The 57,671-nt window shown below is 72.9% G+C and carries 42 protein-coding genes (1 of these 42 only partly in view); 21 read left to right on the top strand and 21 right to left on the bottom strand.

The window, feature by feature from the left end:
• A protein-coding gene (locus ACN9M0_RS32510) for a DNRLRE domain-containing protein (protein ID WP_426405359.1) crosses the window boundary here: on the bottom strand, positions 1-1,536 show its 5' end (the start). The gene continues 6,138 nt to the left of window position 1, outside the view; 1,536 of the gene's 7,674 nt are visible here — the first part of the coding sequence; it begins with the start codon at positions 1,534-1,536; its stop codon lies beyond the left edge, outside the window.
• Positions 1,537-2,673: 1,137 nt separating this feature from the next.
• Complete coding sequence (locus ACN9M0_RS32505; protein WP_426404686.1) at positions 2,674-3,219, bottom strand: erythromycin esterase family protein; 546 nt, start codon at positions 3,217-3,219, stop codon at positions 2,674-2,676.
• Positions 3,220-3,686: 467 nt separating this feature from the next.
• Here ACN9M0_RS32505 and ACN9M0_RS32500 point away from each other — a divergent pair, with 467 nt between their 5' ends.
• The 3 genes from ACN9M0_RS32500 to ACN9M0_RS32490 all read left to right on the top strand — a co-directional run bounded on the left by ACN9M0_RS32500 (position 3,687) and on the right by ACN9M0_RS32490 (position 8,013).
• On the top strand, positions 3,687-4,919 hold the full coding sequence (locus ACN9M0_RS32500; protein ID WP_426404685.1) for a PP2C family protein-serine/threonine phosphatase: 1,233 nt from the start codon (positions 3,687-3,689) through the stop codon (positions 4,917-4,919).
• 186 nt (positions 4,920-5,105) lie between these two features.
• Positions 5,106-7,700: a LuxR C-terminal-related transcriptional regulator gene (locus tag ACN9M0_RS32495; protein ID WP_426404684.1), complete on the top strand. Its 2,595-nt coding sequence runs from the start codon at positions 5,106-5,108 to the stop codon at positions 7,698-7,700.
• 115 nt (positions 7,701-7,815) lie between these two features.
• Entirely contained in the window at positions 7,816-8,013 is a 198-nt protein-coding gene (locus tag ACN9M0_RS32490) for a hypothetical protein (RefSeq protein ID WP_366041109.1), read from the top strand.
• A gap of 11 nt (positions 8,014-8,024) precedes the next feature.
• Here ACN9M0_RS32490 and ACN9M0_RS32485 read toward each other — a convergent pair whose 3' ends face one another.
• The 3 genes from ACN9M0_RS32485 to ACN9M0_RS32475 form a co-directional block, all read right to left on the bottom strand.
• Positions 8,025-9,377 carry an anaerobic sulfatase maturase gene (locus ACN9M0_RS32485; RefSeq protein ID WP_366041108.1) on the bottom strand — a complete coding sequence of 451 codons (1,353 nt, stop codon included), beginning with the start codon at positions 9,375-9,377 and terminating at the stop codon, positions 8,025-8,027.
• A 76-nt stretch (positions 9,378-9,453) separates the two neighbouring features.
• Positions 9,454-9,897, bottom strand: coding sequence for a hypothetical protein (locus ACN9M0_RS32480; protein ID WP_399701597.1), 444 nt, complete (start codon positions 9,895-9,897; stop codon positions 9,454-9,456).
• A 45-nt stretch (positions 9,898-9,942) separates the two neighbouring features.
• Positions 9,943-10,347: a DUF7144 family membrane protein gene (locus tag ACN9M0_RS32475; RefSeq protein WP_366041106.1), complete on the bottom strand. Its 405-nt coding sequence runs from the start codon at positions 10,345-10,347 to the stop codon at positions 9,943-9,945.
• A gap of 151 nt (positions 10,348-10,498) precedes the next feature.
• On the opposite strand from ACN9M0_RS32475, the gene ACN9M0_RS32470 reads away from it, so the two are divergent.
• The 4 genes from ACN9M0_RS32470 (at position 10,499) to ACN9M0_RS32455 (ending at position 15,107) form a co-directional block, all read left to right on the top strand.
• The gene (locus ACN9M0_RS32470; RefSeq protein ID WP_399701594.1) at positions 10,499-11,806 is read left to right on the top strand and encodes a cation:proton antiporter; all 1,308 of its coding nucleotides are present in this window, start codon (positions 10,499-10,501) and stop codon (positions 11,804-11,806) included.
• A 136-nt stretch (positions 11,807-11,942) separates the two neighbouring features.
• Entirely contained in the window at positions 11,943-14,297 is a 2,355-nt protein-coding gene (locus tag ACN9M0_RS32465; RefSeq protein ID WP_366041104.1) for an arylsulfatase, read from the top strand.
• 46 nt (positions 14,298-14,343) lie between these two features.
• A complete protein-coding gene (locus ACN9M0_RS32460) occupies positions 14,344-14,709 on the top strand; it encodes a carboxymuconolactone decarboxylase family protein (protein WP_366041102.1) in 366 nt (121 codons plus the stop codon).
• Positions 14,706-15,107: an SHOCT domain-containing protein gene (locus tag ACN9M0_RS32455; protein WP_366041101.1), complete on the top strand. Its 402-nt coding sequence runs from the start codon at positions 14,706-14,708 to the stop codon at positions 15,105-15,107. Before ACN9M0_RS32460 ends, ACN9M0_RS32455 begins: the two co-directional genes overlap by 4 nt.
• A 78-nt stretch (positions 15,108-15,185) precedes the next feature.
• Here ACN9M0_RS32455 and ACN9M0_RS32450 read toward each other — a convergent pair whose 3' ends face one another.
• From ACN9M0_RS32450 to ACN9M0_RS32435, 4 genes are all read right to left on the bottom strand, one after another.
• Entirely contained in the window at positions 15,186-16,604 is a 1,419-nt protein-coding gene (locus tag ACN9M0_RS32450) for a DUF2252 domain-containing protein (protein ID WP_426404683.1), read from the bottom strand.
• A gap of 85 nt (positions 16,605-16,689) precedes the next feature.
• Positions 16,690-16,995: an SHOCT domain-containing protein gene (locus tag ACN9M0_RS32445; protein WP_366040361.1), complete on the bottom strand. Its 306-nt coding sequence runs from the start codon at positions 16,993-16,995 to the stop codon at positions 16,690-16,692.
• 105 nt (positions 16,996-17,100) lie between these two features.
• Positions 17,101-17,544: a DUF6325 family protein gene (locus tag ACN9M0_RS32440; protein WP_366040360.1), complete on the bottom strand. Its 444-nt coding sequence runs from the start codon at positions 17,542-17,544 to the stop codon at positions 17,101-17,103.
• A 182-nt stretch (positions 17,545-17,726) separates the two neighbouring features.
• Positions 17,727-18,395 (bottom strand): GAP family protein, encoded by a 669-nt coding sequence (locus ACN9M0_RS32435; RefSeq protein WP_426404682.1) that lies wholly within the window; start codon positions 18,393-18,395, stop codon positions 17,727-17,729.
• 375 nt (positions 18,396-18,770) lie between these two features.
• On the opposite strand from ACN9M0_RS32435, the gene ACN9M0_RS32430 reads away from it, so the two are divergent.
• Positions 18,771-19,604 carry a YhjD/YihY/BrkB family envelope integrity protein gene (locus ACN9M0_RS32430; protein ID WP_426404681.1) on the top strand — a complete coding sequence of 278 codons (834 nt, stop codon included), beginning with the start codon at positions 18,771-18,773 and terminating at the stop codon, positions 19,602-19,604.
• A gap of 267 nt (positions 19,605-19,871) precedes the next feature.
• Here ACN9M0_RS32430 and ACN9M0_RS32425 read toward each other — a convergent pair whose 3' ends face one another.
• Positions 19,872-21,179 (bottom strand): chloride channel protein, encoded by a 1,308-nt coding sequence (locus ACN9M0_RS32425; protein WP_366040357.1) that lies wholly within the window; start codon positions 21,177-21,179, stop codon positions 19,872-19,874.
• 464 nt (positions 21,180-21,643) lie between these two features.
• Between ACN9M0_RS32425 and ACN9M0_RS32420 the strand changes: the two genes are divergently transcribed.
• The gene (locus ACN9M0_RS32420) at positions 21,644-22,057 is read left to right on the top strand and encodes a hypothetical protein (RefSeq protein WP_399701806.1); all 414 of its coding nucleotides are present in this window, start codon (positions 21,644-21,646) and stop codon (positions 22,055-22,057) included.
• A gap of 22 nt (positions 22,058-22,079) precedes the next feature.
• Here the strand turns inward: ACN9M0_RS32420 and ACN9M0_RS32415 are convergent, their stop codons facing one another.
• On the bottom strand, positions 22,080-24,179 hold the full coding sequence (locus ACN9M0_RS32415; protein ID WP_426404680.1) for a CHAT domain-containing protein: 2,100 nt from the start codon (positions 24,177-24,179) through the stop codon (positions 22,080-22,082).
• A 115-nt stretch (positions 24,180-24,294) separates the two neighbouring features.
• On the opposite strand from ACN9M0_RS32415, the gene ACN9M0_RS32410 reads away from it, so the two are divergent.
• Positions 24,295-26,949 carry a CHAT domain-containing protein gene (locus ACN9M0_RS32410; RefSeq protein WP_426404679.1) on the top strand — a complete coding sequence of 885 codons (2,655 nt, stop codon included), beginning with the start codon at positions 24,295-24,297 and terminating at the stop codon, positions 26,947-26,949.
• A 138-nt stretch (positions 26,950-27,087) separates the two neighbouring features.
• The gene (locus tag ACN9M0_RS32405; RefSeq protein WP_426404678.1) at positions 27,088-37,035 is read left to right on the top strand and encodes a hypothetical protein; all 9,948 of its coding nucleotides are present in this window, start codon (positions 27,088-27,090) and stop codon (positions 37,033-37,035) included.
• A 42-nt stretch (positions 37,036-37,077) separates the two neighbouring features.
• On the opposite strand, the gene ACN9M0_RS32400 is transcribed toward ACN9M0_RS32405, so the two are convergent.
• Positions 37,078-37,359: a hypothetical protein gene (locus ACN9M0_RS32400; RefSeq protein ID WP_366040352.1), complete on the bottom strand. Its 282-nt coding sequence runs from the start codon at positions 37,357-37,359 to the stop codon at positions 37,078-37,080.
• 462 nt (positions 37,360-37,821) lie between these two features.
• Between ACN9M0_RS32400 and ACN9M0_RS32395 the strand changes: the two genes are divergently transcribed.
• Complete coding sequence (locus ACN9M0_RS32395; RefSeq protein WP_366040351.1) at positions 37,822-38,802, top strand: acetylxylan esterase; 981 nt, start codon at positions 37,822-37,824, stop codon at positions 38,800-38,802.
• Positions 38,803-38,904: 102 nt separating this feature from the next.
• Here the strand turns inward: ACN9M0_RS32395 and ACN9M0_RS32390 are convergent, their stop codons facing one another.
• Both ACN9M0_RS32390 and ACN9M0_RS32385 read right to left on the bottom strand, forming a co-directional pair.
• A complete protein-coding gene (locus ACN9M0_RS32390) occupies positions 38,905-39,474 on the bottom strand; it encodes a GNAT family N-acetyltransferase (RefSeq protein WP_426404677.1) in 570 nt (189 codons plus the stop codon).
• Between the two features lie 214 nt (positions 39,475-39,688).
• Complete coding sequence (locus ACN9M0_RS32385) at positions 39,689-40,879, bottom strand: cytochrome P450 (RefSeq protein ID WP_366040349.1); 1,191 nt, start codon at positions 40,877-40,879, stop codon at positions 39,689-39,691.
• A gap of 378 nt (positions 40,880-41,257) precedes the next feature.
• Between ACN9M0_RS32385 and ACN9M0_RS32380 the strand changes: the two genes are divergently transcribed.
• Together ACN9M0_RS32380 and ACN9M0_RS32375 are read left to right on the top strand one after the other, a co-directional pair.
• Positions 41,258-42,343: a cytochrome P450 family protein gene (locus tag ACN9M0_RS32380; RefSeq protein ID WP_366040348.1), complete on the top strand. Its 1,086-nt coding sequence runs from the start codon at positions 41,258-41,260 to the stop codon at positions 42,341-42,343.
• An 11-nt stretch (positions 42,344-42,354) separates the two neighbouring features.
• Entirely contained in the window at positions 42,355-43,131 is a 777-nt protein-coding gene (locus ACN9M0_RS32375) for a class I SAM-dependent methyltransferase (protein ID WP_366040347.1), read from the top strand.
• A 441-nt stretch (positions 43,132-43,572) separates the two neighbouring features.
• On the opposite strand, the gene opcA is transcribed toward ACN9M0_RS32375, so the two are convergent.
• Together opcA and ACN9M0_RS32365 are read right to left on the bottom strand one after the other, a co-directional pair.
• Positions 43,573-44,484, bottom strand: coding sequence for a glucose-6-phosphate dehydrogenase assembly protein OpcA (gene opcA, locus ACN9M0_RS32370; protein WP_426404676.1), 912 nt, complete (start codon positions 44,482-44,484; stop codon positions 43,573-43,575).
• Between the two features lie 80 nt (positions 44,485-44,564).
• The gene (locus ACN9M0_RS32365; RefSeq protein WP_426405358.1) at positions 44,565-45,104 is read right to left on the bottom strand and encodes a DoxX family membrane protein; all 540 of its coding nucleotides are present in this window, start codon (positions 45,102-45,104) and stop codon (positions 44,565-44,567) included.
• Positions 45,105-45,275: 171 nt separating this feature from the next.
• On the opposite strand from ACN9M0_RS32365, the gene ACN9M0_RS32360 reads away from it, so the two are divergent.
• The 3 genes from ACN9M0_RS32360 (at position 45,276) to ACN9M0_RS32350 (ending at position 47,863) form a co-directional block, all read left to right on the top strand.
• On the top strand, positions 45,276-46,652 hold the full coding sequence (locus ACN9M0_RS32360; protein ID WP_426404675.1) for a dipeptidase: 1,377 nt from the start codon (positions 45,276-45,278) through the stop codon (positions 46,650-46,652).
• Positions 46,653-46,690: 38 nt separating this feature from the next.
• Positions 46,691-47,305: an HdeD family acid-resistance protein gene (locus tag ACN9M0_RS32355; protein WP_366040344.1), complete on the top strand. Its 615-nt coding sequence runs from the start codon at positions 46,691-46,693 to the stop codon at positions 47,303-47,305.
• A 135-nt stretch (positions 47,306-47,440) separates the two neighbouring features.
• Entirely contained in the window at positions 47,441-47,863 is a 423-nt protein-coding gene (locus tag ACN9M0_RS32350) for a DUF350 domain-containing protein (protein ID WP_366040343.1), read from the top strand.
• Positions 47,864-47,872: 9 nt separating this feature from the next.
• Here the strand turns inward: ACN9M0_RS32350 and ACN9M0_RS32345 are convergent, their stop codons facing one another.
• Positions 47,873-48,325 (bottom strand): hypothetical protein, encoded by a 453-nt coding sequence (locus tag ACN9M0_RS32345; RefSeq protein WP_426404674.1) that lies wholly within the window; start codon positions 48,323-48,325, stop codon positions 47,873-47,875.
• Positions 48,326-48,363: 38 nt separating this feature from the next.
• Positions 48,364-49,800 carry a WGR domain-containing protein gene (locus ACN9M0_RS32340; protein ID WP_426404673.1) on the bottom strand — a complete coding sequence of 479 codons (1,437 nt, stop codon included), beginning with the start codon at positions 49,798-49,800 and terminating at the stop codon, positions 48,364-48,366.
• 425 nt (positions 49,801-50,225) lie between these two features.
• Here ACN9M0_RS32340 and ACN9M0_RS32335 point away from each other — a divergent pair, with 425 nt between their 5' ends.
• On the top strand, positions 50,226-51,128 hold the full coding sequence (locus ACN9M0_RS32335; RefSeq protein ID WP_366040340.1) for an SPFH domain-containing protein: 903 nt from the start codon (positions 50,226-50,228) through the stop codon (positions 51,126-51,128).
• A gap of 13 nt (positions 51,129-51,141) precedes the next feature.
• Positions 51,142-52,173 (top strand): M23 family metallopeptidase, encoded by a 1,032-nt coding sequence (locus ACN9M0_RS32330; protein ID WP_426404672.1) that lies wholly within the window; start codon positions 51,142-51,144, stop codon positions 52,171-52,173.
• Positions 52,174-52,185: 12 nt separating this feature from the next.
• Here ACN9M0_RS32330 and ACN9M0_RS32325 read toward each other — a convergent pair whose 3' ends face one another.
• From ACN9M0_RS32325 to ACN9M0_RS32315, 3 genes are all read right to left on the bottom strand, one after another.
• A complete protein-coding gene (locus ACN9M0_RS32325; protein ID WP_366040338.1) occupies positions 52,186-52,890 on the bottom strand; it encodes an ABC transporter ATP-binding protein in 705 nt (234 codons plus the stop codon).
• Positions 52,891-52,976: 86 nt separating this feature from the next.
• Positions 52,977-54,455, bottom strand: a complete 1,479-nt coding sequence (locus ACN9M0_RS32320; RefSeq protein ID WP_426404671.1) for an ABC transporter permease — start codon at positions 54,453-54,455, stop codon at positions 52,977-52,979.
• Positions 54,456-54,747: 292 nt separating this feature from the next.
• Positions 54,748-55,956: an ROK family protein gene (locus ACN9M0_RS32315; RefSeq protein ID WP_426404670.1), complete on the bottom strand. Its 1,209-nt coding sequence runs from the start codon at positions 55,954-55,956 to the stop codon at positions 54,748-54,750.
• 79 nt (positions 55,957-56,035) lie between these two features.
• Here ACN9M0_RS32315 and ACN9M0_RS32310 point away from each other — a divergent pair, with 79 nt between their 5' ends.
• On the top strand, positions 56,036-56,602 hold the full coding sequence (locus ACN9M0_RS32310) for a winged helix-turn-helix transcriptional regulator (RefSeq protein ID WP_366040335.1): 567 nt from the start codon (positions 56,036-56,038) through the stop codon (positions 56,600-56,602).
• Complete coding sequence (locus ACN9M0_RS32305; RefSeq protein WP_366040334.1) at positions 56,602-57,534, top strand: ketopantoate reductase family protein; 933 nt, start codon at positions 56,602-56,604, stop codon at positions 57,532-57,534. The genes ACN9M0_RS32310 and ACN9M0_RS32305 overlap by 1 nt, the downstream gene beginning before the upstream one ends.
• Positions 57,535-57,671: the final 137 nt, after the last annotated feature.

The following is a 57,671-nucleotide window of genomic DNA, read 5'->3' as shown; positions in this document are numbered from 1 at the left end:
GGGCCGGAGTTCGTAGACCGCGCCGGGTGCGTCCTGGGTGGTCGTGCTGCTCCACAGGCGCACCTGCGCGTCGACGACCCGGGCGGTGGCGGGGATGCCCAGAGCGGGGAACTTGAGCAGTGTCCGGGCCTTGCCGAGGGTCGGGGAGTTGTTCCCGGCGGAGACCCAGCTCTGCGGGCCGCCGTCGTCGAGTGCGTCGTGGGGGACGGTCGGCTGGGCCGAGGACAGGGTCGTGTCCTGGCTGGCTTCGAGCACCTTGGTGATCCGGCCGGCCTTGGGCAGCCGCACCAGTTGCGTCGGTGCCGGGAGGACCTGTCCGTCCTTCGTCTTCACCGCGATCATGTAGTAGTAGGCCCGGCCCAGCGGATCGGGATCGTCCGCCCTGGTCGGCACCGCCGTACTGTCGGTGAAGGCCGTCGTGCCGGGTGCCACCGGGGAGACCAGGGTCGAGGCCGACGGGGTGAAGGTCTGGTAGATGGAGCGGTGGACCTGGTACTCGACGATGTCGTCGTCGGTCGCGAAGGGGTCGTCGTCCTGGTAGGCGGACCAGTTGAGCTCCGCGCCCGTGTCGTGGATCGCGCTGGGCGGAGCGAGGTCCACGCCGACCCGGCCGAAGGTGAGGACGAGACGGGGGTAGTTGGCGGCCTCGCCCATGTAGGCGTACTCGCTGCCCTCGTACCGAGGACCGCCCCTGGGGCCGCTCGCCGACTCGTCGCCGGCCTTGACGACGAAGCCGTGGTTGGCGTTCGTGCCGTCGACCCACGACTGGACGGTCCTGGTCACCGGGAAGGTGTGCCAGGTGTTGGCCTCGCCGGGCTTCTTGGTGACCACGCCGCCCTTGGTGAAGCGGACGGAGTCGGCGAGCACGGCGGTGGAGGTGGAGGCGGGGCCGTCACCGAGGACGACCTTGCCCAGGGTGCCCGCCTTGAACGGGTGACTTCCCAGGGTCTTCCACACCCCGGCCGTGCCCGCCGCCTGGTTGACGCCGTAGGTCTGCGATCCGCCGTCGTAGTGGACGGTGTACGGGGCCGCCGTCGCCCGGTCGGAGGCCGGGACGTAGTGGGCCTCGACCTGGTAGGTGCCGTCCTCCGGGAGGCTCGGCCGCCAGGTGTAGGTGTCCCCTGCGACCGAGTCCTTGTTGTACAGGTAGTCCCGGTTGGTCGCGTACTGCGTGTACGCGGTGTTGCCGGAGGCGGGCCAGGCGCCGGTGGCCGCGGTGGTACCCGCGTCCCCGTCGTCGACCAGGACCGAGGTGCCGGACAGCTCACCGGTGAGGGCACTGGCGCTGTTCCACGTCGCGGTCGACTCGCTCCACTCCTGCGTGGCCCGGTGCGCCTCCAGCTGCACCTCGGTGTCACCCGTGGTGTGCGTCTGGTCGTAGTACAGCTTCAGGTCGGCCGAGTCCACCTTGGTGCCCACGGGAATGCCTGCCAGCGGGAACTTCAGGAGCGCACGCGAGGAGCCGGTGGAGGTGTTGCCGACCGACAGGCGCCAGCTCCCGTCGTAGTTCTCCGTGGGCCCGTCGGAGGAGATCATCACGTCCTGGGCCTGGGAGGGCGCCGGCGCGATCGTGATCGTCGGGTCGATGGTGACCGGGTACTGCCGTTCCTTGGCGGCCAGCCAGGTCGCGTCCGGCGTCACCCGGAGCTTCCAGCCCTTGCCCGTCCTGATGAGCTTCTGCTCCACGGCGGTGCTGTAGCCGGTGCCGTACGGCGTCCGCGCGTCCTGGCGCGCGTCGGTCATGAACGCGGCGGGGATCACGAGCTCCGGATCGGCGCCCTCCCCGTAGAACGCGATCGAGCCGTCCTCGCGGGCCTTGGGCGTGAGACCGCCCGTGTCGAGGGTGAAGGTGAACGACACCGCTCCGGCCGGGCGTTCGGCCAGGACGATGTTCTCCTTCACGCGTCCCGGGCCGACCTGGTACGCGAGGTCCACACCCGGAAGCGCGTCCTTGTACGTGACGCTGTTGTCCGAGGCCGTCGGCGCGAGCCGGGCCGGGCCCTCCAGACCGATCGTCACCACGTGTCCGGTCCCGGACTCGAACCGCAGCAGACGGCCCGCGTGCGAGCCGAACCAACTGTGCGTCACATTCGTCGTGTTGGCGAAGGCGAACCCGGCGGCGTCCGTCGCGCGAACCGTCGGATCGATGTCCTTCCACGCCGCTCCGGACCGGTAGGCCGTCGGTACGACCGACACCTCGGCCTGTATCCGGCCGTCGGAAAGCTTCCAGAAGCGCTCGTTGGCGGTCCGCCTGCCCGTCAGTTCCCCGACGCGTCTCGGCTTTGCGGCCGCTTTGCCCTCAGGCAGCTTCTCCCGGCTCGGCAGGATCGCATGTCCGCCGGCCTTCGGCTCGGCGGGCCCGCTCTCGTCCTCATCGCCCGAGAACCAGCCCTTGACGGTATCGACAACGCCTTCACCGCCGCCGTCCGACGGCTCTGCCGCATAGGCGACGTTCGGTAATGCGGTGGAGATGACGGCGGAGACCGCGAGGCACGCTATGGCCCGCCCGGATCCTGCCCATATCGCTCTCGATTTCAAGCCATTCCCTCCTTCGGCGCCATTCGCACAGACGAGAAGGCGCACCGGTAGTTCGGCGAGGGGTGTCTAAAGCGCTTTTCATGATCATGTCAAACAAGGGTACGAGTGGGCCCAATCCAGCTATGTGGCGGGGAATCAGGAATCCTCCCTCCTTTCACCCCGGGAGTCGGTGCGCGGGCGGGGTTCGCACGCGCCGAAGCGCCGCCGACGATCCGTCGGCCGGCCACCGCCGAGGGCGCCCGCACTGCGCGAACGTCTCCTCGAACTCCTCACCCCCGTACGGCCGGTGGCCGCTTCGGCCTCGGAAGGGGCGGATACCTGCAGGCGCCGCACCGGGGAGGCCTGGCGGACTTGGATGAGCACGTCGAAGGCGTCGGCCAGGGAGGCGACGGCCAGGTGCTCGGCGGCGTCCCGGGCCGGAGTGTAAGCGCCGTTGATGACCCGGGCCTTCGCCGGTCCGTCCCACCGGCGGCGGGTGTCCTCGTCGCGCAGGTCCAGCCACTGGGCGGGCAGGTCCGCCCTGCCGAGCCTCGCGTCGACCAGGCCGGCGGCCGGCTCCGGGAGGACGGCGATGCCGAGGTCCCCGTGGTGGAAGCCGATCGCCACGGAGACGTACCGTCCGCCGTGGCCCTCGCGCAGCAGGCTGCCGACGGTGGCCTGCGGGCCGCGCTCGGGCACCACACCCAGGAGGATCTCGGCCGCCGACGTGTGCGCGATGCCGTCCCCAGTAGGCGGTGCGCAGGCCGCTCCGGCGCTGGAAGCCGGCGACGACCCCGGCCCACGTCTCGGCCTCGCCCGCGTAGTCGGCCCGCCCGGCGACGCTGTGCTCGTGGAAGTCCACGATCAACCGCATCCTCCCCGCACCTCGTCGGCACCGGGCAGGGACTCGACCAGCGCGAGGGCATCGCGGGCATGCTCTGCGAACGGGCGCCCCGGTACCGCCCACGAGACCGAGGAGCACGTGCAGCGCGCGCGGGGGTCCAGGACATCGTCGTAGTCGGCGCTCCGCGCCTGGACGGGCTTCACACCGAAGATCCGGACCGCCCAGGTGACACGGGAGCCCGCGAGGCCCCGTAACAGGGCTCCTGGGCGCCTCCGCTCCTATCGTGGAGCCGCACAGTGACGATCGGCGCCAAGGTGGGCAGCGTATGAGGAAACCGCAGATCGACTACACGGCGGTCTTCCACGCCCTGCCCGGAATGGTGGCTCTGCTCACGCCCGACCTGGTGTACGCCGACGCCAACGAGGACTTCCTGCGGCTGGCCGGGCGCCCGCGCGAGGAGTTGCTGGGCCGCTACATCTTCGACGTCTTCCCCGAGAACCCCAACGACGCGGCCGCGGCCGGCAGGCGGGAGACCGAGGCGTCGATGCTGCGCGTAGTGGCCACCGGCGAGCGGGACACCATGGCGCTCCTGCGCTACGACATCGAGGACCCCGGGCGGCCCGGCCACTGGGTGAAACACTTCTGGAGCCCCGTCAACGCACCCGTGCTGGGCCCGGACGGGCAGGTGGTGCTGATCGTCCACCGGGTGGAGGAGGTGACGGAGCTCATCCGCGCCCGCGGCGGCGTGGGCAACGAAGGCGGCCGGGCCCGCGTGCTGGAGGCGGAGCTCTACACCCGCGCCCGTGAGCTGCAGGAGGTCAACGAACGTCTGCGCCGGGCTCATGCGCGCGAGCGTGAGGTCGCCCTGGCTCTGCAGGAGGCGATGCTGCCCGCCCCGACGCCCATCGGGCACCACCGGGCAGCCGTCCGCTACCGGCCCGCTGTCGGGGCCCTGAACGTGTGCGGGGACTGGTACGACCTGGTCGACCTGCCCGGGGACCGTATCGCGGTCGCCGTCGGCGACGTGGTCGGCCACGGCCTGGGAGCCGCCTGCGTGATGGGGCAGCTGCGCAGTGCGCTGAGCGCAGCCGCCCGTGTCGCCGACGGCCCGGCCCAGGCCCTGGAAGCCCTGGGCCTGTATGCCCGGCATGTCGACGGGGCCGAGTCGACCACGGTGGTGAAGGCATTCGTCGACTGGGACACCCACACGCTCACGTACAGCAGCGCCGGCCATCCTCCGCCCGCGCTGCTCCACCCGGACGGCACCGTGACCTTCCTCGACCAGGCGACCGATCCCCCGCTCGGCGCCCGCCCCGAACACGTCCCGCGGCCGCAGGCCAGCACGGCCTTCGCCGAGGGTGCCACCCTGGTCATGTACACCGATGGGCTGATCGAGCGCCGTGGCGAGGACATCGACGTGAGCCTGACCCGCCTCGCCGACTCCCTCGTCCGTCATGGGCACGCCGGCCCCGAAGCCCTGGCCGACGCCCTCTTGGCCGACCTCCTCCTGTCCGGCGGCAACCCCGACGACACAGCACTGGTCGTCATCCGTCTGTGATCCGTGCTGCGGCGGAGGCGGAGGGATCGGGGTCCTGTCCGATTTGACTCTGCGGCCGGTTCTGCCAACGTGGTGAGTGTCATGCCCCACACACCCCGCGGCTCTGCCCGCGAAGGCGCCGCCGGGGCCCTTGTGTCGAACGGCGACCCCGTTCTCGCCGCTCGGTTCGCTGTGCCCAGGATGCCCATGACGTTCATCCGCAGGCCTCGGCTGGCGGAATGCCTCACGCGTGCCCTGGACGGCCCGGGCCGCTTGGTCCTGGTCAACGGGCCGGCGGGGGCGGGCAAGACGTTGCTGGTCGCGGACTGGGCCCGCACGCCACCTCTGCCGGGTCCGGTGGTGTGGCTGACGGTCGAGCCCGGGGACAACGCCCCGGGAATCTTCTGGGCCTACGTGCTGGAGGCCCTGCGTCACCACGGGCTGACCCTGCCCGATGACATCGCGAGTCCCGCTCGCTCCGGCGAGGTCGACGACTCGCTGCTGTCCCGGCTCGCGGCGTACCTGAACGGCCGGACCGAGCCGGTGATCGTCGTTCTCGACGAGTTCGAACGGGTCTCCGCGCCGGAAGTCGCCGACGAACTGCAGTTCGTACTGCACCACGCGGGCGCAGGGCTGCGCCTGGTCCTCGTCAGCCGTACCGAGCCGCTGCTGCCGCTGCATCGGTACCGCGCCGCCGGCGAGGTGACGGAGATCCGCGATGCCGACCTGGCATTTCTGCCCGAGGAGACGGCCGATCTGGCGAGACGGCACGGTCTGTCCCTGTCGGACGAGGGCACGCGCGCGCTGACCGTACGGACCGGTGGATGGGCCGCGGGTCTGCGCCTGTGCGTCCTCGCGGCGCAGCGGGCAGAGGACCCGGAGACCTTTTTGAAGGAGTTCGAGACGGGCCGGAGCACCGTCGCGGACTTCCTGCTGGCCGAGGTGCTGGAAGCTCAGTCCGCCGTGAGTCAGGACCTGCTGTTGCGAACCAGCATCTGCGAGCGGATCCATCCCGGCCTGGCGAACGCCCTCACCGGACGGGACGACGCCGCTCCCCTTCTCGCGGAGCTGCAGCGCGCGAACGCGTTCGTCGAGCCCATCGGTCACTCGTGGTACCGGCTGCATCCCCTGTTCGCCGAGATCCTGCGTGCCCATCTGAACACCAGGCACCCTGGTCTGGAGTGCGAACTCCATGGCACGGCCGCCCGATGGCTGAGCGATGCCGGACTGCTCGCGGAGGCCCTGCCGCACGCCGCCGACGCGGGGGACTGGGCGTTCGCCGCGGACCGGCTCATCGACGACCTGGCGATCGGGCAGCTCTTCACGGGGCTGGACGCGGACCGGCTCCGCGCGTTGTTCACCAGGATGGCGCCGGACACGCCGGGTCCCGCCGCCGACCTGGTTCGCGCTGCCTGTGAGCTGGCCCGCTGCGACGTCGACCGAGGGCTCGCGGTCCTGGACCGTGCCGAGGCGCACCTGCCCCCCGTAGAGGAACAGGACGCGTCGGCCGCCCACCTGAGCGGTGCGTTGCTACGGGTGATCGCCGGCCGACTGCTCGGCTCGGCGGACATGGCCGAGACCGCTGCCCGGCGGGCGGAGGAACTCGAGGGACGGGAGGTCCTCTCGGCGCGCCTGGAGGCGCATCCGGAGATGCGGGTGCTGAGGCTCGCCGCTCTGGGGTCGGCTCGACTGTGGGGAGGCCGCTTCGACGAGGCCCGCGGGGCGCTCGTCGCTGCGGTGGAGGCGTCCGACGGGCCCTCGACTGCGCTCACCCGGCTCGAGTCCCTCAGCGGACTCGCCCTGATCGACTTGCTGGGTGGATGGCCGGGCCGAGCCGAGACACAGGCGCGGCAGGCGATCCGCGAGGCGGAGCGGTTCGGTCTGCCTCCCTCGGCGCACACCTCTCTCGGGCAACTGGTGCTGGCGGCCGTCGGGATCGAGCGCGACGATCTCGCCTCGGCCCGCACGCATCTCCACCGCGCGACCCTGCGATCTCCCTGCTCCGGCGACCCGCTCACCACGTCCTGGCTGGCCGTCACGCGCTCGCGGGTGCTGGTGGCCGGGGGTGACCCCGTCAAGGCCCTCCACGTACTCGACGGCATCCAGGCCATGCCGTCCACCGCGACGCCCTCACCGTGGGTGGACGCCGAAGTGGCGCTGGCCGCGGCCGCCGCGCACATGGCCCAGGGGCACCCGACGGCAGCAGTCGAGGCGCTGGCCGGCCGGCAGGAGGCAGGACCGGAGTACGCGATTGCCGCTGCCCACGCGCTGCTGGAGGCCGGCGACGACGAAGCGGCACGCTCCCTCGTCGGCACACTGCCCGGCCTCAACAGCCACGGGCCGGCCGTCACGGTCCGCACCTGCCTGGCGCGGGCCGAGATCGCCAACACGCTGGGCGACGAGGCCACGGCCCGGCGCCTCGTGGCCCGCGCCCTCGCCGCCGCCCGGCCGGAGCGCCTGAAACGGCCGTTCCTGGAGGCCGGGCCCTGGCTTCGGCAGCTGCTCGACCGCGGGCCCGCTCCGGGGCGGGCACATGACTGGCCCTGGGCCGGTCCGCCCGCGGAGGCGCACGGCGTGGAGACGGGCGAGCCCGACCCCGGTCCGGTGACCGAGCCGCTCACCGACCGCGAACGCGAAGTCCTGGGCCGGCTGGCGCAGATGATGTCGACGGAGGAAATCGCTGCCGAGCTCTTCCTGTCCGTCAACACCGTCAAGACCCACCTGCGGAACATCTACCGCAAACTCGCGGTGACCCGGCGTGGCGAGGCCGTGCGCCGAGCCCGGGAGCTCCGTCTGCTGTGAGACGTGCGGCGGTCTGCCGAGATCACCCGGTCAGGGTGATGCGCCCGCTCCGCACTACGGCGCAGCATGAGTACGCGGGGGCCGGAGGGACCACACCGGTGAGGGATGCGTGGCCATGCAGTACGAGATCCGCATCGAGGGACAGATGTCGAGGACGATGACCGACGCGTTCCCGGAGCTGGAGAGCTGCATCGTGTCCGGACAGACCTTGTTGTTCGGTCAGGTCATCGACGAGGCACATCTCTACGGGCTGCTCGCCCGGTTCCAATCGCTGGGCCTCCACGTGGTGGAGATGCGCAGGACCGCTCCCTGACGGGTCACGACTCATCGGCGGACCGGTCTGCCATGGCAGCGGGCCCACTTGCGTCCCTCGGCACACGGGCAGGGTGCGTTGTGCGGTCGCTCGGCGTCGGCGTCCTCGTACTGGCGCATGATCAGTGCGGGGGCCTGTCCCCGGCCCAGCAGTCCGGCCATCGTGCGCATCGGCCGGTCGATGTGCTGGAAGAACGCCTGGAAGCCGGCGCACAGATGGTTGAGGCCGGGCTCGCCGTCCGGTGTGGTGTCGAAGCGGTCCTTGGGGCAGCCGCCGTGGCAGGCGAAGCGGACGTCGCAGTCGAGACAGTACCGGGGCAGGGTGTCGTGCTTGTCCTGGCCGAACTTCCGTTGCCGCGGTGAATCGACCAGGTCCAGCATGTGCCGGTCGCCGATGTTGCCGAGCAGGTGACCGGGCTCGACGAAGTGGTCGCAGGAGTACAGGTCCCCGTTGTGCTCCAGGGCGAGGGCGCTTCCGCAGGTCTTGGAGTGAACGCACAGGGAGGGCGGTTCTCCGTACCAGTTGGCCAGGGCCACGTCGAACATCTGGACGTACACCCGGCCGACGTCGTGCCGTACCCAGTCCTCGAAGACGTCGATGAGGAACCGGCCGTACTGCTCCGCCGTGACCGACCGGTCGGTCACGCGGTCGCCCTCCTGCCGGTACAGGGGGCGGTCCTTGGCGCGTGCGCCCCAGCCGTCGTTGGCCAGTGGCAGGTCCTGCGCGGTGGTGCGTTCCACGATCGGGATGAACTGCATGTGCTCGGCGCCGCAGTCGTCGCGCAGAAAGGCGTAGATCTCGCGGCCGTGCCCGGCGTTGGCGTCGTGCAGCGTGGTCAGCGCGTTCCACTGCACGCCGTGTTCGCGCAGCTGCTCCAGTCCGCTCATGACGCGGTCGAAGGTGGGCTTGCCGCCCTTGTCGACGCGGTGGGCGTCGTGGAGCTCGCGGGGGCCGTCGATGGACAGGCCGACGAGGAATTCGTTGTCGCGGAAGAAGCGGGCCCATTCGGCGTCGATGAGCGTGCCGTTGGTCTGGATGGTGTTGACGATCCGCTGGCCGGGACGGGCGTGGCGCCGCTCGTACTCCACGGACCGGCGGAAGAAGTCGAGGCCCATCAGCGTCGGCTCACCCCCCTGCCAGGCCACCGTGACCTCGGGCGCCGGGCCGTGCGCCTCGATCAGCTGCCTGATGTAGGCATCCAGCAGTTCGTCCGCCATGCGGAACCGGCTGCCCTCGTAGAGCAGCTCCTTGGACAGGAAGAAGCAGTAGGTGCAGTCCAGGTTGCAGATCGCCCCTGCCGGCTTGGCCAGCAGGTGGAACGGCCGCCGCGGGACAGTCGGATCGGGCAGCTCTACGGTGCTCATCGGCCCAGGATGGGACGCCTGCCCCGCTGAGCGCGGCACCCGGCACGGGTGGGGCGGGAGATTCCCTCGTACGCCGTCAGAGGTGATCGCGGGGCGAGCGAGTCGTCCCGGTCGGGTCCGCGGCGGGCCGTCGGCAGGCCAGCGATTCGTCCTGCTCACGCACTGCGACTTCGAGCAGGGCTCGGGGCCCGGTCAGTGTGGTCACCGTGGCCAGGTGGCGCGGGCGCCGTACCTCCTTGGGGCCGAGGGGCCGTGCGGCGCTCACGTCGTCCACGGGCACCAGGGCCTTCCGCAGCAGCAGCGGCGCGGGGGTCCAGACGAAGACGTCCTGGACCCACCGCCCGTAGCCGGACCGCCACCGTCTGCGCAGCCCCTCGGCCTCGCCCTCCACGATCCGCGCGGCGCCCCGGAACACGTCCGGCCGACGGGCGAGCCGGCGGCGCCGGCCGAGCATGACCGCCAGGAGCGCCAAGACGACCAGAAGGTCGACGCCGAGCACGGCGAGCAGCGCGATGAGCATGTCGTCACTTCCCCTCGCCGCGGACGGCGGTCCCGGCTCCCTCCGTCAGGCGTCCCGCCGCACGACGCACAGTGCCCAGATGACGAAGGCGTACAGCGCGATCAGGATGATCGACCAGAACGGGTAGTACGGGATCGACAGGAAGTTGGCGATGATCAGCAGCCCCGCGATGCCGACCCCGACGAACCGGGCCCACGTGGCGCGTGCGAAGAGACCCACGCTCACGAGGATGGCGATCACGCCGAGGATCAGCTGGATCCAGCCCCAGCTGGTCAGGTCGAACTTGAAGAGGTAGTTGGGGGTGGACACGTAGACGTCGTCTTCGGCGATCGCCATGATGCCCCGGAGGAGGTCCAGGACGCCGGCGATGAACAGCAGGACGGCGGCGAACGTCGTCAGTCCGCCGGCCGCCCCCTCGGCTCTGTCCGAGCGGTTGTGGGTCGTGGTCATGGTCTTCCTCACTTCGTCGGTGCGACGCAGCACACAACGCTGCTTCTTCGAGCATGCGAGGCGGCCCGGCAGGGGTGATCACCCGCGGCGGGTGATGTTCACGGGCCGGATCGCTGGTGCGCTGAAAGCCCACGGACGGGAGGGCCCGGAGATGAGCGGCGAGACCTGGACCGGTGTGGCCGTGGCGGGCGTCACCGCCGCGTACGCGCTCGGCTCGCGTCGGCTGGCCTCGACACCGGTGTCGTCGGCCATGGTGTTCGTCGGCTGCGGGGTGCTCCTGGGGCCCGCCGTGCTTGATGTCGTCGATCTGGAGCACGACACCGGGAAGATCCTCACCCTGCTCGAAGCCGCCCTCGCCCTGGTCCTGTTCACCGACGCGATGACCGTGCGCCCACGGGACCTGCGGTCCGGCGGCTTTCTGCCGGTCAGGCTGCTCGGCATCGGACTGCCGTTGAGCATCGGAGCGGGCTGGCTGCTGGCATGGCCCCTGCTGCCCGGGCTGACCGTCTGGGAGCTCGCGCTGGTCGGCGCCGTCCTCGCTCCGACGGATGCGGCCCTCGGCAAGACGGCCATGACCAGTCCACGGGTCCCGGCGCTCGTGCGGCAGGGGCTCAACGTGGAGAGCGGTCTGAACGACGGCATGGCACTGCCCTTCTTCGTCCTCTTCCTGGCAGGGATTCCAGGTACGTCCGCGGCCGAGGAGGGTGTGGCGGGAGTGTTCTGGCGGGCGCTGGTGCTGAGCACGGTGCTGGGCCTCGTGGTCGGCGCTGGTGGTGGGCGGCTGCTGGTGGCGGCACAGGCCCGGGGGTGGGTCTCTCGGGAGTGGGCGCAGCTCTTCGTCCCGGCGCTGGCCGCGGCGTCGTACACGCTGGCCGTCGCGGTGGACGGCAGCGGCTTCATCGCCGCGTGGGTCGCCGGATTCTCCTTCGGTCTCGCCCTGCGCCGCTTCCGGCCCGCCGGGGCGGATACCGGTCCGCAGGAGGGATCCGGCGGCACCGCCGACTTCACCGAACACCTCGGCGGGCTCCTGGCCTCGGTCAGTCTGCTCGTCTTCGGCGCGGTGCTCCTCGGTCCGACGCTGGAGGACCTGAGCTGGCGGGTCGTCGGCTACGCGGTGCTCAGTCTGACCGTCGTCCGGATGCTGCCGGTCGCCCTGGCGCTCGCCGGCAGCGGGCTCCGGCTGCCCACGGTGGCGTACATCGGATGGTTCGGGCCACGCGGGCTGGCGTCCGTCGTTCTGGGGCTGCTCGTCCTGGAGGAGCACGTCCACGGTGTGGGGCTGCTGGGCGAGGTGGTCGCGGTCACCGTCGGTCTGAGCGTCCTTCTCCACGGCGTCTCGGCCGTCGCCCTCGCCGACCGGTACGGCCGCTGGATCGAGAGGACCACGGCCACGGGCCGGGAGCTGCGCGAGGGGACACCCGTCCCCGAGGCCGCCCGGCGGCGTATCGCCGCTCGATGACGCCGTACGCCGACTCTGCCGGGACGGTGTGCCGCTCCAGGGCTCCGTCACCCGTGACGGGTGAGGCGAGACGGGCCGTGCCTGGTGATGGTGGAGGGGTATCCGGTCAGGATTCGGGCCAGCGAGGAGAGCCGTCATGGCCAAGCCGTTCAAAGGGAAGATCGCCCTCGACATCCGTGACGCGCAGCCGGACTGGGAGCCGTATCTCGCCCCGAAGGCACCCGAGAACGCCCCGAACGTGCTGGTGATCGTGTGGGACGACGTCGGCTACAGCACGATGGACTGCTTCGGCGGTCCGGTGAAGACGCCGACCATGTCGCGGATCGCCGACATGGGGCTGCGCTACTCGAACTTCCACACCACGGCGCTGTGCTCTCCGACCAGGGCTTCGCTGCTGACCGGCAGGAACGCGACGTCGAACGGAATGGCGACGATCGCCGAGTTCAGCTCCGGCTTCCCCGGCATCTCCACCCGCATCCCGTTCGAGAACGGATTCATCTCCGAAGTGCTGGGCGAGCGCGGCTACAACACGTACTGCGTCGGAAAGTGGCATCTCACCCCCGGCGAGGAGATCAACATGGCCGCGTACAAGGGGCGCTGGCCCCTGGGGCGCGGCTTCGAGCGGTTCTACGGCTTCCTCGGCGGCGAATCGAGCTCCTGGTACCCGGACCTGATCCACGACAACCACCCGGTCGACCCTCCGGCCACGCCCGAAGAGGGCTACCACATCGCCAAGGACTTCTCCGACCGGGCCATCGAGTTCATCCGCGACGCCAGGGCGGTCGACCCCGACAAGCCGTTCTTCATGTACCTCTCCCTGGACGCGGCCCACGCACCGCACCACGTCTTCAAGGAGTGGGCCGACCGGTACGAGGGAGCCTTCGACGAAGGGTACGAGGCCATCCGGCCCGAGATCCTGCAGCGCCAGAAGGACATGGGTCTCCTGCCGGAGGACACCGAGCTCTCCGCGATCAACCCGCACGGTGAGCCCACGGTGACCGGCCCGGACGGCCAGTTGTGGCCGATGCTCGACACCGTCCGGCCCTGGGGCGACCTCAGTGCCGACGAGCGACGGCTGTTCGTCCGGATGGCCGAGGTCTTCGCCGGATACGTCTCGTACAGCGACGACCAGCTCGGGAGGGTGCTCGACTTCCTCGAGTCCGCGGGCGAACTCGACAACACGATCATCGTGGCCGTCTCCGACAACGGGGCGAGCGGTGAAGGCGGGCCGAACGGGACTTTCAACGAGTGGCGGTTCTTCAACGGCATGGACACGCCGACCGAGCTGTCCCTGGAGCACATCGACGAACTCGGCGGCCCGACCTCGTACAACCACTACAACACCGGGTGGGCCTGGGCGTTCGACACGCCGTTCCCGTACTGGAAGCGCTGGGCCGGCTACGAGGGCGGCGTGGCCGACATGTGCCTGGTCGCCTGGCCCGCGGGAATCGAGGCCCGGGGAGAGGTGCGTCAGCAGTACATCCACGCGGTGGACGTCGTGCCCACGCTCTACGACCTGCTCGGCATCGAGCCGCCCGAGGTGCTCAAGGGCTACCCGCAGAACCCGATCGAGGGCGAGAGCTTCCGGGCCTCGCTCACCGACCCCGGGGTGCCGGGACGGCAGACCCAGTTCTACACGATGCTGGGACAGCGCTCGATCTACCACGAAGGGTGGCTGGCCTGCACGGTCCATCCGCCGCTGAGCGGCTGGGGCGACTTCGCGCACGACGTGTGGGAGCTCTACGACCTCACCGACGACCGCGCACAGTCGACGGACCTGGCCGCACGGGAACCGGAACGGCTGGAGACCCTCAAGAGCCTCTGGTACTACTACGCGGGCATCTACAACGGGCTACCGCTGGACGACCGCAGCGCCCTGGAACAGGTACTGGCCGAGCGCCCGCACGGAAGCCCCGAGCGCGACCGCTACGTGTACTACCCCGACTCCGCGGCGGTGCCCGAACAGGCCGGCGTGGTGACCAGCGGCCGGTCGTACACCATTGCCGCCGGCGTCGACGTCGGGTCGGCCGACGCCGAGGGCGTTCTCTACGCCCACGGCGGGGTGACGGGCGGCCACAGCCTGTACGTCAAGGACCACCGCCTGCACTACGCGTACAACTGGGTCGGCAGCAACCTCCAGGTCGTGGCCGCGGACCGGGAGGTCCCGCCGGGCAAGCACGTGCTCACGGCCGAGTTCTCGGCGAACGGGCGGAGCAGCGACCCCGCCATGCCGGGCGCCGCGGGCACGCTCACCCTCTATGTGGACGACCAGGAGGTGGGCCGCGACGACATCGTCACCCAACCCGGCTCCTTCTGCGTCGTCGGGGACGGAATCTGTGTGGGCCGCGACGACGCCTCGCCGGTCACCCCCGACTACCAAGGGCCGTTCCCGTTCACCGGCGGCACGATCGACAAGGTCGTCGTCGATGTCTCCGGCGAACGCTACGTCGATCACGAGGCGCAGGTCCGCGGCTGGTTCATGATCGACTGAGCGCAGGACGCCCACGGACGAGGAGCCGAAGGAAGGGAGAGGGAAGATGGCCGGGAATTCGGTCGGGGCGGAGGGCATGCACGCCCCTGACGAGTCGGACGCGCCCGTGTTCGACACTCTGGTCCAGATGACGCTCAACGCGTTCGAACGATCCGGGCTGGACCCCGAGACGTACCTGCTGACCCGCATCGCGGCACTGGTGGCCCTGGGCGCCTCCCCTGCCTCGTACCTGCTCAACGTCGGCGCCGCCGACGACATCGGCGTGCCCCTGGAGAGGATCCAGGGCACCCTCGTGGCCATCGCCCCCGTGGTCGGCACCGCCCGCGTGGTGACCGCCGCCGGCGGCATGGGTGAAGCGTTCGGGCTGCGCCTGTTGCCCGGCGGAGGCGACGAAGAAGGAGCGGTGACATGAATCTGGCCTACGACTATCCGGTCCTCGGAGCGTTCTGGACGGTGATGTGGATCTTCCTGTGGGTCCTGTGGATCATCCTGCTCTTCCGGATCATCGGCGACATCTTCCGGGATGACACACTCGGCGGGGGCGGCAAGACCGGATGGCTCATCTTCGTGGTGCTGCTGCCGTTCGTCGGCGTGTTCGTCTACGTGCTGGCCCGGGGCAAGGACATGGGCAAGCGCGCGGAGCGGCGGGCCCAGGAGCAGCAGCAGGCGTTCGACGCATACGTCCGCGAGGCCGCCGCCACCGGGCCCGGGAACGAGGCGGATCAACTCGCCAAGCTCTCCGAGATCCGCGCCAAGGGCGACATCACCGAGGCCGAGTTCCAGCGGGCCAAGGAGAAGATCCTCCACTGAGCCCGAGGAGGCATCACATGGCGCCGCGCCGACTGCTCACAGCAGTCGGCGCGGCGCCACGTTTGCCTGCCCTCAGGATCAGGCGGCCTCGGCCGGCAGCCGACCGGTCTTGATGGCGTCGACGAGCGCCCGGTGGTCCCGCTCGTTCTGGTCGGCATAGCTCTCGGCGAACGTCACGAGCGCCCGGTCGAACGAGTCGCCGCCGCCCAGATAGGCGGCGATGGCGATGCGGTCGCCGGACCTGGCGTGGGCGCGGGCCAGCGTCGCACCGCACAGCGCGCCGAACGTGCGCATGCCCCGCGGCACCATGTCCTCGGCCACGGCGACGCCCTTCCAGTCCCGCAACTGCCGTACGTAGAAGTCCCGCCGTCGGCCGTCGATCCCCTCGACCCGCTCCCAGCCGAGGAAGATGTCGCTGGTGGCCTGCATCAGCCGCTGCCCGGAGACGACCCGCTCGCCCTGCGTCGGGTACGCGGTGGCCCCGACGTGGGGCGCCAGCACGGACTCGTCGGCCTCCTTGGCCTGGAGGAACAGTGGGTCCTCGCCGTCCCGGCCCAGCAGGAGCACGATCCAGCAGCGGGTGCCCACGCTGCCGACCCCCACGACCTTGCGCGCCATGTCGGCCACCCGGTACTGCTCCAGCAGGAACCGCCGGTCCGACTGCAGGGTCCTGCCGTAACGCTCGATCAGCCGGCTGATCTGCTGCTCCAGCCGCCCGCGCCGATCGTCCGGCAGCAGGTCCTCAAGAGGGGTGATGAGCGGCGGATCGGGGGTGATGCGGCGCTCGCCGTCGACGACACGGGTGAGCTTGTCGAAGGCCTGAACGGTGTCGTGCGAACGCGCCTTGTCCACGGCCTGCGCCCAGCGTTCCCGGCCCCGCGCGGACAGGTCCGCCCCGAACCGATCCCGTACCCATGCCTCGTCGAACTGGGCGTACCAGACGTCCAGGTTGCCGATGCCGGCGAAGGCACGCATGCTCTCGCGGTACGACCGAACGGTGGCCCGTACGATCCCGGCCCGCTGCTTGGTGCTGAAGCCGTTCGACCGGCCGGCGATGACGAGACTGGCGGCCAGGCGCTTGACGTCCCACTCCCAAGGGCCCGGCAGCGTCTCGTCGAAGTCGTTGATGTCGAACATGAGCCGGCGCTCGGGCGAGGCCAACAGCCGGAAGTTCAACATGTGGGCGTCGCCGCACAGTTGGGTCCGGAAGCCCGTCCTCGGTGTGCCCGCGAGGTCCGATGCCATGATGGCGGCGGCCCCGCGGTAGAACCTGAACGGTGACTCGGACATCCTTCCGTAGCGGATCGGCACGAGCTCGGACAGTCGCGTCGCCGACTGCCGCTCGATGATCTCCAACGGGTCCGGCCGCTTGGGCCCCGGCGAGAAGTCGGCGTGACTGGAGCGGGGTACGGCGGACCGCGCCTCCTTGCCCAGCGCGGCCCGCTCCTGCGCCGTGCGGTGCCGCAACTCGCGCCCGTCCAGGTGGTTCTCAGTCATGGCAACGGCTCCAAGAAGATGTATGCCTCTGCGTGCAGGGCGATGGGCCGCTGCCTAGGGCCGGCGCGAGATGGGGACGACGACGTCAGGCGAGCAACCTTCGCTTCTGTTCCTCGAACTCGGCTTCGGTCAGGATGCCTTGGGTCTTCAGCTCACCGAGTTGCTTGAGCTGGTCGATCTTGCTGGTCATGTCGTCGGCCGCGGGTGCGGCCGGTTCGGGCGGCGGCGCCTGATAGGTCTGCTGCTGGCGAGCCTGGGGCTCCTCGTAGGCGGGCTGTGGGGTCTGGGCGGCCCAGCGACCCTGCTGGCGGCGGGACACCCGGTTGGAGACCGCGGTCGCCGTGCCCGCGACCACTGCGGTACGGGCAATTCCGCGAAGAAGTTGCGGCATGCTGATCGCCTCTCACCGGTCGACGGATGACTTCCCTGCCCATTGGACCATCGCCCTGTCCGGAAGGCATCTCGTCATGGCGCCTTCCAGTGCCTGCGGGTTACCTCACGACGCGGCCTCGGCCGCTTCGAGGGAGGCGAGGATGGCCTGCACCGGCAGGCGTCCCGAGGCGACCAACTGCGCGCCGCCGCGGCGCAGGGCGGTGGCGAACGGTGCCGCCCACAGGTTCTCGTAGATCAGCAGGCCGGCCGAGTTGCCCGGCTCGATCGCCGCGGCGGCCTCTTCCAAGTCGTCCGGGCCCACCAGGCCGGAGCGGGCACCTTCGAAGACGGCGAGGTCGTGCGGTCCGCCACCGGTGATGTCCGAGATCTCCAGGGCGGTCACCGAGCCGTCCTCGTCCTTCTTGATGAACGTCATGTCCAGGATGCGGATGATGCCCCTGTCCACCAGGTCGACCAGCAGCGGGAAGCCCTCGCCCGTCATGCGATTGCCCGGAAACTCCACCACCACGTAGTCGATGGGTCCCATTTCGTCCAACTGTTCGCTCATGCCGGTCACCTCTGGCACTAGTGGGGCCCCCTGGATCCATTGCATCACCGGCCATGTGTCGGCGCACTCCGTGTCACTCCGCCCGGCCCTCCCGGCTCGCCTGCTGGGGATCGGCGTCGCGTTCCTCGCGGCGGCTGTGCGCGGTCGGTGCGCTCACCGCTCCGAGACTCCGCGCGGGCGGCTCAGGACGTCAGCTGGTTGATGCTTCTGCTGACCAGGAACAGTCCGACCACGAGTGCCAGAGCCACGAGCGCCTGATCCTGGTGCGTCGAGATCCAGGTGCGCAGATTCCCGAGCCGCACGCGAGCCGAGTCCGGAGCGAACGTGGCGTAGACCTCCATCGCCAGGAGACTGCTCGTGGCCAGGAGGCAGTACGCGAACAGGGCCACGTAGGAGGAGGCGTGCGACAGGTCCGCGCTCACCACGGTCGCCGCGCCGGCCGCCACGAGCCCCCACGGCTGGAGCAGCGGCGCCAGTCCGGCCGCGGTCCACAGGGAAATCCGGTCGACGCGCGACATCAGGCCGCCGGAGGACTTTCGACCGTGGCCCGTCCGCCTGCGGTCGCTCTGCCGGTACCGATGCCGGTACCAGCCGTACGCCACCAGCCCCACGCCGATGGCGAGCTTGACGGCGGACGCGGCGGTGGAGGGCGGGGACTTGGGAGCCGGAGGCTTGCCGCCGGTGGTGAGCAGCACACCGGCCAGGACGGCCACGAAACAGGCGAGCCAGGAGAGGATGAAGGTCAGCCCCTTCCAGATCCCGCCACGAGCCGACAGCACGAGGACGAACGCAGTCACCGAAAGAGGGAACACGGCGATCGCGAGCCCGATGATCACCAGGTCAAGGACCATCGCGGCCCCCGCGCGATGCGGGGCACCCGGCCCCGGAGCGGCTCTGGCTCATGAACCCAGTTTCACACCAGGACCCGCACCTCACACATGCGCGGCGGCCGGGCCCGTTCGCGCCGGAGGGGCCCACGGCCGCGCAGCTCCACCACCCCGTTGGATTGTTCACCCGTTCGGCCCCCTGTTGTGCCCGTGCCGCGGGCCGGGCGGAGGCGGCGGCGGCACCCTGGCAGCATGCAGCCAGGGACAGGGACCGGTGGAGGCCGCCCGGACGACCGGTCACGCCATCTGTCGCGGCGAAAGCGGGGAGCCTCGATGCGGTCCCGGTTGAGAGGGCTGCGGCCCCGGACCGAGGCCCGGTTCCCGGTGGTGACCCGTTTGATGTCGCACCTGATCTCGGTGAACGTGTTCGATTCGGCGACGCGGCTGGCCGCCCAGACGTTCCTCACCGCAGTGCCCCTGCTGTTCGTGGTGGCCTCCTTCACACCGCAGTCGCTGCGTGACCACTTCGTCAGCTCGTTGCAGGACGCCTTCGGGTTGTCCGGCAGCGCGGACGCCGAACTGAAGAAGGTCCTCCAGGGCGCCGCCAACCCCTCGGACGAACTGCGGCAGACCACCGGCCTCGTCAGCGGCCTGATGGTGCTGATCTCTGCCACCGCTTGCAGCCGTGCCGTGCAACGGCTGTGCGAGCGCGCCTGGAGCCTGCCGGGGGCGAGCGCGCGGGTCGCCGCCTGGCGCTGGATCGCCTGGCTCGCGACGTGGCTGCTCATGTTCGCAGTACAAGGCAGCCTTCGGAACGGTTTCGGCCTCGGTCTGTGGCTGGGTGTGCCGCTGCTCCTGGCCGCCGAGGTCGGCATCTGGTGGTGGTCGCAGCACCTGCTGCTGACTGCGCGCGTGCCGTGGTTGCCGCTCCTTCCCGGGGCGCTGCTGACCGGAACGGCCCTGACCGCCCTCACCTCGACCGCGCCGCTGTACATGCCCCGGGTCCTCAACCACAGCCTGGACAAATACGGCTCGCTCGGTGCGGTTTTCACCGCGTTGTCCTGGCTCATCTCGCTCTGTGTGGTGGCGACCCTGTGCATCACCGTCGGTGCGGTCGTCGCCCGCGAACCCTGGGCAGCCCGTCGTCTGGGCACGCCCGGGAGCAGCCCGGGACCGGCGTCCGGCTACACGTCTGCAGACGTGGCTCCGCCGGACACTTCACCGCGGGAGTAGCCGCCCTCGGCATGGCAGAGGCGAAGTGCGCTCCGGGAAAGACGCCCCGGGCCGGTACGCGGCACCACGAAGTGACTGACACCGGCGCAGGGCGCAGGGCGCAGGGCGCAGGGCGTCGGGCGTCGGGCGTCGGGCGTCGGGCGTCGGGCGTCGGGCGTCGGGCGTCGGGCGTCGGGCGTCGGGCGTCGGGCGTCGGGCGTCGGGCGTCGGGCGTCGGGCGTCGGGGGGACATTCGCCCAGGCAGTGGCCTTCGTCCGCGTGCCCTCGTTACGGCGCCGGCGCCTCTCGACCGCCCGCCCGCTCGTCCCGGCGTTCGCCGAAGGCCGGAATGGGCGGCCCCTGCGGCAGCCGCTGGCTGACCACGAAGGACCCGACCGCGGCAAGCACCACCAGCGCCACTGTGTCCACGTTGCCCAGCAGGAGCACGACCAGGACGGCACCGCTCACGGGCAGCCGCAAGGCGGCTGTGACGGAAGCCGCCATCCCGATCGCCATGGCCGGCACCAACCCGAGACCAGGCAGCGGTGCCAGTAGGACACCGGCGGCCCCTCCCAGGAACAGGGCGGGGAACACCGGGCCACCGCGAAGGCTGCCCAGAGACAGTGCGTACGCGAGGCCCTTGAAGGCCAGCACCGCGACGAGGGCGCCCACCGACCAGGCATGCGGATCACGTGCCAGGTCGGACAGGGTGGCCTCCCCCGACAGGGCGGCTTCGGCCGGCGAACGACCCGTGGCGAGCGCGTAGAGGGTGACACAGGCCGCCACGCCGAACGCGCACAGAATGGTGTTCCGTACCGGGCGGCCCACCACGAAGCGTGCCGTGAACCGTCCGCCCACGAAGACCAAGTGGACGAGCAGGGCGATGGCAGGCGCCAGCACGAGCAACCAGAGCACGTCCCCCCAGTCGAGCGGAGGGGGCGTGGGCAGGCCGATGTTCAGGCTCCCTGTCTCGAAGCCGGTCCAGCGGACGAACCCGGTGAAGACCAGATCCCCCACCCCGCTGGCCAGCAGGGACGGCAGCATCACCGCGAACAGTTGCGGCCCGCCCACCCCTGCCACTTCCATCAGCAGCACGGCGCCCATCAAGGGGTTCCCGAAAAGTGCGGAGATGGCTGCCGCCGCCCCGGACGCACCGAGCAGAGCGGTGCTCGCTTCGGTCTGCGGTGCCCGGACCATGCTCGCGAAGTACAACGCCAGTCCGCCGCCCAGGGCGATCAATGGAGCCTCGGGGCCCAGGACGGCGCCGAGCGGCAGACCGACCAGCGCGGCGATCACGACGCCCGGCAAAGCCTCCTTGGCGTTCCCGCCGGAGTGCAGCCCGCCGGCAGGAATGTGCCCGCCCCGACCGGGAAGGCGCCCGACCACCAGGCCGACGACGAGCCCGGCCGCCGTCAGCAGCGGAAGCCCCCACCACCAGGGAGCCTGCTGCCAGCCCAGATCTCTCGGCAAGTCCGTCCAGATCAGCTGTTCCAGCCGTTGCACCGCCACGAGGAACCAGAACGCGGTCAGCGCCACCGGAATACCGATCAGTCCACAGAACACCAGCGCTCTGCGGTACTCGGGACGGCCCAGCATGGTCCGCAGCAGGTCGGCTTCCGGAGGCTGGCCCCCCGGCGCGCTCCCGGGGCTGCTCTCCGACGTCGTTCCGGCGATGGGTCCTCCCGAGAACGGGGCCACGCGCGTGGCCGCGGAGGCTTGAACGCATGGTGGCGTATCGGCACATTCCGGGATGAACATACATGCAGCGGGGGGAGTCACGCGCGTCTTCCTGCCCGTTGCGGGATGCGTTTCCCTCCCTGTCGAGCGGGCCCTGCGGCCGCATGGATCCGCTGCCGTCCGGGGGCGGGAACCGGGAGTCTCTGTCATGCCCGCCTCACCGATGCCGCGGACGCTCGCAGTCCCGACCCGTCGCCGCCGACACCGCCGGTGATGGTCGTGTCGCGAGACGCGGGGTACGGAACGGCTCGTCGCGCCGCACCGAGAGGCGTGTCACGCCGGTACCTTGATCCGCGGACGCACGGCCGAGGTGAGGAGTTCGGATGCAGGTTTCCATGCTCAGTCTGTGGGGGGCCGGGGCCTTCGGGGCGGTGATCGGGTGGATCGCGTACCGCACGCTGCGGCGCGCGGACGGCGGGTCGCGGATCGCCGATCTCGTCACCGTCATCGCGGCGTTGGGCGGCGGTGCGGTGGTCAACAACCAGTTCGCGGAGCCGGATCTCTTCGCCACCTACGGCATCGGCCTGTTCGCCGGATTCTTCGGCTACTTCGTGGCCGGGCTGCTGGTCGACCGGTCCGAGCGCAGGGCGAAGACGCGGCTCCGGGCCGAGCAGCGGGCCGAGGTGCCCGCACAGGCGGAGGGCCCCCGCGAGGCCCCCGCGCCCGCCGATGCTCTCGCCCGGGGTGCGGAGGCCGACACCGGGCCGCAGTCGTCGCGCTGGATGGGCGAGGAGTGACGGACCGCGGCCCGGCCGCCGGTCAGTGGTCGGAGCGCAGGCGGAGGGCGGCGGAACAGTACGCCGTGTAGGCGAGCCCCAGGACGTTGCCCTTGCCCAGAAGCTCCATCCGGACGCGGTGCAGGGCGGGGCCGACCTCCTCGCCGGCGAGCAGCGCCTGCCAGAAGTGTTCGGCGAACTCACCGGCGAGCCCCTGGTCGAGGGTGATCTCGGTGCCGATGACTCCGGAGGCGTGGAGTTCGGTGAAGGCGTCGACGAAACCCAGCCACGAGGCGGGGTCACGGTCGGCGGTGTGGCAGCCGTTGAGGAAGACGAGGGGTGCGAGTTCGTCCCAGCGATCCCATCTCTCGTCGACCGCCCAGGCCTTGAGGTCCTGCGGGAGAATCCGGTCCGTGTGGCCGATCTCCAGGACCGTGGCGCTGGAGTACTCGCTGTCGGCGGCGCGGGGCCTGCGCCCGTGCGCGTAGAAGTACACACAGTCCCCCGGATCTCCGACCAGTGCCTCGCGCAGGGCGACCCTGCCGTCGTACACGTCCACCTGCCGGAAACTGGCTCGCAGAGTGGCGATGTGACGGTCAGCCAGCTGATCGTCGAGACGGTTGCTGCGCGCCACGGTGAGTGCCGGTGCGGCGTCCGCGCGGCCGGCCCTGAGCCGCAGGCGCCTGCCCCGGCTGACGGACGGCGGGTGCTCGATGTAGTGGCGGTAGCCCCAGAATCCGTACGGGCAGAGCGCGTTGAGGCCGTGCCGGTGCTGCTCCGGGCAGGAGCGGGCCGACGCGTCCTGTCGCACCTGGTTCCAGCCGGCGTCACACGGCACGAGCTCCGCCTGGCTTTCGACGGGGATGTCGTACAACAGGCCCCAGGGGAAGACGAGATACTCGTGCTCCTCGCGGCAGATCTGGATCTGGGCGGGCTCCCCGAGGACGCGCATCAGCGCCCGTCGCTCGCTCCGGCCGCGCGCGATCATCTGGAAGAAGGACCAGCCGAGCCGCGCCAGCTTCGTCATGTCGTCGACCACGGCTTCGGACGACTTGCCGTTGTCCGGGTCGAGCAGGTTCTCGAGACGGCTGTTCTCGCCTTCGCCCTTCCGTACGGCGTGGCACTCGAACAGCGCCGCCCGCGCCTTCTCCAGGACGTCCCGCACCTGGAGGTCACCGAGCCAGAACGTGGCGACGGGACCGTGCTGGGAGGTGACGTCGACCGTCATCGTGCCGTCGCCGCCCCGGCCCACCCGTACGCCGGCGGTCCGTGCGGGCAGTTCGGTCAGCTGCACGAACCCGGAGGTCAGGGTGTAGTCGATGACGGCCGTCGTCGCGCCGCCCGCGCTCTCCCGGGCGCCGACCCGGGTGGTCAGGGACACCGACTGGAGCTGGTTGCCCCGGTACGAGACGTACACCCGCATCCGGGCCGGTCCCGGCTCCTCCGGGGCGGTGAACGGGATGTGCAGGTACCGCCCCCGGTGCCCGGCCTCGCACACGTGCCGCCCGCCGGGCGTGCACGGGCACACCCAACTCCCGCCCTTCAGCGGAAGGAAGAGGGGGTGCGCCACGGCCGGGAAGGCGAAGTCCTCGCTGAAGACGGTCACTTCCAGCCAGTCACCGCGGCCGTCGTCGTCCGTGTGGGCGAGAAGCTCTCCGGGGAACGGCAGCCCCTTCCCGGCGAGGAGGCTCGCCGGTGACAGCTCGCCGATGTCCACCTGGAGTTCGTACTGCTTCCCGGAGGCGAGGACGCGGTCCTCGGGCACGTTCTGCCGGGAGAGCGGCCACACGACCGCCAGGTTGAGGAACCGGTCCTCGCTCGCCGGGTCGGGATCCGGCCGGTACTCGACCTCGTCGTCGTCCCAGTCGTCGAAGTCGGCGACGGGACGGGACGGGGCACTTCCCATCGGGACCTCGCCGGGGAGACCACGCACCCCCTCCTGGAGCCTGGCGCGGAAGAGGGCCCACGTCTCGTTCGCGCCCCTGCACCCGCTCAGGATCTCGTCGTGCTCGAACTCGAAGTCCTCCTCCTCGACGATGTCCCCGTCGTTCAGCAGCGCCTCCCACCTGTCGCGGGCATCGTCGGCCAGTTCCGGCCGGTTCCACAGGTCGGAGGCCCGCAGCGCGCGCAGGTCCTCCTCCAACGCCCAACGCGGGGGCCACCCGTATGCGCCGTCGTGCTGCACTGATCACGCCTCCATCGTTCCGAGCGGGCCGGTGGTGTCATTCTGGAGCCCGGACGGACGGGGGGAGCAACTGGTGGAGCGAGACCCGGACATCACCATCCGGCTGTCGTGGCTGGACCGGCGCGTCACCACGGTCGTGCTCGTCAACGGTCTGCCGGGCCACGAGGCGCCCCGGGCACGGTCCGTGGGTCCCGGTGTGCTCGTGCTCCCGGGTGTCAGGACCCCGCCGGAGAAGGCGGAGTTGCTGGCGAAGCTGCTCTTCCCGAAGCCCGTACGCGAACACGTCGCCGCGCGGGCCGCGCTCCTGGGACCCGGGCGGTACGTGCGGCTGCGGCTCCTCCTGCCGGGTGCAGAGGAGGCGGGGCCGTACGACCTCGGGGCCCTGCGCTGGGAGTCGGTGCGCGTGCCCTCGGCGCACGCCGGCGCGGAGGCCTGGAGGGAGTGGGCCGGTTCCCTGGCGCTGCCGCCGGACGGGGGGAACGAGCTGGGGCAGCACCCCTGGTTCGCCCTGGTCCGGGACGTCGTGCCGCTGCGCCCCGCCGCACCGGCCCCTTCGGCGGCCTCAGGGATCGTGGCGGTCGCCGATGCCACCTCCGTCCATGGCGAGATCAGCACACCGGCGGGCCGGGAGACCGTCCGGAAGCCCGAGCCCGGGTCGCTCCGGGACGCCGATCGACGGCGGGTCGAGAGCGCGGTGCGCGATTCGCGCCTGGCCGCGCAGATGGTGGACTCCCCCGCCACGGCGGAGGGCATCCGGCGGACCCTGCTCGGGGGCGCGCAGGTGTTCTACTTCGGCGGGCATCACCTGGCGGGCGGTCTCGTCGTGGGCGGTCTCGTCGAAGGCGGTCTCGTCGAAGGCGGTCTCGTCGTGGGCGGTCTCGCCGTGGACGGTCTCGCCGTGGACGGCGAGGGCACGGAGGCCACCTGGCTCGACGTGGACGTGCTGTCGGAGTGGCTGCGGGACGGCGGTGTCGGGCTCGCGGTGCTCATGGCCTGCGACTCGGCGGGCTCCTGGACGGATTCCTCGGACGACGCGGCGGAGCGGTACGGGCAGGAGGTGTCCGCCGCCGAGAAGCTGGTCCGGTCCGGTGTGCCTCATGTGGTCGCCGTCCAGGGCCAGGTGAGTCACGGTCAGGCCGCGGGCTTCGCGGGGCGGTTCTTCGGCGCGCTCGTGCGCGGGCTCACCGTCGACCTCGCCCTGCGGGAGGGGGCCGTCGCCCTGGAGGGCGCTGTCGCCGTCCCCGTCCTGTACGCCCGGCACGACAGCGCGGACCTGACGGTCGGTGAACTCCTGCCGGCACTCCGGTCCGCGCGCCTCGCGCCCGTCGCCCACCGGTTGCCCGTGGCACCCGACCCGGCCGACCCGGCGCTCGCGCCGCCGGACGAACGGCACCGCGTACAGCTGGACGTCCGGTGGTGTCTCGCCGAGCGGCCGGTACGCGACGTCCTGGCCGATCCCGGGGCCGACGACCTGGTCACGGTGCTGACCGACGCGGAGCGGGTGCTGCTGCGGGCCCGCGCCGCCCGGGGGCTGCCCCACGAGGGGCGCCGCCGCTGGTACGTCTGCGACGTGGCGGGCAGCCGGCTCCCGGCGACGGAGGCCGCCCTGCGCCGCGTCGTGTCCCCCGCGTACGCCAAGCCCTCCGGCGAGGACCGCCGGGGTGTCGGGCTCGTGCTCCGCTGGCCGGCCGGGGAGGAGCCGGGGGCGGGGTTCCCCGGAGAGCTCGACCGGCTGCACGGTTTCGGCTGGGACCTGCGCGCGGTCGTCGTCCAGGTGCACGGGGAGCACCCGGCCGAGGTCCTGGAGACGGCCGCCCGCCTGGCGGGGACGCTGGGGAGCGGCGAGTACCTGATGCGGGCACGGACGCCGGAGGGCCAGGGGGCGGGGCCCCGCCGGAGGGGCCCATCGCTTCCGTCGGACGCGTCCACCGCCGTCGAGCGGCGGGGCGCGCGCGAACTCCTCGGCCTGGCGCGCGCGGTCGTCGACCCGGGGCGGCCGGGTCCTGCGCCCGAGGTCGATGCGCGGACGGTCGTCGAGGAGCTGAACTCCTGTGCGGCGTGGGGCATTCCGTCCGAGGAGCGGCAGGTGCTCGCCGCCGTCCGGCTGTGGTGGCCCACGCTGTACGCCTCCCTCCTGGAGGCCCACGCGGCCGGGCGTACCGGGCCGGGGCGGGCGGTGTCGCTGCGGCTCGCCGCCGAGCGTGACGAGGACCTGGACCGGTGGTTGAGGGCAGCGGGCGGCGCCGTCCCCGTACCGTCGCACTTCTCTCCGCTCGACCGGCCGACCCCGTTCGTGGACGCGGTGGTGCTGGGCCTGGTGCGGAGCGGACTGCGGGGCACGGAGGGCTTCGATGACTGGCTGGCCGAGGCGTCCGAGGCCGTCGCCGATGCCGTGGAACTCCTCGATCACGGCCTCTCCCCCGTCGACGGGTCCGATCTGGAGTCGCCCGGGGTCGCGGTGGCCCTGGACCGGGCGGGGGCGCTCGCGGCCGTACGGCTGCCCGTGCTGGACCCCGGCGGTCAGTGGCCGGGCAGCTGGGCGCTGCTCGCGCGCCGGCCGCTGACCCAGGAGATCGCCGAGTGGCTGTACGGCTTCGACGAGGGGCAGCGCCGGGCGCTCGGGATCGCACCCGGGGCCGACCGGTTCGACCTCGCCCTGGAGGATCAACTGTTCGAGTTCCGGGAGGCGTTGCTGCCACCGCTGCGACCCGAGGGGTACGACGGCTGACAGATTCCCGTCGCACGTGCCGTTGGCAGGAATCTGTCGCTTCGCCGCCTCTCGTCCGTATGCTGGACCACTCGTTCTCGTCGGTCGGCGCCGGTGTCCGGGCGGGCTGAGCCCGGCACCGCAGGCAAAGGGACGCCCATGCTCGAACACTGGTACTTCTTCGCCTCTTTGGGCCTTCCCCCGCAGACGGCCGCGATCCAGCTGGACCATCTCACCGCGCTCGCCGAGGAGCCCGGCACCGCCCGGTCGGAGGAGCTCGTCTCCTCGTCGATCGAGTCCCTCGCGCGGGCGGGGACGGCGACCATGCTGTACGCGCTGCCGCATGTCCTCACGGCGCAGCGCCGGTTCACGGGCGCGACCGAGGTGAACGCGCGGGCGGCCGCCTTCCACCGGGACATCGCCTCCGTCGCGCCGGAGGAGCTGCGAGCCCGGCTCGGCGCGGCGCTGCGCGCGGCCGGCGGTCCGGACACCGCGAAGGCCCTTGCGGCCCTGGAGGACCTCCTTCGGGACATCGGTGAGGGCACGGCCGCCGCGGACCCGTCGACCCCGCCGTACCACGATCTGGTGGAGCAGCTGGCTCCGACCGCGACGCTGGTCGTCGCGCGGTTCCTCGCCGCCCGCGACCCCCGGGCCGCCGGTGAGCTGATGGACGATCACCCGTCGCTGGTGGAGGACGCGTTGAACGGCCGGTACGGACGGCTCGCGCTGCTCCAGGCGGCCGAGACGAGCGCCGTACTGCGTCGCGACACGACCGACAGGATCCGGACAGCTCTCGCGGTGGCCTCGCGCGGCGCCTTCGACATGGAACCCGACCTGCTGGCCACGGCGGCCCGGGTCTCCTTCCCGCTCCTCCGCGAGAGCGCTCCGGCGGAGACCGGCCACGCCCCGGACGCGTCGGCGACCCTGGACGCCCTGGAACGGGAGGCCCTGGCCGGTGAGACGCTGCTCGCCTGGCTGGAGGAGTGGCGGCGCACGGGCGTCCTGCCGGCCGGGGCGGAGAGCGACGCGCGCCGGGCGGCATACGGACATCTCGGCGGCGTCGGCAACCTCGCCTCCTCGGCCATGCCGTCGGTGCTGTGGGAGTCGGCCCTGTGGTCCCTGGCCGCCGCGTACGACCCCGGGGAGACCACCCGGCGGCTCGCGCGCTACTGGCGCGGACCCGATCCCCGGTGGCGCGCCGCCGATCCGGAGTGGCGCCCCGGCACCCCCGGCCGCCTCCCCGTCACGCTGCCGCACACGACGTACGGTCACGTCGTCATACACGCCCACCGGCTCCTGACCCTGCGTCATCCCGTGGGCCAGTACCCCCGGACGACTCTCGTCGACGGTCCCGTGGAGGAGACCGATCCGCGGGTGGCGGCCTGGCTGTGGTCCCCCTGGATCCACCACCACACGCTCCCCCACCAGGCCAGGGCCGGGAAGCCGGCGGCCGGTGCTGCTCCGGCACCGACACCGCACCTGCGGAACGACCAGCCGGAGCAGCTGGTCCGCCTGCTCGCCGCCGCCCTCCTCGCCGCGCACCTGCTGACCCACGCCGAAGGCGACAGCCACGGCCACGGCCACGGCGACATCGACAGCCCCGGCCATGTCGACGGCGACGGTTTCGTCGACAGCGGCTGCGACGGCTCCGGCGACGGGGAGGGGCGCTCGGACGAGGGGACCGGCGAGCGCGACCATCTCCTCCTTCTGATCGTCCACGTACGGGACACCCTCTACCGCTCCTTCGCCGCCCTCATGGAAGCCGTCCACGGCGAGCCGCGCAAGGCGGTCCTGTACGCCGGGCCCCTGACCGCCCTCCTCCTGCACGCCGGCGGCGCCGCCGACTGGATCGGCAAGGGGGCGCGCGCGGCCGTCCATCCGGCGGAGATCGTCCGGGTCGTGTCCGCGCTGCCAGGGGGCACCCCGCACTCCGCGCTCTCCGCCGGGGGAGCGCGTTCCGTCGCCCTGTTCTGGGTGCAGGAGTCCCTGTCGCGAGGCGCGGGCCCGCACAGGACGGAGGCGGGCGGCCGCTGGTTCTCCGGCGACACCCCGCCGGCCGACTCCCTGATCGCGCTCGTCCGCGCGGCGGAGTCCCACCCGTACTCCTACGCGTCGGTGCGCGCGGCACAGCTGCACCGGGACCTGCACGCGCACTCCCGGCACGAGGCCCTGCGCTGGGACTGGACCCCGGACGGCCCCCGCTCCCCCGGTGCCTCGACCGGACCGAAGCTCACGCCGGGGATCCTGACGCTGAGCGGCCCCGGCGACCCCGGCCGTGACTCCTTCTCCGTCGAGGAGTGGCACGAGATGGCCGATGGCGTCTCCAAGCTGCTCAAGGCGGGCGACACGTACGCCATCGTCCCGGTGACCGTGCGCACCCTGCGGCTCGGGGCGCTCCTCGGCCGGCCCGAGCTCGGCGACCAGGGCTCGTACGGGGAGTGGGTGACGGACTGGACCGGTCTCGTCACCTCCCTCAACACGCCCACCCATCTGCCGCGCTACGTGCGCGCCCGGATGTTCGACATGTTCCGCGCGCAGGTCGAGGGCGCGGGCTCCCAGGAGCGGCTGCGCACCGTCCTCGAACACGTGGTGGACGTGATCGTCGACCTGAGCGGCGGCGCGCAGTTCTTCTACGAGCGCCTGTTCGAGGAGCTGACGACGCGCGCGCTGCCGCCGGAGATGGCGAACCGGCTGCGGGTCCGGCTGCTGCGGGCGCTGTACCACCGCTGGGGCGGCAAGCCTCCCGTCGTGGCGCACGACAGCCCCTGGGGCACCTACCTGGGCCGGGTCTCCGGGCGCGGCACGGAGGCGGCGCTCGTCCGGTTCCTGCGGGCGACGGCCGCCGAGCAGCTCCAGGGCCAGGGCACCCCCCTGGTCCGGGTCATGGACGCGCTGTGGATGCGGACCCAGCGCCCGCTCGACCGGCCCGCCGTGCGCGAACCCGCCGGCCGGGTGGCCGCCGACCCCCGGTTCGTCGTGGCCGTCACGCAGGACCGGCGCTCCGGCGAAGCCGTCGTGTACGCGCGCAACGAGAACAGCGGCGTCGGCGAGTTCCACTCCACCCGCCCCTACGTGCGCGACCTGTTCCGCCCGGAACCCGGGGCGGCGTTGCCCGTGCCGTACCCCGAGTCCGGCTCGCACGCGCTCGGGATCGTCTGCTCCGTGCCCCGCCCCCGCGAGCGGCAGTACCTCTGGGTCAACTGCGGGCTCGACCGGCCCGTGGCCTGTGCCGTCGAACCGCACGAGCTGCGCCGGCGGCGCGTCGGGGAGACGGTCGCCGTCCGGTTCACCGCGCCCGACGGCGACGAGAAGGAGCGCCCGACCGTCATCCCGCTCGCGCCGCTGCCGCCGCAGGACGGCGACGTGCGCGACGCGCAGCTCCGCCGCTCCGACCGCTTCCCCTGGCTGCGGCTCAAGGTGCCGGGCGTCCCCACCGACGCGTACCCCCGGGCCTTCACCGAGCAGGGCGTGGCGGCCCGCCGCCGCTGGGACCCCGACCTCGCGCGCGCGTTCCGGGACGAGGCGTCCGCCGCGCCCGTGAACACCCTGGCGCGCTGGCACGAACGGCTCGCGCAGTGGGTGCCGCTGGACGCGGGCCTGCCGGAGCTGGCGGTCGCCGCGGGGACGACGGGGACGCCCGGCGCCGCGGGAGCCGGCGCGACTGCCGGACCGACGGATCACCGCGTCACGGGAGCCGACACGACTGCCGGACTGACGGGGCCGGGCGCCACGGGAACCGACGCCGCCGGATCCTCCCTTTCCGAGCCCACTCCCGTACGCCTCGTGCTGTCCGGGCCGGCGACCGAGCGGTCCGGGTTCGGGGCGGCCTGGCGGTTCGTCACCACGCCCGGGAACTGTTACGTGCTGGGGCCCGCCGCCTGGCACCCCGAGGACTGGCAGCGGCTCGACGAGGCGTGCCTCGCGGCCCCGGCCGGGCTCGTCGTACGGGCCGAGTTCCGGCCCGGGGACAGCCGGCTCGCCCTGGCGGAGCGGGACCCCTTCGACCGGAGCAACGTCCGCTGGCTGGGCGTCTTCGACCACGCGGGCGGGGCCCGGGAGCCGGGCGAGGACGAGGAGCACGGCGAGGACGAGGGGCGCGTCCGGGACCGGCAGGCGCACGAGGAGGCCTTCCTCAGGACCGACCCGGCCGGGCGCCCCGAGTGGCAGATCGACGTCCCCGCGGTCGAGGGCTTCCCCCGTACGGTCAGGGCCACCTTCGCCGGACCGGCCCCGCAGGGGGTGCGTTCGGTCCTGTGCGGCGTGGAGTCCTGGGGCGACGCGGGGGCCCGGCAGGCCGAGGTGACGGTCCAGGCGTTCCGGGAGGACGGCATCCAGGAGGAGAAGCCGAGCCCCGAGCAGTACGCCCGGTACGCCTGCATGCCCACCCGGGAGGTGGTGGAACTGGCGCGCACCACGCGCAACGCCTCCGGTGCCTTCAACACGGCGTTCACCCGCGACGGCCTGCGCGGTCTGATCGCCACGGAGTCACTCACCCTCACCGGTGAGTTCTTCGGGCTGACCCCGGCCTCGCCGCGCTGGGCGGTCGTCCTCAACGACTACGTGGTGGCGCCGAAGGAGACGCAGCGGCGGCCGGCACCGGCTCCGCTGCCCGCCGAGCGGCTGGTGGACCACCGCGTCCCGGCGTGCGATCCGGCGCTCCTCGACCGCGCCGGGCTCACCGGCATCGTCGTGGCGCAGATCAAGGAGGCGGGCCAGGTCGGCCTGGTCCGCGTCTGGTTCGACCTGGGTTCGTACGTGGCGGTGTCGGTGCTTCCGGTGGCCTGCCTGGACGTCGAGGCCCCGCAGACCGGTGACCACATCACCGGCGTCCGCGGCCCCGAGGGCTGGGTGTTCGAGGTGAGGCGCCGGATGCTGCACCTGGAGGCCCTGTGGGAGTGGGCCCCGCGGGCCGGGAACGGCTGGAAGCGGATCGGGCAGGGCCGTGGCGAGGACGGTGGCCCGCTCGACGTGTTCCAGGACCCGCGCGGTCCCCGGCTGGCCGCCGAGCCGGCGTCCGGCGAGCCCGAGGCGGGCGGCCGGGTCAACGCGCGGCGCGGCAGCAACAAGCGGAACGGCGACTCGATCCTGGTCGTGGTGCAGCGGGAGAGCGGCCATCTGGTGGGGTACGCGGCCGGGATCGAGCTCGGGAGCGAGTTCCGGCCCGCCCACCTCGAACAGACCCTGGTGGACGTGTCGGACCTGGGCGAGGATCTCGCCCGCGAGCTCGGACGGCCGGAGGGCACCCGCTTCGTCCGGGCCCGCCGCGAGTTCGAGCTGTCGCCCGTCGGGTCGACGCGCCGTGCCTCCGCCGCCCCGGCCCGGCAGGTCCACGACCCGGTGGCCGAGTGGCTGCGGCTCATCCGGGAGCCCGGGCTGACGCTCACCGGGCAGCTCGGCGGGGAGGAGCGGATGCTGCTGCCCGGCTGTTCGGCGCCGGACGACGACGGCGTCCACCGGCCCTGGCTGGCGCTCGTCGACGAGCCGCGCGCCTGGGTGGCCGGCCGGAACTACTCCCCCGACCGGGTCCGCGCGGTGCCCGTCGAGCACGGGTCCGGCTACCGGGCGTCGTTCCTCGGCGCCCCGCCGCTGTCCGTCGCCGACTTCATGGCGGAGATCGCGCCGTACGCGACGGCGGACGGGCGCCTCTGCGACTTCCGCGACCGGCGGCACACCAAGGGACGACCCCAGTACGTGGGCGTCGAGGAGAGCGCCTCGGGGGCCGTCGCCGGGCGCTTCGAGTTCGGGTTCGGATGGTTCGTCGACATCCCCGTCGAGGCGCTGCTCGTCGGCGGCGAGCCACTGGACCCGGACGGCCTGGCGCTGTTCCACGGCGACCAGATCGACGCCATGGCGTTCACCGCGGACGAGGCCGTGCCGGGCGGGATCACCGTCTCGGTCGACCTGGCGGACATCGCCAAGGGCGTCGAGCGCCAGATCCACCGGGAGGCGACACGGGCGAACGTCGTGCACCTGCTCGACGTCACCGTCGACCGGGACCGCCGGCGGGTGACCGTGAACCGTGCCGTCACCCGCAGCCGCGACCTCGGCCGGACCCGGGAGGACGACCACACCGAGGCGCGTCCGGTGAGCGCCGTACTCGAGGCACGTGACGCCGAGGCCCTGCTCGCCGCCCTCGACGCGGGCACCGAGCGGCGGCTGCTGCTCGGACGGCTCGTCCCGGAGACGGTGGTGCGCCGCCGCCGGGCGCTGCGCTTCGCGACGGTCGTGCCGTCCCCCTCGACGCGCGACGGGGACGCGGGGCTGCGCAGGGACGACCAGCTCTACCTGGAGGCGGGCACCATCCTGGAGACCGTCAACGACCATCTGCTGCGGTTCGCGCTGCCGCGCGAACTGCGCCAGGAGGGCGAGCCGCTGGCCGTGGTGGTGCCCCGGCGGGACTTCTCGCACCGGGAGAGCTGCCTGCGGCGCGCCGCCAAGACGGAGGGCCTCGGCGCCTACCAGGGACGGGCGCGCATGCTGGTCCGGCTCGGGAACCACCACGGCGGCGGTCACACCAACCAGTGGCACGGCATCACGAAGTCGCCGCCCGCGCGCGGCATCGAGACCCTGCGGAGCTATCTCCGGCTGCGGCCGGAGGGCGCGTTCGGCGTCGTCGACGAGGACGCGCTCCGCATCGAGCTCCGCCCCGGTGTCGTCTTCGACATCGCCGGGATGACGGGGGTGGAGGGGATCGCCCCCGGCTCGGTGGTCCGGCTCGCCCTGGACGGGGCCGGGGGCGCGGACGAGGTACGGGTCCACCAGGCGATCCCGGCCGACATCACGTACCTCGACCACAGGCCCCGGCCCGTGGTCGTGTTCCCCAAGGACGGTCTGAAGAGGGCCGAGGACATCCGGAAGGCGGACTACCAGGGCCGGTTCACCGTGGCGGGTCTGCCGGGTCTCAACGCGACGGCGGAGCCGAAGTCCGGCGCCGGGCTGCTCCGCACGCCGCACCCCAAGATCGCGGGCGTGATCCGTGAGGTCCGGCCGAACGGTTCGATGCGGCCCATGTTGGTCACGGCGAAGGACCTGCGCGCCGGCACCCTCGCGTTCGACCCGGCGGACGCCGCGTCCGGGGTACGGGTGGTGCCCGTCGGCGCATCGACGAAGGGGAGCGCGGGTTCCGGCGGCGCGGCGGAGGGAGGCCGGGCCTCCGGCGCTGCAGCGGAGGGAGTGACGGCGCCCGGCAGCGCGGCGACGGTGGGTCCTGCCTCCGGCGGCGCGGCGGAGGACGTGGCGGCCTCGGGCCGTGTGGCGGAGGACGCGGCGGCGCCCGGCGCCCCGGCGGGCGGAGACGCCGCGCGCGGTGACTCCGCCGTCGGTGACTCCGCGCACGGCGAGACGGTCGGCGACGCTCCCGGGCACGCGGACGCTACCGCCGGTGCTCCCGGACGCGCGGGCGCGGTCGTCGGGCGGGTCGTGCCCTGGGCTCAGTTGTCCTTCCTGGACGCGCCCGCGCGGCAGCTCGCGGCGGCGTGCGAGAACTGGGGCTGGCGCTATCACGACTCCCGTACGCGCACCTGGCCCGAGGACGGCGGCGAGCCGGACCGCGTCGACCTGGCCGCTGTCGCCCACTCCACCGACGAGCCGGTGTTCTTCTCGGCGCGCCGGGGCCGGTGGACGCTGCGTCATGAACCGTCCGCCCTGCGCCAGTTCGGCTTTCCCGCCACCGAGCTCCTTGAGGAGACCTTCCAAGACCTGCCCGGCGGCCGGCGCACGCACTGGGCGGTGGCGCGGGCCCACGCGGGCAGTGTCTGGCTGGAGCTCACGCCGGGCCGGGTCGCGGAGGTGCGCGGCGAGCTGGTCCGGTTCACCGACGGCCACTCGCTCGCCGGCCTCGACTGGTCCCGGTTCGCCCCGGGCGACCTGCTGTACGGGCACGTCGAGGGCGGGGTGAACGAGTGCGGGCACCTCGTCCTGGAGGACTGGCGGCCCGGCCTGCGCGGCTCCCTGGCGTTCAAGGACCGGCGTCCGCAGGTCGCCCCGTCCTCACGGGTGCTCCTGCCGGTGGCCCACGCCGACGAGGAGGGCGGCGCGCTCTACCTGGGCGAGGGCGAGGCCACACTGCCGTACCCGGCGGAGCGGGAGCTGATCGCCCGTCACCCCGCCGGCGGTGCCGTCTGGCTGAGCGACGGCAACGAGCTGACGGCGGCCGCCGGTAGCCCCGTGGCTCCCGGGGACGTCGTGCTCCTCGCCCCGGCCCCGGGCGGCGGGCTGCGGATCGCCGGCCTGCCGGGGGCCCTCGTCGAGCTCGCCCCGCTCTCCAAGGAGTGCTGGCTGCGCACGGAGTGGCTGCGCCGCGACCTGGCGGCGAGCGCCGGGGCCGGCAGTGCGGTGCTGAGCGCGCTCGGCGCCCTCCCGGTGAGCGTCGAGACGGTGACGGAGGCGGCGGACGGGTCCGCGCCGGTGGTCACCGTGTCCCGGCGCCGGCAGCGGGGCGGGATCTGGCCCGACGGCACGGTCCTGGCCCGGCCGGTCGCCGAACTGGGCGGCGGACACCTGGTGATGCGGACCGGAGCGGCGCTCGTACGCGCGCATGTGAACGAGCTGCTGCCCGGCCTGCCGGCGGAGGCCGTGGCGGCGACGGCGACGGCCCTCGTCGGGGACCGCCGCCTGCTCCGGCTGCACTGGGACAACGACGCGCAGACGCTCACCAGCGGTCTGGCGACGGACCGGAGCGAGCAGGGCGAGACGGTGGTCCGCGCGCTTCTCGCGGTGAACGCGCCGGACGGCACCTGTCTCGGAGTGCTGTGCCGGGACGAGCGGAGCCAGGCCCTGTGCTGGCTGCCGGCCCGGGACGCGGCCTGGGCCGCCGGGGTGCCCGGCGAGCTGCTCGCGACGCACCTGCGGGCCTCGCGCCGGCTCACCGTCCTGCGCCGCGGCCGCTGTGTGGTCAGCCTCGTCCACCATCCGCTGATCGCCCGCGAGTACGAGAACCTGGCGGCGGGTCAGCTGGCGCGCGTGACCGTCGTGGGCGCGGCGGCGGCCCCGGGAAGGAGGGCGCTGCATGTGTCCGTCGGCTCCCTGGGCGTCCTGGCGCTGTACACGCCGGGCCGGGGCGCGCCCGAGCCGGGCGAGCAGGTCATGGCGGAGGTGGCGCGCCTCGACGAGGTGGCCGGGCGCGGGACCGTCCAGTTCGTGGAGCCGGGCACGCGGCGCACGGTCGTGGACCTGCCGGACTGGCTGTGCCGCGGCCTCGGCAAGCTGTCGCTGCCCACGTTCGCCGCGGCCGCGGAGCACGTCGCCGACCTGGTTCCGGGGGAGTTCGCCACGTACCGCGCCGCCTACCAGGCCGGTCTGGAGGGTGCCGAACCGCCGGCGGGGAGCTCCGCGAAGCAGAAGGTGCTGTGGGCGCTCGGGGCGCTGGAGCAGCCCTCGGGCGAGCACCCGGTGGAGGCGCGCCGGGTGGCCGCGGCCGCGGTCGGCGACTGGCTCCGCTCGCCGCTCGGGCGGACCGTGGTGCTCCAGGAGGACGAGCCGGTCGACCTGGCGCCGGTGCTCGCGGTGTGCCGGATCGGCGCGCTCCTCCCCCAGCAGGCCTCGGGGCTGCCGCGCGGCTGGGTGACCTTCCTCCTGGCCCGGGTCGGCGAGCGGGCGGTGAGCTCGCTGCACACCGAGGCGCTCGTCTCCGAGTGGCTGACCCGCCCGGAGCGGCACGTGCAGGCGGGCGACTGGCGCAGGCTCAGGTCGGTGCCGTTCGCACGCCATCTGTCCTTCGGGCAGGTGGCGTCGGTCGAGGACTTCGCGCGCGCCGTGACGGGGCGCCCGACGATGCTTCAGCACGGCGAGTCGGCCAAGGTGGCGCGGGCGCTGCTCGCGTCGATCGGGCGGCTGCCCTCGGCGGAGCACCTCGACGTGGACGCGCCGCTGATGACCCGGCTGGCGCGGCTCGGTCAGAGCCTGACCCCTCCGCACGGCCAGGCGGTCCCGGAGTGGCAGCCGCTGGTGGCGCAGTTCCGTGAGGTGCACACCATGTTCCCGCAGGTGATGCGGCTGCCGCTCACGCTGATGCCGGCGTACGTCCCGCTCTCGGCCGAGGGCGCGCGGTACGGGGCGGCACTGCTGCGGGAGGCGGAGGCGGCGTCGGCATCGACATCGGCGCCGTAGCGGGAGCGGACGTGAGCGCGGCGCGGCGCTCGCGCCCCCGCTTCAGGCGCTGTTGGCGTCCAGCAGGCGGCGGGTGCGGTCGCTCGCGCCGCTGAGCGTGAGGGGGACGCCGAGGCCGGCGCACATGCGGTGGGCGCGGGCCAGGGCGCTCAGCGTGGCGGGGCTGGGGTCGGCGGCCGGGACCGCGATGACCACCCGGACGGGCCGGTGCTCCTGGACGAGGGCCTGGATCTGGAGGGCGGCCGCGGCACGGTTGGTGACGTCCAGGTCACGATGGAGCGTCACGTGCAGGGCGTCGTGACGTACGGCGTGGCTGATGAGCAAGGTGTCCCTCCGCACAGGAGACGAGGAAGGCCCACAGCGAGACGTCGGCGTGGGCGGTTCGTCCGAGGATGTCACGAGTGGCGGCCCGACGGCGTTCTCGTGACGTTCACCGCGCGGAGTGTCCGTCCGGGCGGCCGTCCGGCCGGAGGTCCAGGCGGAGGTCCAGGCGGAGGTCCGTACGGCCGTCCAGGTGGCCGGAAATCCACGTATATGAATCGCCGGAATCAGGTCCTAGGGGGTGTCTTGCCGATCAGGCCGGATCAGGGAGCGGCGTCTCGTGCCGTGCATCGCAAGGCGGAGGAGGGAGTCATGGCGGAGCCATGCCGACCGACGACAACGCGGCGAGGTGCGGTGCAAGACGCCGCGAGCCCGGCCTGATCGGCAAGACACCCCCTAGGGTGGGGAGGGCCGGGCCGACCGGTCGAGATATCGAACGAGACCCTCACTCACCAGGCGGTTTCCATGACCCAGTTCGACCTGCCCGTCGACCGACTCCGCACCTACCGCAGCACGTCCGTGGAGCCCGAGGACTTCGACGCCTTCTGGACGAAGACCCTCGACGAGGCTCGCGCGCACGAGCTGGACGCGCGCTTCGAGCCGGTGGCGACGGGGCTCGCCACGGTCGAGGTCTTCGACGTGACCTTCGCGGGGTTCGGCGGACACCCGGTCAAGGGGTGGTTCGTCCTGCCGGCCGGCACGGCCGAACCGCTTCCGGTCGTGGTGGAGTTCCTCGGGTACGGCGGCGGACGGGGCCTGCCGCACACCCATCTGCTGTGGGCCTCGGCCGGGTTCGCGCACTTCGTGATGGACACGCGCGGGCAGGGCAGCGGCTGGGCCACCGGTGACACCCCGGACCCGGCGGGCAGCGCGCCGTCGGTCCCGGGCTTCATGACGCGGGGCATCGAGGACCCGTACGCCTACTACTACCGGAGGCTCTTCACGGACGCGGTGCGCGCCGTGGAGGCGGCCCGTTCGCATCCGCTGGTGGACGCGAGCCGGACGGCGGTGACGGGCGGGAGCCAGGGCGGCGGCATCACGCTGGCCGTGGCGGGTCTGGTACGGAACCTGGTGGCGGTGGCGCCGGACGTGCCGTTCCTGTGTGACTTCCCGCGCGCGACGACGATCACGGACCGGACGCCGTACCGCGAGATCGGCAACTACCTCAAGACGCATCGCGGCCGGGTGGAACGGGTCCGGGAGACGCTGGCCTACTTCGACGGGGTCCACTTCGCGGCCCGCGCCACGGCGCCTGCCCTGTTCTCGACGGCCCTGGAGGACCTGACCTGCCCGCCGTCGACGGTGTTCGCGGCCTTCAACGCGTACGCCGTGGAGGAGAAGGCGATCGAGGTGTACGACTTCAACGACCACGAGGGCGGCGGCACGTTCCAGCAGGCGGCCCAGCTCGGCTGGCTGCCGGGGAAGCTGCGCCAGGGCCTGTCCTGAAGCCGGCCCGGTCCGCACGGGGCGGCCGGGGAGCGTGACGCGCAGGCCGGAGACGTCGCCGGCCGGGTGGGCCCGACGCCCGGCCGGCCGACGCGTGGCGGCTCAGCCCGCATCCGGCCGCCGTATGTGCAGGTGGCCGTCGTGGGGGAAGGCGGGCGGCGAGGCGGGCAGGATTCTGTCGCAGACGTACCGGCACTTCTGCGCGACGCGGCACGATGCCACGTTGTCCACCTGGTGCAGGAGTTCGAGACGCTCGAGGCCGTCCGGTCCGAAGGTGTCGAAGGCCCAGCCGGTGAGTGCCTCGAGGGCGCGGGGCGCCACTCCTCGCCCGCGGGCGTGTGCCGCCGTCCAGTAGCCCACCTCGGCGGAGGGCTCGCCACGGGTGACCTGCTTGATGACGACGTTGCCCACCAGCCGCTCGGGGACGTTTCCCGTCCGCCCTTCGAGGACGGCGAAGCTGAACCGGTCTCCCCCCGCCCAGCTCTCCTGCCGGCCCCGCACCCACCGCGCTCCGTCGGCGTCGTCGTCCACGGTGTGGCTCGTCCAGCGGCGCACTACGGGGTCCCGGAGCACGTCGACCAGCGCGGGAACGTCCTCCATGTTCCAGGGACGGAGGAGGAGAGCGGGAGCGGCCTGCGTCGCGGCCGCGCGAAGTATGACGGGAGCGTTCACCGCCGCATCGTATGCGGCGTGATCACCGCTCGCCGCCGGATTCGTCCGGCGCGTGTCCTCATCCTTGAACCGGCCGGGGGTGGGGACGGGGATGGGGCCGGAGCCCGGGCCGCGCAGCGGGCCCGGGCTCCGGCGGGGTGCACGTGAGCCGTACACCGGCGTGCTGCCCGCCTCCCGGACGGGCGTCACGCTCGTGGGTTTCAGTGCCAGTACTTCATGGTCGAACCTCCTCCCCCGCTCGTGGACGCAGTGTGACCTCGAAGCGGTCGAGACCGCGGAGGGTCAGATTGCGCCGGTGGTCCGGTTCCGCGACGGCCCGTGCGTCCGGGTAGTCCCTGGCCAGGGCCCCGAGGACCGATCCGGCGAGCCGGATGGCCATGGACGCGCCCAGACAGGCATGGGCCCCGCGTCCGAACCCGAGGTGCGGGTTCGGGGCGCGGTCGAGTCGCAGTTCTGTGGGGTGGTCGAACCGCAGCGGGTCGTGGTTGGCCGCGCCCAGGAAGAGCGTGACCGGATCACCCGCCTTGATGGTGACGCCACCCAGTTCGGTGTCGGTGACGCAGACCCGGGCGTCCGCCTGGACCGGTGCGTCGTACCGGATGAGTTCGTCCACGGCCGCGGCCGGGCTCGCCCGGAACGCGTCGAGCGCGCCGGGAGTGGTGAGGAGGGCGGCCGCGGCGTTGCCGAGGAGCCGTGAGGCGGATTCGTAGCCCGCGTGGAGGACGGCGCGCAGACTGTTCCGCAGAACCGTTTCTGCCACGCCGCTGTCCGCCGCGTGCTCGGCCACGTGGGCGATGAGTCCTTCCTTGGGCGGATCCGCGAGCCACCCGCCCGCGTATTCCGCGAGCCGGGCCCGGGCGGCGACGGCGGGCTCGTGCTTCTCGGGCCACAGCCCGGCGTCCATGCCGTCGACGACGGTACGGGACATGGGCACGAACCAGTCGAGCTCGGGCGCGGGGACGCCGAGGAAGGCGGTGACGAAGCGGAGGGCGACCGGTTCGGCGAGCTCCCCGACGAAGTCGAAGGAGGGCCGTCCGGCCAACTCCGCGAGCAGGTCCGCGATCTGGTGGTCCAGGCCGTCGTGCAGGGCATGGCGGTCCTGGGCGCGGAAGCCGTCGAGCAGCAGGTGCCGGATGGCGGTGTGCTCCGGCGGGTCCAGCGTCTGGACGCTCAGCAGCGGTGCGGGGATGTCCTCGCCGGCGCGGCGCCAGTCGGAGGCGAAACGGTTGCTGTCGGTGAGCACCGCGAGGCAGTCGGCATGGCGGGTCAGGACCCAGGAGCCGAGCAGTTCGTGCCAGAAGACCGGCGTGGTCTCCCGCATGTGGGCGTAGGCCGGGTAGGGGTTCCGCAGGATCGACGGACGGGCCAGATCAAGAATCGGGTCCACGGCTGCCGCTTGCTCCACGAAACGTCTCCCCCTGTGCATCGGGCCTGGTTGAGGCCTTGGCTGCTTACCGAGTTGAGCGCACGAGACGCCGGATCACCGGTGGGTGGAACGCCTCGTTGGTGCTTCACCGACTGTTCGCCGGTGCTTCCCCGTACATCATCCGAGCCGAGCGCCGGTGACGCTACCACGCAACTGGGGTGGCTGGTATGACTACCTGCCTCAGAACTTTCACAAAGCTTCGGGGAGTTACGGAAGATGACCGGCAAAGACCAGACAATCGTTCACGATGTCCCGGTAAACGTTGCTCAACAGCCCAACCCCTACCCGCTCTTCGAACGCATCCGTGAGTACGGAGTCGTCCAGCGCGTCCGGCTGAATCCCACTCTTGAAGTCTGGATGGTCACCGGCTACGACGAGGCGGTGGCCGCGCTCACCGACCCCCGCCTCAGCAGCAGCCCCGTCGGGGTCAACGGACTCGAGGAGGAGATGGCCCACCAGGAGCGCACCAACGTCCTGATGGCCAGCATGCTCGTGGCCAACGGCGAGGACCACACCCGGCTGCGCAACCTCGTCTCGAAGGCCTTCACCTTCCGCCGCGTGGAGCAGCTCGCGCCCCGCGTCCAGGCGCACACCGACGCCTTCCTCGACGCGATCGCGCAGCGCGGATCCGCCGATCTGGTCTCCGAGTTCGCGCTGCCGCTGCCGATGGCCGTGCTCAGCGAGCTCATCGGCATCCCGGCCGAGGGACAGCCCGACTTCGCCCGTCTCGCGGTCGGCCTCATCATGCCGCCCAACACCCCGGAGCGGCTCGCCAAGGGAGCCAAGGCGCGCGCCGAACTCACCGAGTTCTTCGAGCCGTTGATCGCCGCGCGCAAGGCGGACCCGAAGGACGACCTACTGAGCGCGCTCTGCGCCGCGCAGGCCGAGGAGAAGATCAGCGACCGCGAGCTGACGGCCATGGCCATCCTGCTCACCCTCGCCGGCCACGAGACGACGGCGAGCCTCATCGCGAACGGCGTCCACGCCCTCCTGCGCCACCCGGAGCAGTTCGCCGCGCTGCGCGACGACCCCTCGCTGCTGCCCGGGGCGATCGAGGAACTCCTGCGCTACGAAGGCCCGGTGAGCCGTGGCGTCGCGCGCTTCACGGTCGACGCGTACGAGATCGGCGGGGTCACCGTCCCGCCCGGCGAGATGATCATCATCGGGCTCGCCGCGGCCAACCGCGACCCGGCGCGCTACGACCGTCCCGACATCCTCGACGTGGCCCGTCGCGAGGTGCCGCAACAGCTCGCTTTCGGCCATGGTGTGCATTTCTGCCTGGGCGCTCCGCTGGCCCGCGCGGAGGCCAGGATCGCCATCGGAACGCTGCTGCGGCGCTTCCCCGACCTCCGGCTCGCCGACCCGGACGCGGACCTCAGCCGGCGCGAGGGCATCCTGCGCGGCATGGCGACGCTCCCCGTGACCTTCACCCCGCAGGCGTGAGGGGGACGACGGTGACGTCTCCCTCACCAGCCCGCCCGGCGGCGGAGTTCGACGAGATCGCCCCGGTGTACGACGAGTCGCGCGGCGGTACGGCGCGTGCCGCCGGCTTCGCGGAGCAGCTCGCGCCGCTGCTCGACCCGGCCCGCCCGGTGCTCGACATCGGCGTCGGGACGGGCATCGTGGCGGCCGAGCTGGCGGCGCGCGGGCATTCCGTCCTCGGCGTCGACCTCTCGCCCGGGATGCTCGCTCGGGCGAAGGCCCGGCTCGGCGCGCGAGTGGCCGTGGGCGACGCCTGCCGGCTGCCCGTGCGGAGCGGGTCGGTGGACCAGGCGGTCTCGACCTGGCTGCTGCACGCCGGCCCGGACAACCGGGCCGTCCTGGCCGAGGTCGCACGGGTGCTGCGGCCGGGCGGACGCTATCTGGTGATCCCCGCGGGCGGGACGCGCCCGACGGACGACATCGGCGTCCTCGTCGGGGAGCTCGAGGACCGCCTCGATCCGGAGGGCAGCCGCCGCGACGCCCCGGAGGCGCTGGCGCCGATCGCCGCGGTGCACGGCCTGGTCTACGAGGGGACGGCGTCGGAGCGCCCCACGTCCTTCCGGGTGTCGCCCCGGGCGATGGCCGAGTCCCTGACGCGCGGTCTGTTCACCGGCGCCTGGGCGGTGGGCGGCGAGGCCACCCGCCTGGTCGACGAAACCAGGTCCCGCCTGCTGGCCCTACCGAACCCGGACGTCCCCCGGGTCAGAGAGGCGGCGGACGTCGTCCTGGTCTTCAGCCGTCGGGCCTGACGGGGGCGGGACCCGTTGCGGGCGGCCGCCGCGCTGGGCCGGGCCCCCTCCGTTGTGGGCAATCGTTCCGCTGGGGCGGAACGGGTGGGCACAACGGACGGCGCCCGTTGCCGGGCCTAGGCTTCCGCGCCCTGACACGCACCGAATGCGAGCCACGCAACGGGTGCGGGTTCAGGCGCGGAACGCGGAGGCGCCGCCGAGGGCGCCGTCCCGTGTGCCCACCCGTCCCGCCCTGGGGCCCCCCGGACGAAGTCTGGGGGGGGGAGGGACGATTGCCCACACGGCGGGTGGGCAGGGGCACCGGACCGGCGGGCGCGGGCCCACACGGCAGTGGGCAGGGGCACCGGACCGGCGGGCGCGGGCCCACACGGCGGTGGGCAAGGGCACCCGACCGGCGAGCGCGGGCCCACACGGCAGTGGGCAAGGGCACCCGCGGGACGGTCAGACGCGCCCGCGCAGCGCTGCCGCGTAGGCCTCGTCCGGGTCGAGGCGGCGGAGTTCCTCGGCGATCAGCTCGGCGGTGGTCCGGACCTTCAGGGCGAGGACCCTGCTGGGCTGTCCGGGGATGGCGAGCCGCGCGACCGGGCCCTCGGGCCGGTCGATGCGGATCTCGCCGTCGGGGGTGCCCATGCGGACGGCCGTGACGACGGGGCCGTCGGTGACGACCCGGTCGACGGGGACGCCGAGCCGGACCTCGAACCAGCGGGCCAGGAGTTCGGCGCTGGGGTTCTCCGCCTCGCTCTCGACGGCGGCGGAGGTGACGGTGAGCGGTGCCTGGTCGAGGGCGGCGGCCAGCATCGAGCGCCACGGGGTGAGCCGCGTCCAGGCGAGGTCGGTGTCGCCGGGAGCGTAGGAGGCGGCGCGGCGCTCCAGGGCTGCGAGGGGGTCCTCGACCGCGTACATGTCGGTGATACGGCGCTGCGCGAGCGAGCCCAGCGGGTCGCGGGACGGCACTTCGGGCGCGTCGACGGGCCACCAGATGACGACGGGCGCGTCCGGCAGGAGCAGCGGCAGGACCACGGAGTCGGCGCGGGCGGCGAGTTCGCCGTGGAACCGGAGCAGGACCGTCTCGCCGGAGCCGGCGTCGGTGCCGAGCCGGACCTCGGCGTCGAGCCGGGTCCCGTACCGCTCGCGGGGGGTGCGGGCGTGGCGCTTGATGACGACGAGGGTGCGGGAGGGGTGTTCCCGGGAGGCCTCGTTGGCCGCCTTGACGGAGTCGTAGGCGTTCTCCTCGTCGGTGACGACGACGAGGGTGAGCACGGCGCCGACGGCGGGGGTGCCGACGGCCCTGCGGCCCTGCAGGATCGCCTTGTTGATCTTGCTGGAGTCGGTGTCCGTCAGATCGATCTTCATGTGCGGCGCCCGTCCCTTCCTCTGCGGCGAGCCTAACCCTCCCGCGCGGCGGACGCGTGCGGGTCCCCCCGAGTAAGGCCTCAGGCCGGTTCCGGGTCGGACTCCGGGTCGGGGGACGCCTGTTCCTGGGCGCGGCGGCCGACGACGGCGGCCGCGGCGATCGCCGTGCCGAGGAAGGCGGTGGCCACCACCCAGGGGCGGTCGAGGACGTGCCCGGTGGCGTGGTCCAGGGAGTACCGTCCGGCGCCGGCGATGCCGATGGCGGCGGCCGTGAAGCCGAGGAAGGCCGGGTACTCGTAGCCACCGCCCTGGGCGAAGAAGCCGGCGGGGGCGTGGACGGCGACGGCTCCCGCCATGGCGCCGGCCGCGGCGGCGCCGGCGGCCGGGGTGGCGAGGCCGAGGGCGAGGAGGACTCCGCCTCCCGCCTCGCCGAGACCGGCGGCGATGGCGCTCTGCCGGGGCGGGTGGAAGCCCATGGCCTCCATCGCCTTGCTGGTGCCCTCGATGCCGCCGCCCCCGAACCAGCCGAGGAGCTTCTGCGTGCCGTGCGCGGCGAGCACGGCACCGGTGCCGACCCTCAGCACGAGCAGTCCGAGATCGCGTCGGTTGGGGTGGCCCATGAGGTTCTCCAGGTGCGGGAGGCGGTCACGTACACCGTCCACTGTCTTCCGGCCGGCTCCCGGGCGCTTCCTGAACCCCATCCCGGATGGTCCAGATGAGTCATGTTTTGCGGCTTTTACCCTCTATTGCTTGACTGAGTGGGCTTTCGTCCCCGAGGGAAGTGGGTCCGCATGTCCGCCGAGTCCGCCGAGACCGCAGCCCTGCGGGAGAGGGTCCGGGCGCTGATGCCGCGGGCGAAGGAGGACCTGACCGCACTGGTGGCGATGCGCTCGGTCGCCGATCCGCGCCAGTTTCCGCCCGAGGAGTGCGCGAAGACCGCCGACTTCCTCGTGCGGGCCTTCACGGAGGCCGGGCTGCGGGACATGCGCCGGGTGACGACCCCGGACGGCACGGACGCGGTGGTCGGGCACGCGCCGGGCCCCGAGGGGGCGCCTACGGTGCTGCTCTACTGCCACTACGACGTGCAGCCGCCCCTCGACGACGCCGCCTGGCAGACCCCGCCCTTCGAGCTGACCGAGCGGGACGGGCGCTGGTACGGGCGCGGCGCCGCCGACTGCAAGGGCAACATCGCGATGCACCTGACGGCGCTGCGCGCGCTCGGCGGGCCGGACGGACGCGGCTTCCCGGTGAACATCAAGTTCGTCGCGGAGGGTTCGGAGGAGCAGGGCACGGGCGGCCTGGAGCAGCTCGTGCCGCTCCAGCCCGAACTGTTCGCCGCCGACACCCTGTTGGTCTGCGACACGGGCAACTTCGCGCTGGGCCTGCCCACCGCCACCACGTCGCTGCGCGGGCTCACCAACGTCGTCGTGACCGTCTCCACCCTCAAGGGCGAGATGCACTCCGGCATGTTCGGCGGCCCGGCGCCCGACGCGCTGGCCGCGCTGATCCGGATCCTCGACAGCCTCCGCGACGAGCACGGCAACACGACCGTCAAGGGGCTCGCCGGCGACGGCACCTGGGACGGGGTGGACTACCCGGTCGCGCAGTTCCGCACCGATGTGGGCGTCCTGGACGGCGTGTCCCTCGTCGGCACGGGCTCGGTCGCCGACGAGCTCTGGGCCCGGCCCGCCGTCACCGTCCTCGGCATCGACTGCCCGCCGGTGGTGGGCTCCTCGGCCGCGATCCAGGCGAAGGTACGGACCAGGGTCAGCCTGCGGGTGCCGCCGGGGACCGACGCGGACGAAGCCCTGCGCGCCCTCACCGACCATCTGACCTCGGCAGCCCCGTGGGGTGCGCTGGTGGAGGTGGAGCCGGAGAGCGCCGGTCAGCCGTTCCGGGCGCGCACCGACGGCCCCGCCTACCGGGCCCTGGCGGCGGCGCTCCGCGCGGCGTACGGGAAGGACATGGTCCAGTCGGGGCAGGGCGGGTCGATCCCGCTGTGCAACGTGCTCGCCGCGCACTTCCCGAAGGCGGAGATCGCCCTGATCGGCGTCGAGGAGCCGGGCTGTCTCATCCACGCGCCGAACGAGAGCGTGGATCCCTCGGAGATCGAGCACATGGCGCTGGCCGAGGCCCTGTTCCTGAGCTCCTACGCCACTCCCCTCTGACCCCGCACCTACCGCAACGAAGGGACCGGTGCCCTCCCATGACACAGACTCACGACAGTCCGTACGGCCGCTCCGCGCGAGGGGACCTGCCACCCGGGCCCCTGGGACTCCTTGCGGGCTTCGCCTGGCAGGCCCTGCTCGTCGCCGGGCTCGTCTCGCTGATCCTCGGCGCCATGGTGCTGGCCTGGCCGGAGGCCAGCCTGCGGGTGGTGGGGGTGCTGTTCGGCCTGTACCTGCTGCTCAGCGGTGTGATGCAACTGGTCGCCGCCTTCGGCACGCACGCCACCACGGCACTGCGGGTCATGGCCTTCATCAGCGGCGCGCTGTCGATCCTGCTCGGCCTGTTCTGCTTCCGCGGCGCGACGCAGTCGACCCTGCTGCTCGCACTGTGGATCGGGATCGGCTGGCTCTTCCGCGGCATCACCCAGACCGTGGCGGCTGCCTCCGACCCGGCCATGCCGGCGCGCGGCTGGCAGGTCTTCCTCGGCATCGTCAGCGCGCTCGCCGGGATCGTGCTGATCGTGTCGCCGCTGGAGTCGGCCACGGTGCTCACGGTCCTCGGCGGCATCTGGCTGCTCGTCGTCGGCGTGGTCGAGGTCATCACGGCCTTCATGGTCCGCTCCCGCGCCAAGGACCTACCGCCGGGCGCCTGAGCACGTACTCGGCACCTCGGTCCGCCGTCCGCCCGATCTCCGGGCGGACGGCGGATCTCGTTCACCCGTGCGCTACATTTTGCCGGTCCTTGACCACCGATCCCCCGCGATCACCACGTTCGGAGCCGGCACTTCATGAGCGACATCGTCAACGGTCTCGGCCGGGCCGGCGCCTACGGCGCCCTCGGCGTGGTCCTGCTGATCCTCGGCATCGTGCTCGTGGACGTGCTGACCCCCGGGAAGCTCGGGCGCCAGATCTGGGAGGACCGCAACCGCAACGCCGCGACCCTGCTGAGCTCGGCGCTCCTCGGTATCGGCGGCATCGTCTTCACCTCGATCTGGACGACGTACGACAACTTCGGCAAGGGACTCGTCTCGACGGCCGCGTTCGGCCTGCTCGGTCTGGTGATGATGGCGGTGGCCTTCCTCGTCGTCGACCTGGTCACGCCGGGGAAGCTGGGCGCCACGCTCGTCGACCCGGAACCGCACCCGGCGGTCTGGGTGACGGCCTCCTGCAACATCGCGGTCTCGGCTATCGTCTCCGCCTCGATCGCCTGACGGCCCCCCTCACGGGGCCATGGGCTCCACTTCCAGGAAGCGGCGGCCGCGCGGCCCCTTGTAGAGGAGGGCGTCCCAGCCGAGCCGCGCGAGGACCGGCACGCACGCGCCCAGGGCCGCCGCCTCCTCCTGGGCGGCGCCCGTGCCCGGCGGGCCGAGCCACTCCACGACGGCCGTGTCGGGCCGGTCCCCCGCTCTGACCCGGTAGCCGGTGGAGAGCCGGGCCCCGGAGGAGTCCGCGGACGAGGGCGTGATGCCGCCGGACTCCAGGGCGAGGGCCACCGCGCGGACCGGCCGCCGGCGCTCCCAGTCGGCGGGCGCGGTCCTCGGGTCGCCGCCCTGACGCAGGGTCAGCCGCCTGATCTGGAGCAGCCCGTCGACGGCCGCGCGGATCTCCCGCGACCGCTGCTCGGCCTCGGCCGGGGGCAGCGGCGGCCCGTCGCCCGTGGCCGCCTCGAACACGCCCGCGCCACCGCCGGCCCCGACGCTCCCTCCGCCGGTCACAGGAGTCGCCGGATGTCGCCGCGGACGCGGTAGAACCCGCCCGCGGCCGGGTGCAGGGCGTCGACCACGTACCGCGCGCCGGGCTCCCGGATCGCCCGCGGGAACTGCACGTTCCACGCGGAGTCGTACCCCTGCGAGACGACCCGCACCCGGGTGCGGCCCGACTCGGTCACGCACTCCACGACCACGGAACCGGCCGGGGCGTCGCTGACGGTGGTCACGGCGGTGACGGTCGTGGCCGGCTCGTACACCGGCAGGGCCGCGGCGAGCTTGATGTCCCGCGCGACCGGGACCGTGCCCTGCTGCGCCGCCTCGATCGCCGCCTCGCTCGCGTCCACGCAGACCAGCGAACCGTCCGTGGTCACCAGGTAGAGCTGCTCGTCCCGGTACTGCATGGAGAGCGCCGAACCGCCGCCCGTGCCGAGCTTCCAGAGCCGGGTGCCGTCCTCCGCGAAGCAGTAGACGGAGGAGGCCGAGTCGGCCGCGAAGACGAAACGGCCGCCGGGCGAGGTGGCGCAGGAGTACACCGGGCTGTCGCAGGAGTACACCGCCTCCACCCGCCCGTCCTTCTTCGCGAGCCGCTGCACCTTCTTGCGGGACGTGCCCGCGTAGACCGCGGTGTCCTCCTGCCAGCCGAAGAGCACTCCGCCCTCGGTCGCCGTGTGCCACAGCTCGCCGCCGCCGTCCGGCGCGTGGGCGGCGACGCCCCGCGTGTCCCCGTAGTAGACGGCGTCGCCGTCGGCGCGGACCATCCAGGCGTGCTCGCCGGCGCCGGCGCGCGCCCACTGGTGCTCGTCCTCGTGGTCGATGACGGTGAGCCGGCCGGAGCGGTCGGCGACGTGCAGGACGCCCTCGTGGATGTCGAGCCAGAAGATGTCGACGTCGGTGGCGATGTCGTACGCGGCGAAGGGGAGCTTGGACGAGAGGTCGTACACCTTGCCGTCGTCGCAGCCCGCGTAGATCCAGAAGTCGTCGGCGACCAGGCACTTGACGCCGTCCGGCAGGCTGAACCGGGCCTGCACCTCGCCGGAGCGGTCGAGCGTGAAGACGTCCCCCGCCTGGTTGCCGACCCAGCAGCGCTCCTCGTCGACGTGGATGCCGAACGCGGCCGATCCGGTCCGGAAGCGCCAGAGGACGGGGGCGACGGCCCGCGCGGTGGAAGGCGCGGAGCTGACCTCACGGCGCGTCACGGGGCGCGCGGCACGCTGTCCCGGGACCGCGGGGGCGTATCCCTTGCGGACCTTCTCGCCGATCTTCTTCGCCGCCGCGGCCTGGGCCTTCGCGGCCGTGGGGAACGTGGAGCGCTGGGTCTGCCCGTCCGAGCCGATCCGGCCGTAACGGACCGACACCGCGAGGTCCTGGACGGTCACTTCGTAGAACTTGTGGGCACCGCCGCCGTCCTGCGACAGCTCCAGATAGGTCGTCGTCGTCATGATGAGAACGGTAGGGGCGACCACTGACAACGGCCTCGGGTGAAGCCTTGGCCAAGGGACCAAAGGCCCGGACATTCGGGACGTTCGTCGTGGCATTTCGGACATTCACCCCTGTGACCATGGCGGGTGAAGATCATCCGACGAGCCGTCACCTCAGCGACGGCCGGAAGGGCCTCATGACCGAGCCACAGAAGCGGCCCCTGCCTGTCCGCACCCGCCGGAACACGGACGGCATACCGATGAACGATCTCTTCCGGTCGGACCCGGCGCGGTCCGCCCAGACCCTGTCCAGGCCGAGCGGACGACCGGCCGACGCGCCGACGGACCGGCTGAGGGACCGGACGACGGACCGGACGACGGACGGGCCTCGGAGCCGGTCGACGGGTCCGTCGGCGGGCCGCCCCGACGACGGGCCCGTCACTCAGGTGACACTCCCCCGCCGGCCGCCACCCTCCGACCCCGACCTGACGGAACGTCCTGGACCCGCCGTCCCCGGCCGGGTCGCCGTCCTGACCGGCCTCACCGCGCTCTCCGGCGCGGCCGCGGCGCTGTGGCGGGCGCGCCCGCTGCGCACGGTCGACCTGCCGCCATGGCAGTGGGCCGCGCTCGCCGGCTGTGTCGTCGTCGCGGTCGTCTCCTTCGGCGGGCTGACCCGTGGCCGTACGGGCTCCGCCTGGGTCCTCTCGCTCTTCGGCCGCTACCGGGGCAGCGTCCGGCGCACCGGACTCGTCTGGATCAGCCCCTTCGTGCTGCGCCGACGGATCGACGTCCGGCTGCGCCACTGGCGCAGCGAACCCATCGCCGTCGTCGACGCCGAGGGTTCGGCGCTGCGCGTGGTCGTCCTGGTCGTGTGGTCGGTGCGGGACACGGCCCGGGCGCTGCTCGCCGTCGACGACCATCTCGGCTATCTGCGCGAGCAGGTGGAGGCGGCGGCCGCGCGCGTGCTCTCGCAGCTGCCGGCGGACGCCTTCCGGGGCGACGCGCCGACCCTGCGGGACGCGGAGGCGGTCGGGGACGCCCTGACCCGGATGCTCGCGGCCGAATGCCGGCCGGTCGGCATCGCCGTCTTCTCCGCCCAGCCCACCCGTATCGAGTACGCCCCCGAGGTCGCCGCCGCCATGCGCCGGCGGCAGATCGCCGTCCTCGACGCCAAGCACCGGGACTCGGTCCTGACCGGCGTGATCGACGCCGTGGACGACACCGTCACCCGGCTGACCGCGCGCGGGCTCGTCGAGCTCGACGACTTCGAACGCCAGGCCCTGGTCAAGGACTTGACCGTGGCCTTCTACACCCGGAGTGGCGGCCCGGCCGAAGTGAACCACGAGTGAGGAGCACACCCCCGTGACGAGCACTGTGAGGACCCCCGAGAACGACACCCTCGGGCGCCCGGACCCGGGGCCCACGGATCCGGCGTCCACCGACCCCGCGTTCGACGTCCCCGCCTTCAGCGAGGAGATACCCCCGGACTGCGCCTGCGCGGGCTGCGCCGAAGCCGCCCGCACCGGCCGGGCGCCCGGTGGGCAGCGCGCGCTGCACGGGGTGCGCCGCGCGGTCGTCGCGACGGTGGGCGTGGTCGCCCTGGCCGGCGCGGGCGCGGGAACGGCCGCCGCCGAACCCGCCCCGGCGCACGCGGGCTGGGACGGCTCCAAGTACTGGTTCCGCAACGCGGCGGGCGAGTGGCGCTGGACCAGTCACTACGCCACGTACGCCCAGCGCACCGGCACGTCGGGGGAGGCCGGGCGGCAGACGGCGACGGGCGGCGGGCGGCAGACGACGTCGGGCGGCGGCCGCTCCGGCGAGCCGGTCTTCCGCGGCCGCCAGGGCTGGGACGGGCAGTCCCGCGTCTACTGGTACCAGTCGCGCGGCCACTGGTACTGGACGAGTCACGCAGGGAAGTACGAGCAGCGGACCGGCCGCCCCGCGCACCCCTCCCGGCCGACCGCTCCCACCGCGCCCTCCGGCGCGACGCGCGGATGGACGGCGCCGGTCTCCTCGTACGTCTTCACGGGGTACTACGGACAGCCGGGTTCCTGGTCGAAGGGCTACCACACGGGGCAGGACTTCGCGGTGCCGTCGGGTACGGCGGTCCGCTCGGTGGGTCCCGGCCGGGTGGTGACGGCCGGGTACGGCCGCTCGTACGGCTACGAGGTGGTGATCCGTCACCCGGACGGCCGGTACACGCAGTACGCCCACCTCTCCCGGATCGACGTGTCGCCCGGACAGAGCGTGTCGGGCGGGCAGCGGATCGCTCGGTCGGGGGCGACCGGGCGGGTGACGGGTCCGCACCTGCACTTCGAGGTGCGGACCACGCCGTACTTCGGCTCGGACGTCGACCCGCTGGTCTATCTGCGCGGCCACGGCGTGCCCGTATAGGAGTCCCCGCGGTCAGGCCTCGACCCGGTCCGCCGTCGCCGGCCGGTTCTCCTTGATGGTGATCCGGCCCTTCCGGATCGTGGCCAGACGGGGGGCCCGGCGGGCGACGGCGCTGTCGTGGGTGACCATGACGAAGGTCAGCCCGTGCTCGTCGCAAAGCCCTTCGAGCAGGTCCACGATCTCGTCGCGCATCGACTCGTCGAGGTTGCCGGTGGGCTCGTCGGCGAGGAGCACCTTCGGCCGCTTGACCAGGGCGCGGGCGATGGCCACGCGCTGCTGCTGGCCGCCGGAGAGCTCGGACGGCAGGTGTCCGAGGCGCTCGCCGAGGCCGACCGACTCCAGCGCCTCGGCGGCCCGGGTGCGCCGCTCGGCCGCCCTGACGCCGAGCGGGACGAGGGCGGTCTCCACGTTCTCCTGGGCGTTGAGCGTGGGGATGAGGTTGAAGCTCTGGAAGACGAAGCCGATGTTCTCGCCGCGCACGGCCGTCAGCCGGCGCTCGGAGAGCGCGGCCAGGTCGGTGCCGTCGAACAGGACCCGGCCCGAGGTGGGGCGGTCGAGGCCGCCGAGCATCTGGAGGAGGGTCGACTTGCCGCCGCCCGTGGGGCCCTGGATGACCAGCCGGTCCCCCTGGTCGAGGGTGAGGTCGATGCCGGCGAGCGCGTCGACCCTCTTCTGTCCCCGCCGGTACTGCTTGGTGACGCCGATGAGTTCGTACATGGTGGGACTCCTGTGGTCCGTGATCCGTGGTCCGTGGTCCGTGGTCCGTGGTCCGTGGTCCGTGAGTGGGTTCGGGCTGTCGGCTGCTACTCGACGCGGCGCAGGGCGTCGGCGGGGCGGAGCCGCGAGGCGCGCCAGGCGCCGAAGGCACCCGCGACGAGCCCGCCGCCGAGGGCGAGGAGGACGGCGAGACCCACGGTGGCGACGCTGACGGGGGCGGTGAGGGCGATGTCGACCGTCTTGCCGACCGCCGTACGGGCTCCGCCGGGGCCGCCGAAGACCATGCCGCCGCCGCGTCCGCCGCCGAACCCGCCGCCGCTCGCGCCGAGTTCGGCGGTGAGCGTCGGGCTCGCGGCGGTGACGGCGTACGCTCCGGCGAGGCCGACCGCGATGCCGAGGGCGCCGCCGATGACGCCGTTGACGAGGGCCTCGCCGACGACCTGGCGGGTGACCCGTCCGCTCTTCCAGCCGAGGGCCTTGAGGGTGCCGAACTCGCGCACCCGGCGGCCGACGGCGGAGGAGGTGAGGAGCCCGGCGACGAGGACGGCGGCGAGCAGCACGGCGTACGAGAGCCACTTGCCGACGTTGGAGGCGAGGTCGGCGGCGGTGTCGAGCGAGCCGGAGACCGTCTGCGCGAGGTCGGCGGAGGTGGTGACGGTGGTGCCGGAGACGTTCTTCTGGATGGCGGTCTTGACGGCGTCGATGCGTGTCGAGTCGGTCGCCTTCACGTAGATCGTGGTGATCTTGCCGGCGGACCCGGAGAGCGTCTGCGCCTGCTTCAGGGGCAGGTAGACCTGGGCGGCTGACTGTCCGCTGTCGGCGGTCGCGATGCCGATGATCGCGAACTTCACGCCCTTGACGGTCAGTTCGCCGCCGGCGGAGAGCCCCTTCTCCTGGGCGTAGGCGCTGTCGACGACGGCGACCTTCGCGTCGGTCTCGGTGGTCTTGAAGGTGCGGCCGGTGGAGACGGTGGAGGTGGTGAGGGGGCCGAGGTCGGGTGCGGTGACGTCGGTGCCGTAGATCGTGAAGGAGTCGACGTCGAAGGCCGCGCCGCCGCCGGTCACGGTGTCGCCGGGACCGGCACCGGTCCCTCCACTGCCGCCGCCCGGACCGCCGGGCTGGGCCGGCTGGGCCTGGCCGCGCTGGATCTGCCCGCGCTTGAACTCGCCGTTGATCTTCAGGTTGACGAGGCTCAGACCGCCCACGGCCCGGTCGACGCCCTGCTGCTTCGCGACCGTGGCGACGGTGGAGCCGGCGAGGGTCTGGAAGCCCTGGACCATCAGCCGGTCGCTGCTCTGTTCCTCGCCGTCCCCCTTGCCCTGGAACTCGAAGCGGGGCCGCTGCGGCTGCGCGCCGGCCTCGGGCCGCTCCTGCGCCTTGGTCACCGTCAGGTCCGTACCGAGGCCGTAGAGGGATTCCAGGACCTTGCCCTGGGCCCGGCTCATGCCGGACGACACGGAGTTGACGACGATGACCAGCGCGATCCCGAGCGCGAGCCCGGAGGCGACGACGAGCGCCGCCTTTCTGCGACGGCGCAGTTCGCGCCGGAGGTAGGTGAGGAACATGGGCGCGAAACTAGGGGCGGCGCGTGATGACGGGATAAGGCCCGCGTGAGAGCGGGATGAGAGCGGGTCAGGTCGCCGCCGACGTACCCCGTCGGCATGGCGTACGCGTCGGCACGGCGCGCCCCGTCGGCGTGACGTACCCCGCGGGCGTCACCCACCCCATCGGCGTGACCCATCCCGTCGGCGTGACGTGCCCCGTAGGCGTGACGTGCCCCGTCGCCGTGCCCCGTCGCCGTGACGTACTCCGTCGCCGTGACGCACCCCGCCGGCGTGCCGTACCCCCGGGCCTGCCCTACCCCGCCGGCGTGGCGAAGGCCAGTGGGTCGGCCAGGACGTCGTGGAGGACCAGGGCCGCCGCACCGCGCGCGGCGTCCGTGGCGGCGGACGCCGGGCGCAGGCGTCCGGCGGCCGGCGTCCAGAGGCCGGAGACGACGCGGGCGGCGAGCTCCTCCGTCAGGGCGGGTGCCAGCCAGGGCATCAGGTGCGGGTAGATGCCCCCCAGGACGACCGCCTCGGGGTCGAGGAGGTTGACGGCTCCCGACAGGGCGCGGCCGAGCATCCGGCCGGCCTCCGCGAGGGCGGCGAGGGCGCGCGCCTCCCCGGCCCCGGCGCGGCGGGCGAGGTCCGGGACGCCGGTGGCGTCCGCCGCGGCGAGGAGGGCGGCCTGTCCCGCGTACTGCTCCAGGCAGCCGCGGGAGCCGCAGCGGCAGAGCGGTCCCTCGGCGTCGACGACGAGGTGTCCGATCTCGCCGGCGAAGCCGTGGGCGCCGCGCAGGAGTTCGCCGTGGACGACGATCGCGCCGCCGACGCCGATCTCCCCCGTCAGGTGCAGGAAGGTGCGGAGGTCGCCGAGGGAGCCGAACCACAGCTCGGCGAGGGCCGCCATGTTGGCCTCGTTGTCGGAGACGAGGGGGAGGCCGGCGGTGCCGGGCCGCAGTGCGGTGAGGGCCTTGCCGAAGAGGGCTTCGGCGGGGACGTCGTCCCAGCCGAGGTTGGGGGCCTGCCGGACGGTCCCGCCGGAGACGAGTCCGGGGAGGGCGAGTCCGGCTCCGGCCGGGGCGAGGTGCTGTCCGGCCGCCTCGTCGAGGGCCTCGGCGGCGATGCGTGCGGCTCGGGCGAGGACGTCGCCGGCGTCGGCCGCGCGGTTGTCGAGGCGTTCGGTGCGGCGGACGCGGTCGGTGCCGGTCAGGTCGACGACGCAGACCGTGACGTAGTCGACGTTGATCTCGACGCCGAGGCCGGCGGGGCCGGTGTCCGCGGGTTTGAGGACGGTGCCCGGCCGTCCCGCCTGCCCGCTGAACGTCTTGCCCGACTCGACGAGGAACCCGAGGTCGAGGAGTTGCTCCACGAGGGAGGAGACGGCGGGCCGGGTGAGGCCGACGCGGGCGGCGACGGCCGCGCGGGTCGTCTCGCCGGCCTCGTGGACGGTCCGCAGGACGAGGCTCAGGTTGTGCCGGCGCACTCCCGACTTGTCGGCCTTGGGTTCCGTGGGCTGGTTCATGGTGAGCGAGAGCCTAGTCGTCCCTTTCGCTCACATGAAAACAGTTCGGTGACCGAACTCTTTGCGCTACGCTCCGCCCATGACGCTTCCGCGCGACTACCGCGGTCAGACCTGCGCCCTCGCCCGCTCGATGGAGATCGTGGGCGAGCGCTGGACGCTGCTGATCCTGCGCGACGCCTTCTACGGGGTCCGCAGGTTCGGGGAGTTCGCCGCGCATCTGGGCGTCCCCCGGGCCGTCCTCACCGGCCGGCTCACCACCCTCACCGAGGCGGGCGTCCTGGAGCGCCGCCCCGAGACCGGCGCGGGCCGCCGCGAGGTCTACGCGCTCACGCCCAAGGGCGTCGCCCTCTGGCCGGCCGTCCGCGCGCTCACCGTCTGGGGCGAGGAGTTCTACGCGGCGGGGGGCGGCCCGCGCCGCGTCTTCCTGCACGCGGCGGACGAGGCCCCGCTCACCCCCGACGGGCACTGCACCGGCTGCGGCGCGACCGTGCCCGTCCAGGACGTCCTGGTCGCCCCCGGCCCGGGGCTCGCCCCGTCGGCCCCCGACGACGACCCGGTGACGGCGGCGCTCGCCCGACCGCACCGGCTGCTCACCCCGCTGCTCACCCACGCGCCCTCGGGGCGCCCCACGAAGGGTTCACCCTGATGAAGATCCTGGTCGTCGGCGCCGGTGCCACCGGTGGCTACTTCGGCGCCCTCCTCGCCCGTGCAGGCGAGGACGTCACCTTCCTGGTCCGCCCGGCCCGGGCCGCCGCGCTGCGCGAGCGCGGCCTGCGGGTCGTGGGCGGGAACGAGGAGTGGACGGTGGAGCCCCGCCTCGTCACGGCCGACGGGCTGCGCGAGCCGTACGACCTCGTCCTGCTGTCGGTGAAGTCCACCGGCCTCGACCGGGCCGTCGAGGACGTCGCGCCGGCCGTCGGACCGGACACGGCCGTCATACCGCTCCTGAACGGCATCGCCCACATCGACGCCCTCAACGCCCGATTCGGCGCGCCGGCCGTCCTCGGCGGCGTGGCCAAGGTGGTGACCACCCTCGACGACTCGGGGGACATCCGGCAGCTCTTCCCGCTCGCCCATCTCACCTTCGGCGAGCAGGACGGGACGGTGTCCGCGCGCGTGGAGCGGATCCGCAAGGTCCTCGACGGGGCGGGGATCGACGCGCTCGTACCGGCCGACGTCCTCACGGCGATGTGGCACAAGTGGGTGTTCATCACCACGTTCGGCGCGGTGACGAGCCTGATGCGCGGCACGGTCGGCGAGGTGTACGACGCACCGGGCGGCGCGGCCCTCGGCCCGGCGCTGCTCGACGAGGCCGCCGCGGTCGCCGCGGCGGCCGGGCACCCCGTACCGGAGGAGGAGCGGGCGGGGACCCTTGCCGTGGTGTCCGCGTCGGGTTCGCCGATGGTGCCGTCCCTCTACCGCGACCTGACGGCGGGCCGTCCCACCGAGGTCGAGCACCTCTTCGGCGACCTGACCGCCCGGGCCCGCGCCCTCGGCGTGGCGACCCCGCTGCTCGACCTGGCGACCCTGCACCTGCGCGTCCACCAGCGCCGGGTCACGGCGACGGCAGAGGTCTGACGGGAGGGCCTGCCGGGAGGGCGTGCTGGGAAGGGCTGCCGGGAGGGCCTGTTGGGAAGGGATGCCGGGAGGGCCTGCCGGGAAGGGCTGCCGGGAGGGCCTGTCGGGAGGAGGCCGTCTCCCCCGCGCGGGGGAGA

The sequence above is a fragment of the Streptomyces sp. R-07 genome (genome assembly GCF_049913175.1).
GTDB lineage: Bacteria > Actinomycetota > Actinomycetes > Streptomycetales > Streptomycetaceae > Streptomyces.
This window is presented reverse-complemented; position numbering and strand designations above follow the sequence as displayed.

What these genes read in the sequence shown, in the direction of transcription:
- opcA (WP_426404676.1), bottom strand. Translation starts at nt 44,484, where the DNA reads ATGAAGATCGATCTGACGGACACCGACTCCAGCAAGATCAACAAGGCG.
- ACN9M0_RS32320 (WP_426404671.1), bottom strand. Translation starts at nt 54,455, where the DNA reads ATGTTCCTCACCTACCTCCGGCGCGAACTGCGCCGTCGCAGAAAGGCG.
- ACN9M0_RS32310 (WP_366040335.1), top strand. Translation starts at nt 56,036, where the DNA reads ATGACGCTTCCGCGCGACTACCGCGGTCAGACCTGCGCCCTCGCCCGC.
- ACN9M0_RS32305 (WP_366040334.1), top strand. Translation starts at nt 56,602, where the DNA reads ATGAAGATCCTGGTCGTCGGCGCCGGTGCCACCGGTGGCTACTTCGGC.
- ACN9M0_RS32405 (WP_426404678.1), top strand. Translation starts at nt 27,088, where the DNA reads ATGCTCGAACACTGGTACTTCTTCGCCTCTTTGGGCCTTCCCCCGCAG.
- ACN9M0_RS32355 (WP_366040344.1), top strand. Translation starts at nt 46,691, where the DNA reads ATGACACAGACTCACGACAGTCCGTACGGCCGCTCCGCGCGAGGGGAC.
- ACN9M0_RS32430 (WP_426404681.1), top strand. Translation starts at nt 18,771, where the DNA reads ATGTCGCACCTGATCTCGGTGAACGTGTTCGATTCGGCGACGCGGCTG.
- ACN9M0_RS32475 (WP_366041106.1), bottom strand. Translation starts at nt 10,347, where the DNA reads ATGACCACGACCCACAACCGCTCGGACAGAGCCGAGGGGGCGGCCGGC.
- ACN9M0_RS32465 (WP_366041104.1), top strand. Translation starts at nt 11,943, where the DNA reads ATGGCCAAGCCGTTCAAAGGGAAGATCGCCCTCGACATCCGTGACGCG.
- ACN9M0_RS32350 (WP_366040343.1), top strand. Translation starts at nt 47,441, where the DNA reads ATGAGCGACATCGTCAACGGTCTCGGCCGGGCCGGCGCCTACGGCGCC.
- ACN9M0_RS32455 (WP_366041101.1), top strand. Translation starts at nt 14,706, where the DNA reads ATGAATCTGGCCTACGACTATCCGGTCCTCGGAGCGTTCTGGACGGTG.
- ACN9M0_RS32490 (WP_366041109.1), top strand. Translation starts at nt 7,816, where the DNA reads ATGCAGTACGAGATCCGCATCGAGGGACAGATGTCGAGGACGATGACC.
- ACN9M0_RS32450 (WP_426404683.1), bottom strand. Translation starts at nt 16,604, where the DNA reads ATGACTGAGAACCACCTGGACGGGCGCGAGTTGCGGCACCGCACGGCG.
- ACN9M0_RS32395 (WP_366040351.1), top strand. Translation starts at nt 37,822, where the DNA reads ATGACCCAGTTCGACCTGCCCGTCGACCGACTCCGCACCTACCGCAGC.
- ACN9M0_RS32440 (WP_366040360.1), bottom strand. Translation starts at nt 17,544, where the DNA reads ATGAGCGAACAGTTGGACGAAATGGGACCCATCGACTACGTGGTGGTG.
- ACN9M0_RS32445 (WP_366040361.1), bottom strand. Translation starts at nt 16,995, where the DNA reads ATGCCGCAACTTCTTCGCGGAATTGCCCGTACCGCAGTGGTCGCGGGC.
- ACN9M0_RS32480 (WP_399701597.1), bottom strand. Translation starts at nt 9,897, where the DNA reads ATGCTCATCGCGCTGCTCGCCGTGCTCGGCGTCGACCTTCTGGTCGTC.
- ACN9M0_RS32495 (WP_426404684.1), top strand. Translation starts at nt 5,106, where the DNA reads ATGACGTTCATCCGCAGGCCTCGGCTGGCGGAATGCCTCACGCGTGCC.
- ACN9M0_RS32380 (WP_366040348.1), top strand. Translation starts at nt 41,258, where the DNA reads ATGGTCACCGGCTACGACGAGGCGGTGGCCGCGCTCACCGACCCCCGC.
- ACN9M0_RS32315 (WP_426404670.1), bottom strand. Translation starts at nt 55,956, where the DNA reads ATGAACCAGCCCACGGAACCCAAGGCCGACAAGTCGGGAGTGCGCCGG.
- ACN9M0_RS32460 (WP_366041102.1), top strand. Translation starts at nt 14,344, where the DNA reads ATGGCCGGGAATTCGGTCGGGGCGGAGGGCATGCACGCCCCTGACGAG.
- ACN9M0_RS32420 (WP_399701806.1), top strand. Translation starts at nt 21,644, where the DNA reads ATGCAGGTTTCCATGCTCAGTCTGTGGGGGGCCGGGGCCTTCGGGGCG.
- ACN9M0_RS32365 (WP_426405358.1), bottom strand. Translation starts at nt 45,104, where the DNA reads ATGGGCCACCCCAACCGACGCGATCTCGGACTGCTCGTGCTGAGGGTC.
- ACN9M0_RS32470 (WP_399701594.1), top strand. Translation starts at nt 10,499, where the DNA reads ATGAGCGGCGAGACCTGGACCGGTGTGGCCGTGGCGGGCGTCACCGCC.
- ACN9M0_RS32435 (WP_426404682.1), bottom strand. Translation starts at nt 18,395, where the DNA reads ATGGTCCTTGACCTGGTGATCATCGGGCTCGCGATCGCCGTGTTCCCT.
- ACN9M0_RS32485 (WP_366041108.1), bottom strand. Translation starts at nt 9,377, where the DNA reads ATGAGCACCGTAGAGCTGCCCGATCCGACTGTCCCGCGGCGGCCGTTC.
- ACN9M0_RS32500 (WP_426404685.1), top strand. Translation starts at nt 3,687, where the DNA reads ATGAGGAAACCGCAGATCGACTACACGGCGGTCTTCCACGCCCTGCCC.
- ACN9M0_RS32425 (WP_366040357.1), bottom strand. Translation starts at nt 21,179, where the DNA reads ATGCTGGGCCGTCCCGAGTACCGCAGAGCGCTGGTGTTCTGTGGACTG.
- ACN9M0_RS32360 (WP_426404675.1), top strand. Translation starts at nt 45,276, where the DNA reads ATGTCCGCCGAGTCCGCCGAGACCGCAGCCCTGCGGGAGAGGGTCCGG.
- ACN9M0_RS32340 (WP_426404673.1), bottom strand. Translation starts at nt 49,800, where the DNA reads ATGACGACGACGACCTATCTGGAGCTGTCGCAGGACGGCGGCGGTGCC.
- ACN9M0_RS32325 (WP_366040338.1), bottom strand. Translation starts at nt 52,890, where the DNA reads ATGTACGAACTCATCGGCGTCACCAAGCAGTACCGGCGGGGACAGAAG.